This is a genomic window from Brucella sp. NBRC 12953, assembly GCF_040369775.1.
GTDB classification, from domain to species: domain Bacteria; phylum Pseudomonadota; class Alphaproteobacteria; order Rhizobiales; family Rhizobiaceae; genus Brucella; species Brucella pseudogrignonensis.
Genome location: NZ_BAABSV010000001.1, coordinates 1 through 56,278 on the forward strand (window position 1 = coordinate 1; position 56,278 = coordinate 56,278).

Consider the following 56,278-nt stretch of genomic DNA (forward strand, 5'->3'; position numbering starts at 1 on the left):
GTTCGTCGTTTCGATGACCAAGAGATAGGCCTTTCAATCGGCTGCGCCTAGCTACCGTTTGGTTCACAGATTGTATCTCAAAGAGTAGACAATAAACCCTTGAAACGGGCAGAATGTCCAAGACAACGCGGTTTATTCAAGTATATGTGAACAGTGTGAGGCGGAAAAATTGCCGTTTTGTCAGAGCGCTGACGGAGCTGTTTGGCTTGAAACCACGAACCAGTTGGGATTTTTCGCCAGGATTTGAGATGCGGCGGCATCCGCGCTTTGCTGATCTTTGAAGATGGCAAAGCAGGTGGCGCCTGAGCCGGACATTTGCGCATAAAGCGCGCCATGCGCACGTAGCAGATCAAGCTTGCCGTTAATCTGCGGGGCAAGAGCCAGCGCTGCTGCCAGGAGGTCGTTACGGGTTGAGCCGAGATATGTGCAGATGCTTTCCACATCGCCATATGCAGGTGCTGGGAGCTGCTGATTGTCACGCTTTGTCAACGCACGGAAGACATCGGGCGTTGCAACAGCGGTGCCATCATTGACCAGCAGTATCGGAAACGATGGCATTTGCGGTATTGCAGTGAGTTGCTCACCGATGCCACGCGCAACAAGCGGTGCACCGAGAGCGGCACCATGCAGACACATGGGAAGGTCGGCGCCCAACTTGAGCCCGAGTTCAGCCAGCGTGTCGAGGTCCAGATTGAGTCGCCAGATTTCGTTGAGTGCGAGAAGCGTTGCTGCCGCGTCGCTGGAACCACCGCCGATGCCTGACGCGACGGGCAAGTTCTTCTCTAAGTGGATTGAAACGGGGGTAAGCGAGCGATCCGCATGTGATCGCAAAGCGTCGCGCGCCTTGACGACTAGATTGCCGCTATCAAGCGGTATGCCTTGAGCAAAGCGCCCGCCAACGCTGAAACTGTCTTCGTCGGCTTCTTCGATGGTGATGCGGTCGCCATAATCCGCAAAGACGACCAGCATATCGAGCAGATGATAGCCATCATCTCTACGCCCTGTCACATGCAGCGCGAGATTAACCTTGGCCGGTGCCACGCGATGAACAGAAGGACGATCCAGAGTGGCAGCCTCAGCAGAATGATGCATTCAGAATGAAATCAATATTAGTCTTTTTTGACGTAATATTCGCCCGTCTTCGGGTCCTGAACCAGTGTGCCATGGGCGCGGTTCTGGGCCTCTTTTTCTGCCCGACGAACGCGCTGGGTAACGCGTACCGCTTCGCGCTTGAACGAGCGATAACCGTACCAGGCGGCAGCGAGTATCAACAGCAGAAAGATAAGCTGGGGCATGGCCTCTAATCCTCAGGCTAGCATAGGTTCCCGAAAGGCCTTTTCGGGATCACGGAGTGAAACTTATTCGCAGGCAGCATAACACTACTTTGTAGGATTATGCATCATATCATGGTGAAACAATGAATTTCAAAGGCCATATCGCGCCCAGAGCGCCTTTTCTTCGGCGACTGACAGAAGGCCGTCACCGAGATTAGCTGCGATCGCAGCAGGATCAATGCCACTAAGTGCTATTTCGACACCTGGTGCCTTACGTCCGAGCAGTCCGCGCTTGGGTTCAATAAGCTTAAGCTTCACCTTGTCACCATAGGTCTTGCGCAGGAAGCTGCGCATATCCCCAAGCCCGTCAATAAGGCCGAGTTCTTTGCCTTTAATGCCTGTCCAGAATAAGCCGGTGAAGAGGCTCTCGTCATCGGCGAGCTTGCTGCCGCGACGCTCCTTCACCATGTCGATGAAGGTCTGGTGAATTTCAAGCTGAAGCGATTTGAGACGTTCAATATCGGCTTCCTTCTCTGGCTGAAACGGATCAAGCGTCGACTTGTTTTGGCCTGCTGTATAGACACGGCGTTCGACGCCGATTTTCTTAAGCAGCTCCGGGAAACCGAACGACGCTGAAACAACGCCGATGGAGCCGACAATCGATGACGGATCGGCGATGATCTCATCACCTGCGAGGGCAATCATGTAACCGCCTGATGCAGCAGCATCTTCCACAAAGACAAAAACCCGCTTCTGATGCTCGTCGGCAAGATCGCGAATACGACGATATATGAGGCGTGACTGCACCGGTGAGCCACCGGGCGAATTGATGGAAATGGCAACCGCCGGTGTTTCCTTGTCAGTGAAGGCCTTTTCGAGCACAGCCGAAGCACTTGCGAGCGACAGCGATGGGCGCAGCGATGAACCGCCGCTCATGATCACGCCATGCAAACGCACAACAGGGATTTCAATCTCTTTTTTGCGAAAACGACGCGGAATGAAGCGGGACAATATTCCTGACAAATCAAACTCCAACCTGAAAAATACTTGTTGCAGCGAATGTAGGAAGCAAATTGGCAAACACAAAGAAAAATGCCCGGAATTTCGTTCCGGGCATTTTGTTTTCGTCAGTTTTTCGGCTTCGCGAGCATTCTGAGCAGTACATAACCACATATTGCAGAGAGTGCGGAGCCCGTTAGAACGCCGATTTTGGTCTCGGCCTGTAATAGTTCCGACTGATAGGACAAAAGCCCGATAAAAATGCTCATCGTGAAGCCGATGCCGCAAAGAAGTGAAACACCATATATCTGCCCCCAGCTGGCGCCCATTGGCCGCTGTGCCAGACCCGTTTTGATTGCGAGCCATGCAGCACCAAACACGCCAAGCTGTTTGCCGACAAAAAGACCGAGCATGATGCCAAGCGGCAGAGTATCGAAGATGATGGAAGGCGTCATTCCGGTGAACGAAATACCGGCATTGGCAAAACCGAACACTGGAACGATGAAGAAAGCGACAGGTTTTGCCAGGGCGTGCTCCAGCGTATGAAGTGGCGAAGTCATATCATCCGGCTTCGCTTTGGCGGGCTTCAGCGGGATCATGAGAGCTGCGACAACGCCTGCAACGGTCGCATGAACGCCGGAATTGAGCACGAAGAACCACAATATGGCAGCGCCAATGAGATAGGGTAGCAGTTTCATCACGCCCAAACGGTTCATAGCAAACAGAACGGCGGCGGTTGCAAATGCTGCGCCCAGATAAGGCATGGAAATCTCGGCAGTATAGAAAATTGCAATGATGATCACTGCTGCCAGATCATCGAGAATGGCAAGCGTAGCCAGAAAGACCTTGAGGCTTGACGGCACGCGTGATCCGAGCAGCGATAAAACACCAAGCGCGAAAGCGATGTCGGTGGCTGACGGTACAGCCCAACCGTGCACTTTTTCTGGATCGTTATAATTGAAGGCAACAAAAATCAGTGCAGGTACGACGACGCCGCCTGCAGCAGCTATGCCCGGCAAAATGCGATTAGGCCAGCTTGCAAGTTGGCCATCGAGAAACTCACGTTTTATCTCAAGTCCGACCAGCAGAAAGAAGATGGCCATCAGCGCATCATTGATCCAATGCGAAAGACTGAGGGGACCAATATAGGACTGCAATGCGCCGAAATAGGCCTTGGAAAAAGGCGAATTCGCAACGATCAGCGCGAGCGCTGCAGCGGCCATGAGAACAATACCACCAGCAGATTCGCTGTCGAGAAAGCGACGCATGATGGAAACGGGGCGGACGGGCTTCGGATGTGACGTCATTATTCTTCTTTTCAGGTTATTTCCGGAGCGTCTACTTCGTAGAGCGTGAGGTTGCGATCCGTAATGCCAAGTCTTGGCCATTCGGAACGCCACTTCCCTATGTGGTCAGACACGAAGTGTTTGTCCAGTGAAACCCGATCTCGCCATAGCTCTTTTACATGAATGACGTTTGTTTCAAGTACATCTTGAGAATAAGAATACGAAAGGCAGCCGTCCTCTGCGCGACTTGCTTCAATCATCCGCTGCATAACTGGTCGAGCTTCATCAAGTTTTTCCGCTGGCAAGCGAATCGTTCCAACGATCAGAAGCATGTCTTCAGTTTTCCAAACTATATTTTTTGCAGATCCTATCGCCTGATGTGCGATAGGTGCGAAACCCCATCGCTTCATAATAGGCGAGGCCCATATCGTTATCGGCGCCGATGGTTGCGTCGATATCAGTGATCTCTGCCGCTTCTGCCGCCTGACGGGTTGCTTCGAATAGGGCCGATCCTACGCCTTTACGGGCAGCACGCGGACTGACATGGGTGCCGATAATTCCCCAGCCGACCGCGACGCCATAGGGATTGTCTTCGGTCGCATGTTTCAGTGATTGAAAACCTAGTATCTCGCCATCAGCAACTGCTACGTGACATTCGATCCGGTTCGGATCGGAAATATAGCGCTCAATGACATGGTCGCGATCATAATCCCGCTGGCGTCCGGTTGCGTCGATGATCTCTTTGAGAATGCGGCTCATGCCATCCGCATCGTCAATTTTGACTGGTCTGATTTCCATGAAGCCCTCGCTTGTTTCAATCACGGAAAGCCATTGGATCAGCGCTCTCGCTTCCCGCATGGCTTCGGTCTGGTCATTGTAAAGCCCGGATGCGTAAGTCGTACCCCAATAAGTGTAGGGTCCGATCTCAGGCACTTCATCCAGAAACTCTTGGGTTTCTTCAAAAGAATAAAGCCCGTTTCCATGATCAAAAAGTTCGAACCGGGCCTTTCCGTCGGTGCGATCAACCGCGTTCAGACATTTTTTCACGGGTTTTTCTAAAGTAGCGAAGTCTGGCCGTTATTAATGGCTGTGGCGCGTGGCGTGAAATCATTACCCGCATCGCCGTGCAGAATAAGGGCTGGCATGAGCGAAAGGCCTGCACGGCTACCGCGAATGCCGGTAATCACGATGCGGATGGCCGCCGCGTCAGGGCGTGGCAGGATCGGAATGATCTTCAGTCCGCCAAAACGTCGCTCAAGCGCTTCCAATATCGGCGCGAGCGAAGCAGGGCGTGCGATAATCGAAACGCCGCCGCCGGGCCGCAGAAGCGCCGATGCGGTGCGCAGCCATTGGTCGAACATGCCTTCGGGCATGACATGCGCTTCAGCTTTCACGGGATCAGGTGTCGAGCGGTCGCTCGCCTCATTAAAAGGCGGGTTCATGATGACATAATCGAAGCTGTTATCGATCAGGCCAGCGCTGGCCCGCGCCTTGCCGGTCAGTGAGACATCGGCTTCCAGAATCTCGATACGGTCGCGCAAGGCGGTATTTAGTGGATGGTTGACGCTCTTATGTGCAAAGTTAAGCATAAAGCCCGAGCGTTCGATGAGTGTAGCGCGCGCGTTCTTGCAGCGGGCAGCCACCGCGAGGCCTGCAGCACCTGCACCACTGCCGAGATCGGCAAGGCGGCCTGAGAAACCATTTGGCACGCTGCTTGCGAGAATCATTGCGTCTACACCGGACCGATGGCCTTTCATCGCGGGCTGCACGAGATGAAATGCACCACGATGAAACACATCCAGCGTTTCTTCCACGGTATCCTGTGCGCGCTCGGAAATGTTATTCGTCATGGTCTTTGAGTTCATGTTCCAGACCGGCATCGATCAGGTAACGTCTGGCTTCGTCCAATCGGTCTTCCTCGACGAGGAATCGCCTAGGTATAACGCCTAATGAACCTTCGAGAATGCTCATATTGGTGTCGGCAATGAAGTAAATGATGCCGGCCTCTTTCATAAGAGCTTCGGCAACGGACAGGAGAACGGAATCATTTGTGCGCATAAGTTCGATCATTTCGACAATGTGTAATCAATAGACCGCATTGACAACTGCTTCCTTCAATGGTGAACAGGCTCTGAATAAAAAGCTTGGGCGTTGCAGGGGCTGTTAAGCGTCTTGAGCATTCTGATCCGCACAAATAGTGTGGTCGGCAGCTAGGAGTAACGACATTGGGTGTGGTTTTGAATCTTGACGGGAAACAGAAGCGGGAAGGATCGGTTCAGCCTCTGGTCGACCTGACGAAGGCCGATATGGGCCGCGTGAACGAAATGATCCTGTCCCGTGCGGGCTCCGATGTCGAGATGATCCCGGAAGTGGCGAACCATCTCATTTCATCTGGTGGCAAGCGCCTCCGCCCAATGATGACGTTGGCTGCTGCCCGCATGTTTGGCTATGAGGGTGACGGGCATGTCCGTCTCGCAACCTCGGTGGAATTCATGCATACCGCAACTCTTCTGCATGACGATGTGGTCGATGAAAGTGATCTGCGTCGAGGTAAAAGCACGGCGCGCATGATCTGGGGCAACCAGGCAAGCGTTTTGGTTGGTGACTTCCTGCTCGGTCAGGCTTTCAAGATGATGGTCGATGTCGGCTCGCTCGACGCTCTTGATGTTCTTGCAACTTCCGCTTCGGTTATTGCTGAAGGCGAAGTGATGCAGTTGGCTGCCGCCAAGAACATGGAAACCACAGAAGACGAGTATCTGGCCGTCATCAAAGCTAAAACCGCAGCGCTGTTCTCGGCTGCTGCCGAAGTCGGTCCGATCATTGCTGATGCGAAACCTTCCGATCGTGCAGCCCTGCGCGACTACGGTCTTAATCTTGGCCTCGCTTTCCAGCTTGTTGACGATGCGCTGGATTATGGTGGTTCGGCAGCCGATCTTGGCAAGAACACCGGCGATGATTTCCGCGAAGGCAAGATCACACTGCCAGTGATCCTGAGCTATCGCCGCGGCACTGATGAAGAACGCGCTTTCTGGAAACATGCAATTGAAGAAGGTGCGAGCGACGACGCTTCGCTTGAAAAGGCCATTGGCCTGATGACCAAGCACGGTGCAATCGCTGACACTGTACAGCGTGCCCGCCATTTCGGCGAAATCGCCCGCGATGCCTTAGCGCCTTTGAAGGCCTGCCCTGAAAAGGATGCGCTGATTGAAGTCATCGACTTCTGCATCAGCCGGGTAAACTAAGGTCATTGTAAAATTTAAAGAATGGCATCCTTCACGGATGCTTTTTCAAGCATGTCGCCTGAAAGTGGAAACCGGTTTCAGGTTGACGACATGCTGATAAGGAGTAACAAAAAAAGCATCCTTCACGGATGCTTTTCTTGCACTTGGACCCCAAAAAGGCCATGCTTGAGGTGCCTCTGAATAGGGGATCTTATACGGAATCGGAAAGAGGACTGGGCTTTATGCGGCAGGGATCTAAACGTCGTCCGCTTTACGGATTGCTTCTTCTGGCTTTGGCGGGAGTGGCGATACCGGCAAATGCGGCAATGGCTAAAACAAGCACAGATCCAGTCTCGCAAGTGCGTGCCGGTTCATTTGCCGGCGCTTATCTCGCAGCGCGCACAGCTGAAGCCGACAACAACATTTCCGCAGCTGTCGATTTTTATCGTCAGGCCATGGCGTTTGATCCGGGAAATGACATCATCAAGCAGAACCTGCTATTGGCGCTGTTGACGGAAGGTCGTTTCAAGGATGCTCTGCCGCTTGCCGAAGAGCTTAAAGATCAGCCGGAAATTGAGCGCTTTTCACGCGTAGCACTGGCAATCGATGCCATTTCCAAGAAGCAGTATCGCAAGACCGGCCCGCTTCTGATGTTGTCGATTCAGTCCGACATGGACCAGCTCGCGACCAGTCTCATGAGCGCATGGGTGAAGGTCGGGCAGGGCAATCCAAAGCGTGCGCTTGCCGATGTTGTGAAGATCAACGGTCCTGAGTGGTACGGCCTTTTCCGCATTTATAATGCAGCGCTTATCGCCGACATTGCGGGCGATAAGCAGGATGCACGCAATTATTATCAGCAAGCGCTCGATGATCGCGCTGGTGGTAGCGCAGCGCCTGATACCTATGAGCGTATTGTGATGTCCTATGCCGCATTCAAGCTGCGTCAGGGCGATAAGGCCGGTGCTGTCAAGATTCTCAAAGACGCTGAAGAGCTTCTGAATGGCCGTATGACGATCACAGAAATGCGCGAAAAGATCGAGGCCGGACAGAAATACCCTCGCCTGATCGATACGCCGCAGCAAGGTGTGGGCGAAGTGCTTTATACGCTTGGCACTGCGATCAATCGCGGTGGTGCAGAAGCATTTGCGAAACTGTACCTGCAAATGTCGTTGCCACTGCGCCCAGACAATGATGCTACGCTTTACCAGCTTGGAGATATTTCGGCGAAGCTGCGTCAGCCGGAAAAGGCTGTCGAATATTATGCTCGCGTTCCCGAAAAATCGCCGTATCAGCGTGATGCGGAAATGCAGCGCGCGCTTAATCTTGCTGAAAACGAGAAGACTGGCGAAGCAATCACCCAGCTCAAGACCTTGCTTGAGCGCGACAAGACGGATCTGCGCACCTATTTGGCGCTCGGTGGTGTCTATGCGCAGGACAAGAATTTTGCCGACGCTGCAAAAATCTATGATGCAGCGGTAGAACAGATCAAATCGCCGGAACGCAAGGATTGGCCAGTGTTCTACCAGCGCGGCATCGCGCATGAACGGCTGAAGGAATGGGATCAGGCAGAGCCAAATTTCAAGAAGGCTCTGGAGCTTTATCCTGATCAGCCACAGGTGCTGAATTATCTTGGTTATTCATGGGTTGATCGGGGTGAAAATCTCGATGAAGCACTGAAAATGATCAAGAAGGCAGTCGAACTGCGTCCACAGGATGGTTACATCGTCGATTCGCTCGGCTGGGCTTATTACAAGCTAGGTCGTTATCCGGAAGCCGTGGTCGAGCTTGAAAAGGCCGTGAAGCTTCGTCCGGAAGATCCGACGATCAACGACCACCTTGGCGATGCCTATTGGCGTTCGGACCGTCAGCTTGAAGCGACTTTCCAGTGGAACCACGCCATTGCTGGCAAGCCTGAGCCGGAAGAGCTGGCCAAGATTGAAGAGAAGCTGAAAAAGGGTCTGGCTCCTGATCCAAATCCTTCGGAGGCGCGGGCTCAGGACAAGAAGCCTGAGCCGACAAAAGCGCCTGAAACCAAAACCGAATAATTTCAAAGCCCGGAAGTTTGATCGATTTCCGGGCTTTCCATTTCTCTATGCAGGCGTGGGCAGAGTTCAGCGATCAAATGTCATGCTTGACCGTGGCAGGCGGACAAATTAGACCGGGCCATCATTTCAATAACAAGGCCTGACCCCGTGTCCAGTACGTTGCCAGCACATATGCACCCCACCCGTTCCTTTCAGGGCTTGATCCTGACGCTCCATAACTATTGGGCGGAACACGGTTGCGCTATTTTGCAGCCTTACGACATGGAAGTGGGGGCGGGTACGTTCCACCCGGCGACGACTTTGCGTTCGCTGGGGCCAAAGCCTTGGAAAGCTGCCTATGTGCAGCCGTCGCGCCGTCCAAAGGATGGCCGCTATGGTGAAAATCCAAACCGCTTGCAGCATTATTATCAGTATCAGGTGATCATCAAGCCATCGCCGCCGAACCTGCAGGAGCTCTACCTCGGTTCGCTGCGTGCTATTGGTCTTGATCCGACGCTGCATGACGTGCGCTTTGTGGAAGACGACTGGGAAAGCCCGACGCTCGGCGCTTGGGGCCTTGGCTGGGAATGCTGGTGTGACGGCATGGAAGTGTCGCAGTTCACTTATTTCCAGCAGGTTTGCGGCATTGAATGCTCGCCGGTTGCGGGTGAGTTGACCTATGGTCTTGAGCGCCTCGCCATGTATGTGCAGGGCGTGGACAATGTCTATGACCTCAACTTCAATGGTCTCGAAGGCGAAGAAAAAGTCACCTATGGCGACGTTTTCCTACAGGCTGAGCAGGAATATTCCCGCTACAATTTCGAAATGGCGAACACCGATATTCTGCATCAGCATTTTATCGATGCAGAGCGCGAATGTGCTGCGATTTTGAAGGCTGGCAGCACGGGCGAAGGCTCGCTGCATAAATGCGTTTTCCCGGCTTATGACCAGTGCATCAAGGCATCACATGTCTTCAACCTGATGGATGCGCGCGGTGTGATCTCGGTCACTGAACGTCAGAGCTATATTCTGCGCGTGCGCAATCTCGCGCGTCAGTGCGGCGAAGCATTTTTGCTCACCGACGCCGGCGGCTTCAACCTTAAGAACGAGGCTGTGTAATGCCTGATTTACTGCTCGAACTTTTCTCGGAAGAGATTCCTGCTCGTATGCAGCGCAAGGCTGCGGGTGATTTCAAGAAGATGATCACCGATGGTCTGGTGGAAGCCGGTCTGACTTATGAGGCCACGACCGCCTATTGGACCCCACGTCGTCTGACGCTCGATGTTCGCGGCCTTACTGTGCGCTCGAAAGACGTGCATGAAGACGTAAAAGGACCATCCGTCACGGCACCGGAACAAGCCATTCAGGGCTTCCTGCGTAAGGCTGGATTGACCGATGTGTCTCAGGCGCATGTGCATTCCGATCCAAAGAAGGGCGATTTCTACGTTGCTCATCTGACCAAGCCGGGTCGCGCTGCGGAAGAAATCATCGCGGAACTCGTGCCGCAGACAATCCGCAACTTCCCTTGGCCAAAGTCCATGCGTTGGGGTGCGGCTTCATCAAAGCCGGGTGCGCTTCGCTGGGTGCGTCCGCTGCAATCGATCCTCTGCACCTTCGGCCCTGAAACCGAAGAAACGGTTGTGGTTGAGTTTGACGTTGATGGCATCAAGTCGAGCAATGTCACCTATGGTCATCGTTTCTTAAGCGATGGTCAGGCGATCAAGGTGCGCCGTTTTGACGATTACGTCGAGAAGCTCGAAAAGGCTTTTGTGGTGCTCGACGCCGAGCGCCGCAAGGAAATCATCTCGCAGGACGCGAATAACCTGGCTTTCGCCTCCGGTCTGGAACTGGTCGAAGATGCGGGTCTCCTCGAAGAGGTTTCTGGTCTGGTCGAATGGCCTGTGGTGCTGATGGGTGAGTTTGAGGAAGAGTTTCTGGCGATCCCGCCGGAAGTCATTCAGCTGACAATCCGCGTGAACCAGAAATGCTTTGTCACCCGCAAGCAGGGTGAAACGGAAGCGCTGTCGAACAAGTTCATTCTGGTATCCAACATCGCAGCACGCGATGGCGGAACGGAAATCGCTTACGGCAATGGCAAGGTTGTGCGCGCACGTCTCTCCGATGCGCTCTATTTCTGGCACACCGATCAGCACGATCTGCCGGACCTCGACAAGCTTTTGGCATCTGGCGAAAAGTTCGACCTTGATTTGAAGAAGCCGCTTGATCAGCGCATGGCGCGTTTGGATGCACTCAATGTGACCTTCCATGCCAAGCTTGGCACGCAAGGCGCTCGCGTTGAACGCATTCGCGAACTGGCAAGTCAGATTGCGCCGCTCGTCGGTGCCGATCCGAAGCTTGCAGCGCGTGCGGCAGTTTTGGCTAAAGCCGATCTGACCACGGAAGTTGTCGGCGAGTTCCCTGAACTTCAGGGCGCAATGGGTCGCAAATATGCGCTTCTTCAGGGCGAGGACGAATCCGTTGCTACGGCTCTCGAAGAACATTACAAGCCGCAAGGCCCGTCTGATTTCGTACCGAAGAATCCGGTTGCCGTTGCTGTCGCTTTGGCTGACAAGCTCGACACGCTGGTTGGCTTCTGGGCGATTGATGAAAAGCCGACTGGATCGAAAGACCCGTTTGCTCTGCGCCGTGCAGCTCTTGGTGTGATCCGTCTGGTTCTGTCACAAGATTGGAAGTTCCCGCTCTTGCCGCTTCTGCGCTCGGCTTATGCCGCGCTGAAAGAGGGCCAGGTTCAGCGCAAACTGCGTGAGTTTGAAGCCAAGCTCGCAGATGAAAAATCTGGCGATGTTGATGGCGAACAGGACGTCGATAACGCATTGCGCAATCTCGAAACGCAAGCGCGTGCTGAAATCGAAGCCAATGCTGAGCCGCTGTTGGCTGACCTGCTGTCGTTCCTGCATGACCGTTTCAAGGTTCACTTGAAAGAAGACGGCGCACGCCACGACGCAATTGATGCGGTTTTGACTTCGGATGCCGACAATCTTCTGCTGGTTGCCCGTCGTCTGGAAGCCTTGATCGTCTTCATCAATGAAGAAGATGGCAAGAACCTTCTGGCTGGCACCAAGCGCGCGGCCAATATTCTGGCTGCGGAAGAAAAGAAGGGCACCAAGGTCGCCCAAAGCGTCGATGCGGCTCTCTTGAAGCTTGATGAGGAAAAGGCGCTTTATGCGGCGGTAACCCTCGCAGCTCAGGAAGCCGAAGAAGCTATTGCCCGCGAAGATTTCGGTGGTGCAATGCTGGCTCTGGCCAAGCTGCGCGGTCCGGTCGATACCTTCTTTGAGAAGGTATTGGTCAATGATGAGGACGAAAATGTCCGCGCCAATCGCCTTGCACTGCTTGAACAAATCCGCACTGCCACCAGCAAGGTGGCCGATTTCTCGAAGATCGCCGGTTAAGACAAAAAGGGCGCTTTCTAGCGCCCTTTCTTTTTGTACCTCATTCCTATCTTGCATGAACTGCGCATATGAGTCCCTTGCTCTAAGCCCATGTGTTGTGTAGCTACAGCGGCAGGAGAATGACCTTGGCCGATATTCTGGAATTTGACGATAAAGCTGTTTTACGCGCGGTGGCTGTGCTCACCAGTGGCGGCCTTGTCGCGATTCCTACAGAGACGGTCTATGGTCTTGCGGCTGACGCAGCGCATGGCGAAGGCGTGGCTGGTATTTTCGCCGCCAAAGGTCGCCCGCAGTTCAATCCGCTGATTGCGCATGTCGATAGTATTGCCATGGCCGAGCGTTATGTGACTTTTGACCCTATCTCACGCAAGCTCGCGAAGGCTTTCTGGCCGGGGCCGTTGACACTTGTTCTACCGCTTAAAGCGAAGCAAGACACGATGCGCCCAATTCATCCGCTGGTGACCGCGGGGCTTGATACGCTCGCCATTCGTATGCCAACCGGCCAAGTTCGCGATGTTATAAACCAGCTCGACAGCCCTGTTGCTGCACCAAGCGCCAATACGTCAGGCCGTATCAGTCCGACATCTGCGAAAGCCGTTGCGGATGATTTGGGCAATAAGATCGACATGATCCTCGATGCCGGTCCTTGTGGCGTGGGCGTTGAATCGACCATCGTCAAGGTTGAGGGCGAGCGCGTGCGTCTACTGCGCCCCGGTGGTTTAGCCGCAGAAGAGATCGAAGCACTAATTGGCGTTAAGCTTGAACGTGCTGAGCATAATGCAGCCATTCAAGCGCCGGGCATGATGGAATCCCATTATGCGCCTGATGCCTCCGTGCGGCTTGATGCTGCAAGCGTTGATGAGGGCGAGGCTTTGCTGGCTTTCGGGCCGAACCGAGTGGCCGATGCCGATAAGGCCGTTGCTGCTCTCAACCTCAGCCCATCGGGCGATTTGCGCGAAGCGGCCAGCAATCTGTTTGATTTCATGCGTAGGCTTGATGCAAGCGGCGCACGTACCATTGCTGTTGAACCCATTCCTTTTGATGGTCTCGGTGAGGCTATCAATGATCGTCTTAAACGCGCGGCGGCCCCGCGCTAGTTCCCCAAACTGACAAGAGAAGCACATGCTCGACACCGCCCTGATCGAACGTTTTGCAGCCATCGTTGGCGAAAAGAATGCGCTGACCGCGCCGGAAGATATTGCGCCTTTCATGATCGAACAGCGTGATCTCTATCAGGGCCGTTCGCCACTGGTTCTGCGCCCCGCTTCAACGGAAGAAGTTTCCGCAATTCTGAAACTTGCCAATGAAACCAAGACGCCGGTTGTCCCGCAGGGCGGCAATACTGGCCTTGTTGGCGGTCAGACGCCGGATGAAAGCAACACCACGATTGTTCTGTCGCTTGGCCGCATGAACAAGGTCCGCTCGGTTGATCCGGTCGGCAATCTCGTGACGGCGGAAGCCGGTGTGATTCTCAAAAACCTTCAGGACGAAGCGCAGAAAGTGGGCCGTCTGTTCCCGCTGTCGCTTGGCGCGGAAGGTTCCTGCCAGATTGGCGGCAATCTTGGTTCAAACGCTGGCGGCACGGCTGTTCTGGCCTATGGCAATATGCGCGAGCTTTGCCTCGGTCTTGAAGTGGTTCTGCCAAGCGGCGAAATCCTCAACGATCTGCGCTACGTGAAGAAAGACAACACCGGCTATGATCTCAAGGACCTGTTTGTCGGTTCGGAAGGCACGCTTGGTGTTATCACTGCTGCCGTTTTGAAGATTTACCCGCAGCCAAAGGGCAAGGGCGTTGCCTATGCCGGTCTTCGCAGCCCGGAAGACGTGCTTCGCCTGTTCCAGCTTGCCACCGAACATGCAGGCCCGTCGCTCACTGGCTTTGAACTGATGCCGCGTGTCGGCGTTGAGTTTACAATTGCTCATGTCGACGGCGTTCGCGATCCGCTCGAAAGCCAGCATGACTGGTATGTGCTGGTGGATATTTCTTCGACCCGTTCGGAAGACGATGCACGCACGACGCTTGAAACGATCCTGACGGAAGCGTTCGAGAACGACATCATTCAGGATGCGGCGATTGCCGAAAGCGTGGCACAGGCGCAGATGTTCTGGAAAATGCGTGAGGAAATGTCCTGGGCGCAGAAGCCGGAAGGCGGCTCGATCAAGCATGATATCTCGGTGCCTGTCGCAAAAATCCCGGAATTCATTCATGAAGCCAATGCGGCAACGCTGGAAATGATTCCCGGCTCGCGTATCGTTTGCTTCGGCCATATTGGCGACGGCAATCTGCACTATAATGTGTCGCAGCCGGTGGGTGCCGACAAGCAAGCTTTCCTTGATCGCTGGCACGATCTAAATCATCGCATTCATACAATTGTTGCTTCTTATACCGGATCGATCTCCGCAGAGCACGGTATCGGCGTATTGAAGCGCGAGGAGCTCGCCTTCTTCAAACAGGACGTAGCTCTTGAATTGATGCGCCGTATTAAGAAATCATTCGACCCGAATGGCATTATGAATCCGGGTAAAGTGCTGTAATTCCAGCAAATAAGAAGAAATTAAGGCGGACAGGAAACTGTCCGCCTTTTCATTTATGTAAACGCAAATTAGCAAGAATTACTGACTTCTTACACCTGGTTGTAAAGCAGTAACCAAATGAAAAAGCAGGGAAAAGTTAACCTAACGCGTTAAGCGCATCGGTAATAAACGCGGTCTATTCTCCAAATCAACAAGAGCGAACATCGCTCAAAAGAGAAGCCGGAATAACTGGCTCTCAAAAAACAGGCAGAGATAGACAGAGGCGTCGAAAATGATGAGCAGCGGACTTAAGAAGCCAGAATGGGCAGGTCAGGAACTTCGGCTCGATCCGTTTCACCTTCCGCAGGTTGTGACCTATGCGGCAGAAGATTGCGATGCAGACGTAACCTTCACCATTAGTGAACGTGGTGCGGTTATCCGCCAGATCCTGCCATCGAGCGGCTTGCCAATGTCGCTCGCTCTTCCGATCAACGCATTCATCGGCGTGACAGCTCGCGCTGTCGAAGACGAGTTTGGCGAAATCACCGTAACGCTTGAACTGATGCATGAAGATCCGCAGCTTTCTGTGCCGCTGCTGGTTGCTCACGACCTGACCGATGTTGCTGCTGACTGGCGCGCTTGGGCTGCAACCTTCAACCTACCAATGATGCTGGTGGAAGAAGACGGGGTTGCGCGTCCGCTTTATGAAAGCACTGGCCCGGTTCGCACCGGAGAACCACAGGCACGCCGACAGGGGCAGGAACCGCGCCGCCGCCGCCCTCGCTTCCTTGCTCGCCGCAAAACCGGTTCGCTGGGCGTGCGCATGGTCATTGAAGGCCGTGAGATTATCGCTCGAAACTAGAACGCATCCCGAAATTCGCTCCAAGAGCTGCTTCAAAGCGATACGAATTTCGGGTTCGCCATACTAGCAGGTCATCACATTCGCGTGTGAACACGTTCTCGTCGGATTTCTATACTATCTAAGGAATAACGCACCGCTCGGTGGTCGTCTGGAAAGATGAAGGACCTTTCCAGACATCAAAGGCCTCGATGCCGGAGCAACCAACTTGGCTGACCTCCAGCAAGCCACCCGGATGGTAACCCCATCCGGGTAATTTTTTATTCAGATTACTTTTTGCGGCTGAGAAACGCCATTACGGCTTCGCGCGCTTCGCTCGACGTAAGCCGCTCGGCAAAATGCTGTGCTTCTCTTGAGATGCGATCAGCAACAGGTTCGGCAGGCATACGCATCAGGCTGCGAGCAATCTGCATGGCCTGCGGAGGCTTGGCAGCAATTTCCTCTGCAGCTTTCAGCACTTCTGCTTCCAGCTCGCTGCTTTCGACAACCTTATAGACAATGCCCGCTTCAAGTGCCGCCTGCGCATCGAAGCCATGCCCCAGTGCGAGCAATGCAAATGCCTTCTGATGCCCCATCAGCGATGGTGCAAGCAGGCTGGAGGCCGCTTCCGGTACGAGTCCGAGATCAACAAAAGGCGTGCGAAACAACGCATGGTTAGTTGCAAACGTCAGGTCGCAATGAAGATGGATTGTCGTGCCGATCCCGATAGCCAGGCCATCGACGCCGGATATGACCGGCTTCTTCGATCCCGATAGGGCTGCGAGAAAATTCAGAATGTCATTGCCCATATTGCCGTCCGACGCGGCAGCCATGAAATCCTGCATGTCGTTGCCTGACGAGAATGCGCCGGGCACGCCCAAAAACACATGCACGCGCACCGCATCATCGGCATCGCCATCTACAAGCGCCTTGGCCATTGCCGCATACATGGCGCGGGTGATGGCATTTTTCTTGTCGGCCCGATTAAGCCGGATGATCTGCACTGCACCTTTGCGTTCGATCAGAACATGCTCGCTCATAATCGGACCTCCAGCGCGGATTTTGCAGCTGCAAGGCTGACTGCGCCGCTGATGACGGTGTCCTTGAGGGATGAGACTTCCGCAAGCATGTTTTCGGCAAAGAAGCGGCAAAGCGCAGCGCGGCCGGCATCGTCACTGTTAAGTGCTGCGCGCGCGAGATAAGCGCCGCCAGCAGTCAGGGAAAGCAGGCGCTGATACGGCGTTGCGCCAGCCAGCGCTTCTTCTGTACGGCCTTCACTTGCCGCCTTTTGCAGCCATTCAGTGGCTTCACGCGCTTCGTTGATGGCTGCCGAAAGACGTGAACCCGTTTCGCCAAGTTCAGGACGGTTCGATTTTGTCGCTTTGTCCGCTTCTTGCTGCAGTTCGGCGAGATAGTTGCTGATGCGCTCACCATTGCCGAGCGGTAACTTGCGCAGCACAAGGTCAATGGCCTGAATGCCATTTGTACCTTCATAAATCGGAGTAATGCGGGCATCGCGAAGGAGTTGTGCTGCACCGGTTTCTTCGATGAAGCCCATGCCACCATGGATCTGCACGCCAAGCGAGGCCACATCCACGCCGACGTCAGTTGCAAAGCTTTTGGCCAAAGGTGTGAGCAGCCCGGCGCGATCCGACCAGAATTGTGCGTCAGCACCCTCTGTTGCATGGCTCATATCGATCGCATGGGCGCATGAATAGGTGATGGAGCGGGCAACCTGCGTCAGCGCCTTCATGGTGAGCAACATACGTTGCACATCCGGGTGCTCGATAATTGGGCTCATGCCAGCCTTCGGATCGGCACCCAAAGCACGGCCCTGCTTGCGCTCTTTGGCGTAGTTCAATGCCTGCTGATAGGCGGCTTCCGCTACGCCGACACCCTGAATACCAACCAGCAGACGAGCATTGTTCATCATGGTGAACATGCAGGCGAGGCCGCGATTTTCTTCGCCAATCAGATAACCAACGGCACCTGTTTCCTCGCCTTTCACGAACCCATCGCCATAGATCATGGTGCAGGTAGGGGAGGCGTGAATGCCCATCTTGTGTTCCAGGCCCGAGCAGAACAGATCGTTGCGCCGACCGAGCGAACCATCTGCATTGACGAGGAATTTTGGCACGAGGAACAGCGATATGCCCTTGGTTCCTGCAGGTGCATCAGGCAGGCGAGCCAGCACCAGATGCACAATGTTGTCGGTCAGGTCATGTTCGCCATAGGTAATGAAAATCTTCTGGCCAAAGATACGATATGAACCGTCATCGCTGCGCTCTGCACGCGCACGCAATGCACCGAGATCAGAGCCCGCCTGTGGCTCTGTCAGGTTCATTGTGCCCATCCACTCGCCGGTGATGAGTTTTTCTAAATACGTGTCTTTCAGCTCTTTTGAGGCGTGCTTTTCCAGTGCTTCGACCGCGCCCATGGTGAGCGTAGGAGCGATAGCAAACGCCAAAGTGCCGGAGTTCCACATTTCACTGACAGCCACCGACATCATGGTTGGCAGGCCCTGGCCGCCATATTCCGGCGTGCCGGTTAGTGAATTCCAGCCGCCCGCAATCCAGTCGGCATAAAGCTCTTTCCAACCGGGCGCCGTCGTCACAACGCCGTCTTTGACGGTGGCACCATGCCTGTCGCCGGTGATGCGAAGTGGTTCCACGCGCTCGGAGGCAAACCTACCTGCTTCTTCCAGAATAGCTTCCGCCAGATCGGCGGAAAATTCGGGGAAACGCTTCTCTTCAATGGCTGTTTCAAGGCCTGCGACCTTCATCAGCGTATGGGAAATTTCGGAAACCGGCGCGCGATACATCTTTCCTCCACTTGGCCTTTGTATGGGTCTCTCCTCGGAAACCCGTCCCGCGGCCAATCAGGCAGCGGGAACATAATGGCTATTGATATAAGAGCTATCGGCTTATTACGTAAACGTCAATATTGTGAATTGTCTTGTTGGATCACGTTCGATTTCCCTGGGTGGTCGCAACCTCGCGCCAGATTTCCTTTTACAGCGCGAAGAAAACGCAAGTTTGTTGCGTGACAGAAAACAAACCATCTGGTAGGTTTCTTTATGTCAATCGCTAATCGTCGCCAGAAGAACCCTCAACTTGTCCGTTCGCAGCTCATTGAAAGTGCTGTCGAGTTGGCACTGGAGTCTGGTTTGAATGCGGTGAGCCTTGAGGCTGTGGCAAGTAGAGCTGGCGTCACGAAGGGCGGTCTGCTGCACCACTTCGCAAACAAACAATTGCTGATTGATGCAGTCTTTGACGAATTGGTACTGGATTTTGAAACTGCCCTGCGAGCCAGAATGGCGAATGACCAAGAAACTCGCGGACGTTTTACAAGAGCCTATCTTGAGCTGGCGATAGAGGCGCAAGAGGATGACAGTCGTGTATGGGCTTTATGGATATCGGTATTTTCCGATGCAAGACTTCGCGATGCCTGGGGCCATTGGCTTAATGCGCGGCTCGAAGAATACGGCGACACGGAAAGCGGGGCAGATATGGAAGCGGTGCGTTTTGCAGCTGATGGAATCTGGCTGAGCCATATGGTTGGCGTCGTCCCGAATGACTGGTCAGCACTTCGGAGCCGTCTGGTGAAAATGATTAGTGATTAAAGCATTTCCGGCAAAAGTGCGAAGCGGTTTTGCGTAAGAATAATGCATAAAAACAAAAAGATAGAGTGGTTCCAACAGTTTAATATTAACTGGAGTCACTCTAATAACTGGCTTTACCAACAAAGTTAAATCTCATGAAAAACTATCTGTTTCTCGGTGTTGCTATCGTTGCAGAGGTAATTGCGACATCTGCGCTCAAGGCGTCCAACTCTTTTACAGTTATGGTTCCAACCTTCACGATGATTGTTGGCTATGCCGTGGCCTTTTATTTTCTTTCCCTGACATTGCAAACCGTTCCGGTAGGTGTCGCTTATGCGATCTGGTCCGGCTGCGGTATCGTTCTGATTTCTGCCTTTGGCTGGCTGGTCTATGGTCAGAAGCTGGACTTGTGGGGAATGATCGGAATCGGCTTCATAATTTTTGGTGTGCTGATTGTTAATTTGCTCTCCAAGTCATCAGTGCATTAGAAAGCGCGCGAAGGTTACGTTTTCTCATGCTCCAATCCGAAAATAGACCTTTAAAAACAAAACACTGCACTTAATCCAATTTTTAGTTCATTATTGTAAACGTCAGTAATGTTCGTAGGTGTTTTTATATGACGCTTGTTCCGTACTTCCTGACTGTCAATCTGACGGTGTCATGTGTTTTCATCCTGACATTTGCGTTCGTTGCCATTCAGGAACGGAACTATGCAGCCCCGCGCTGGTTCACGCTGGCATCCATAGCAGCAGCACTCGTTGCAATCTTCGGCTACTGGATCCCGCTTGCAGAAAATCCACGCCTATTGGTCCTGGCTTCCTTCTCGCTTCTGATGGCGGCGTTTCTGGCCATAACGATCGGCCTGCAAAGTATTTATCACCAGAAGATCGACTGGAAATTTTATGGCGGCTTCTTCCTTGCAGCCATCATCTGCAATCTGCTCATCTATGATCTGCCGCGAACGTCGTTTTTGCATCGCTTTCTTTATCAGTTGCCGCTCTGCCTCGCGCAGCTTTGGATGATCCGTGTGATCTATCTATCGCGTATGCCACGCCTGGTCGATAAACTGATGATGGCGCTCGCGATATTCAGCTGCATTTACTACCTTTCAAAAGCCTTCCTTATCGCTTGGCCGGGTTCCGATATGCGGCCGGAGGACGATGCCAACACGCTGCATGTCATCGTTTCCCTGGCAGTGGGTGTGCTGGTGCAGGTAGCGCGCGGACTGCTTCTTTTGCTTAGCACTGTGTCGCATATGGTGGGGGAGGCCAGCGAGCAATCGGAAGTCGATGAGCTTTCGCAGATTTATAATCGACGCGGTTTTGATCGGCATGTTTCCCGCGTTTTGGCGCGCAAGGGCGCTCGTATTCGCTATTCAGTGATTATGAGCGATCTGGATTTTTTCAAACGCGTCAACGATACCTATGGTCATGATGGCGGTGACAGGGTGATTGCAGCTTTTGGTAAGCTGCTCAAAACGCAATTGCCGAAAGCAGCGGTTGCCGCACGAATGGGCGGCGAGGAATTCGTTGTCTTCATTCCAGACAACGACATGGCGGCTGCGGAAGCTTTGGCGCAAAGCTTGCGAGAAGCTCTATGCGAGCTTCGCTTTACAGGCAAATCTCCGGCGTGGAGCCCGACGGCAAGCTTTGGTGTTGCCGAGCAGGTCGATGATGAGAGCCTTTATGAGACGATGCGCCGTGCAGATGCGGCACTCTATCAGGCGAAAAAAGCCGGGCGCAATCGTGTCCATATCGCTTGAAGTGCTGCAACCGCGTGAGACGGGTTGTTACTTGCCCGAGCCTTCGCGTTCCACTGCACGCCAGCCAATGTCTGAGCGATAAAAACCTTCCGGCCAGTCAATCTGCTTGACGGTGTCGTAAGCCTTGCTCTGGGCTTCGGCCACCGTTTCAGCAATCGCTGTTACGTTGAGAACGCGGCCACCATTGGCAATCAGGTTGCCGTCTTTTTCAGCCGTACCGGCGTGGAAAACTTTGAGCCCGTCAATGTCATTGAGCTGGTCGAGACCACGAATGATGCTGCCTTTCTTCACATTGGCAGGGTAGCCTTCTGCAGCCATAACCACGGTGAGGGCAGGCTGATCTTTCCACTCAAGCGATACTTCATCGAGCTTGCCGTCCACGGCCGCATTGATAAGATCAAGCAGGTCGGTTTCAAGGCGCATCATCAGCACCTGACATTCCGGATCACCGAAGCGGGTATTGTATTCGATAAGCTTCGGGCCGTCCTTGCCGATCATCAAGCCCAGGAACAGCACGCCCGAGAAAGGTGCGCCAATTTCCGCCATGCCGCGCATGGTCGGTTCGATCAGTTCGCGCATGGTGCGCTCAACGATTTCGGGTGTCATTACAGGGGCAGGGGCATAAGCACCCATGCCGCCGGTATTTGGGCCGGTGTCGCCATCGCCCACGCGCTTGTGGTCCTGTGCCGAGCCAAGCGAGAGGGCAGTTTTGCCATCGCAAATGCAGAAGAAGCTTGCTTCTTCACCTTCAAGAAACTCTTCAACGACCACTTCGGCACCTGCAGAACCGAATGCGCCTTCAAAACAGGCATCGACCGCGTCCAGCGCTTCATCGAGCGTCATGGCAACAACAACGCCTTTGCCGGCGGCAAGTCCGTCGGCCTTGACGACGATAGGTGCGCCCACTTCACGGACATAGGCCTTGGCTTTTGGTGCATTGTTGAAGCGGCCATAGGCACCTGTTGGAATGCCAAAACGCGCGCAAAGATCCTTGGTGAAGCCTTTCGAGCCTTCAAGCTGGGCGGCAGCCTTGGATGGTCCGAAAACGCGAATATTCTCGGCTTGGAGATCGTCGGCGAGGCCCGCGACCAGTGGGGCTTCCGGGCCAACGACAACCAGATCGATTGCCTTGTCCTTGGCGAATGCGATGACCGCTGCGTGATCGGTTACGTCGAGCGTTACAAGTTCTGCATATTCGGCAATGCCGGGGTTGCCGGGCGCGCAATAAAGCTTTGTCAGCTTTTCGGAAGCGGCGAGTTTCCAGGCCAATGCGTGTTCGCGGCCACCAGAACCGATCAACAGAACTTTCATGCCTTGCTCCCTGCGCGTGAGATCAGTAAATGTTTATTGATACGGGTCTCTATTGCCCAACGCGTTTGCGAGCAAGGGCAGTACCGCGATTTTTGGATAAAAAGCGGGTGGAGCCGTAGCAGTTTCTAGAAAGCAGGCAATCATGCAGCAGTCAAAACCCAATGCAGGGTCCGGTATTGGGGCCAATTCAGATGTGCAGTCGCGCGATGTGCGCGGACGCGTGAAAGACGCGCCTTCGGGCCATTGGGTCTATCGCGTTCTTCCGCCATCGCTGTGGCCCTATGCGCAGCTTGCTCGCTGGGATCGCCCGATTGGTTGGCAGCTTTTGCTCTGGCCTTGCTGGTGGTCGGCAGCTCTCGTTGCGGGTGCAGGCGCGCAGCCTGGCGACGGTGCATGGTCCGTCATGCCCTCAATCTGGCACCTTGTCCTGTTTTTGGTTGGCTCAATTGCCATGCGCGGTGCAGGCTGTACCTATAATGATATTGTCGATCAGGATATCGACGATAAAGTCGATCGCACGCGGTCGCGTCCACTGCCATCGGGGCAGGTCACGAGCAGGCAGGCGAAGATTTTTCTCGTTTTGCAGGCGCTGGTTGGCCTTGCTGTGGTGCTGCAGCTTAACTGGTTTTCAATCGGGCTTGGTGTCTTCTCGCTGCTGATTGTTGCTGCCTATCCATTCATGAAGCGCTTCACCAATTGGCCGCAGCTGGTACTTGGTCTGGCCTTTTCTTGGGGCGCGCTGATGGGTTGGGCGGCCGCGGAAGGCTCTCTCGCATTGCCGCCTGTGCTGCTTTACATCGGCGCGATCCTCTGGGTGATCGGCTACGATACGATCTATGCCCATCAGGATAAGGAAGATGATGCGCTGGTTGGAGTGGGTTCAACCGCGCGGCTGTTTGGCAAACATACCAAGACTGCGCTCATGGTGCTTTATGGTGGAGCAATCGGTTTTTTTGCGGCGGCGTTTGCTGTTGCGCAGGTTCCGATGCCAGCACTTGCCGGTTTGCTGGCCGCTGGTGCCCATCTTTATCGCCAGATCATCGTGCTTGATATCGACAATCCCGATCAGTGTTTGAAACTGTTTCGTTCCAACAATATTGTGGGCCTGATCATCTTTCTGGGCCTCGTGTTCGGAAGCCTGTGGGTGGCCGTCAAACCGCTCGTCTGAATTAAAAAGGCCACCGAAACGGTGGCCTTTTTCTTATTTGGTTACGGATAAAGCCGATCTTTGTTCCAGTCGCCTTCAGGTGTGTCGCGGGTAAACAATACGCGGTCATGCAGGCGGAACGGACGGTCGTGCCAGAATTCGATGGAAACCGGGCGAATACGGAATCCGGACCAGTGAGAAGGCCTTGGAATGTCGCCGATGGCGTAACGAGCGGTATATTCGGCAACAGCCTTTTCAAGCGCAAAACGGCTTTCGAGCGGTCGCGACTGTTTCGATGCCCATGCTCCTATGCGGCTGCCGCGTGGGCGCGATGCATAATAAGCGTCGGCTTCTGCGTCGCTGACCTTCTCAACCGGCCCGCGCACGCGCACCTGACGGCGCAGCGACTTCCAGTGAAAGCACATGGCAGCCTTTTCGGCGGACAGGATTTCCTGACCCTTTTTGCTTTCATAATTGGTGTAGAAAACAAAACCGTGCTCGTCGAAATCCTTGAGTAGCACCATACGCACATTGGGCAGACCGTCAGGATCAACGGTGGCAAGTGCCAGTGCATTTGGGTCGTTCAGTTCGCTCTTGGTGGCGTCATTCAGCCATTCAGCAAAAAGTCGGAACGGTTCTGAGCTTTGGGTGAAATCGTCGCTGGTGTCTGTCATTTGCCGCTATTTCAGATATCTGGAAAACTTGGGTACGCGGAACTTCCTCCAATTCGTCCGCTTTGTCCATGGCTGAGAGCTGCGACGCATCATGCCAGCATGTTGTGTTTTCTCAACCAGGCTTCATACCATTGCGGCCATTGTTCCGTAGGCGTTCCCGTCTTACCCATGCCAAAGCCATGGCCACCTGATGGTATCGCATGAAACTCCACATCCACGCCTGCCTTCACACAAGCTTGCTGCATGATAAGGCTATTGGCTGGATTGGAAATCTGATCGTCATCCGCTTGCGTGAGAAAAACCGGAGGGCAATCCTTGTTAACATGGCTTTCAACCGACCACTCCCGCGTTGCTTCTTGTGTTGGATGCTTGCCAACAAGCGAGCGACGGGTCGATGTGTGATCATAAGGCGCTTCAAGTGTAATAACCGGATAAATCAGCGCCGCCGCATCTGGCCGGGCTGATTGTGTGTCGATGTCATCGACAGGTTCGTAAGACGCAAAAGCTGAGCGGGTCGCGGCAAGGCCCAACAAGTGCCCGCCAGCAGAAAAGCCCAGCGCACCGATCTTGTTTGGAGCAATCTGCCAGTCAGCCGCTTTCGCCCGCACCAGACGAAATGCTCTTTGAACGTCCTGTAGCGGTGCCAGTGGTCCTGCAGCCCATCCCTCAATTGGCAGTCGATAGGTGAGAACAAAAGCAAAAATGCCTCTTTTTGCGAGCCAGCGTGCAGCGGGATAAGACTCTTTGCCTTCCTCAATGCGCTTATATCCGCCACCTCCGGCAATGATCACTGCAGAACCGTTTGGCCGCTCAGGGTTGAATATCTCTAAGCCAGGTACTGCAATGTTTGTGACCGCGCCTCTCTTGGTTATATCAGGCGAACCGCTCGGGCCTCCGCCACCGGGTGGCGATGCAGGCCAAAGGGATAGGCGGCTGCTTTGTGATCGAACACTGATAATTGGCAAGCTGAATGCTGTGGTAAGCGCGGCGCCACCAATCAGTAAGTTACGGCGTGAAATCAAAGTTCATCCTCACTCGAACCGATGTTTCAGACTCTTGAATCTGCTCACTAATCATGGCGATTTTTGCCCGCAAAAGCTTGTTTTCGCAATTAACACTGAACATCTGCAATAGAAGCTCTGTCAGCCAACTTTATACCGTTGTCCTTTGGTAGCGATTTGTTTACCTTGCCCGCGAACCGCTTGTTAACCCCATACCCCCATATTCGCTACATCTTTAGGATGTATTTAAGGGAAGACCGTTGGCTGCTGAATCCGCTCGCCGCGACACACATGACGATTCTACGATTCTTGGTATGGCTTTTATTCGCCGTGCAGCGCTCGTTATGGTTGTTTTGCCGCTGGCAGGCTGTGCGATGGGTGGCGTCAGTATTGAGAAGGCTGTGCCCGATTCGTCTACAATCACGGGTTCAGTCAAACCAGCACAAAAGACAGAAACAGATACGGGCAAGCTTTCGGACCAGTCCACGATCAAGAGTGTCGTTTCGGCGCTTGATTTCACCCAATGGGGCAAGAAGCCAGTGCCGTGGGCTAATCCTGATACGGGTAGTCAGGGCACGATTACCACGATTGCCGAGACCAAATCTGACGATGGCCTCTGCCGGAAATTCGAGACCTCTCGTGAGGCTTTTGACGGTGTTTCGATCTATCGCGGCGAAACCTGTATGCAGCGCGGCGGTCAGTGGACACTCACCTCATTTGCACCGATCTAAGCTTTTTTGAAAACATCCCTTTGTAAGTCTGGAAGTTTTCCGGCTTCGTGCGCATATTATGGCAAACTGAGTCTAGCGACTGAGATTACAGTCATTTTTCCAAATGAGGACTATATATGCGCGATCCCTATAGCGTGTTGGGCGTCGCCAAAACGGCGAAGCCCGAAGAAATAAAATCGGCATTTCGCAAACTGGCCAAAAAGCACCATCCGGATCAGAACCAGGATGATCCGAAGGCTCAGGAGCGTTTTGCGGAAGTTAACCAGGCCTATGAAATCGTCGGCGATAAAGACAAGCGCGGACAGTTTGACCGTGGCGAAATCGATGCAGAAGGTAAGCCATTGTTTCAGGGCTTTGCCGGTCAGGGTGGCGGCTTTGATGGGCATGCCGGTTTCGGCGGCGGAGATCCGTTTGCGGGCTTTCGTCAGCGTGGCGGCGGGCAACAGGGTGGCTTCGGTGGCGCTGAAGACATTCTCAATGATTTGTTTGGCGGCGCTTTCGGCGGCGGGCGCGGTGGCGCACGTCAACAGCGCGGGCCGGTCAAGGGCAGTGATCTTTCAGCGTCGATCAATATAACGCTGGAACAGGCTGCAGGTGCTGACAAGGTTGAAGCCGTCTTTCCCAACGGCAAGCATCTGAAGATCAAGCTGCCGCAATTCGTCGAAGACGGCCAGACAATCAGGCTCAAAGGTCAGGGCGAGCACGTCCTGGGCGGAACACCCGGCGATGCGCTGGTCACGATCCACTTCAAACAAAGCGCACGTTTTAGGCTTGAAGGTCGCGATGTGCATGTCGATCTGCCGGTCGAGCTTGAGGATGCCGTCCTGGGCGGTAAGGCTGAAGTCGAAACGCTGAGCGGTCGTATCGCCGTCAAGGTTCCGGCTTGGTCCAACTCAGATAAGGTTCTGCGCCTTAAGGGTAAGGGCCTGCCACTGAAGGCTGGCGGTCATGGCGACCTTTATGTTCATGTCCGCATCATGCTGCCGGAAGGTGGGGATGCCGAACTTGAAGAGTTTTTGCGCAAGCGCAAAGGCGAATAAGTCAAAATCGTTATAAAACCAATGCGGGGATTAACTGCTAGAGCTGCATTTAATCCCCGCAAAAAGGCTATGTAGTGTCTTTTGCGTCCTCAAACGATGCTCAAGCACAACTCTGTTGTGCGATAAAATCACAATACCCGGCTTTTTATGCGCAATTGCTTGAAGCTGTTGCAAGCCTGTGCGATAGGGCATCTAGTTGATTATATTTCGATGAGGACCCTTAATGACCGCAAAGTCAGGTTTGTTGCAGGGCAAGCGCGGATTGATTCTGGGCGTAGCCAACAACCGTTCCATCGCCTGGGGTATTGCCAAGGCCGCTCGTGAAGCTGGTGCGGAACTCGCATTTACCTATCAGGGTGATGCGCTGAAGAAGCGCGTGGAGCCGTTGGCCGAAGAATTGGATGCTTTCGTTGCAGGACATTGTGATGTTGCTGACGGCGCAAGCATTGATGCTGTTTTTGAAGCACTTGAAAAGAAGTGGGGCAAGCTCGACTTCGTCGTTCACGCCATTGGTTTCTCCGACAAGGATGAACTGACCGGCCGTTACGTCGATACCAGCGAAGCGAACTTCCAGAACACCATGCTGATTTCGGTTTATTCGCTGACGGCAATTTCGCGCCGCGCCGAAAAGCTGATGGCTGATGGCGGCTCCATTTTGACGCTGACCTATTACGGCGCTGAAAAAGTCATGCCGAACTACAACGTCATGGGCGTTGCAAAGGCTGCTCTTGAAGCAAGCGTCAAGTATCTGGCCGTTGATCTTGGCCCGCAGAATATCCGCGTCAATGCGATTTCGGCAGGTCCTATCAAAACTCTGGCTGCATCCGGCATTGGTGACTTCCGCTATATTCTCAAGTGGAACGAGTATAACGCACCGCTGCGCCGCACGGTTACGATTGATGAAGTGGGCGATGTTGGCCTTTACTTCCTCTCTGACCTCTCACGCTCGGTCACGGGTGAAGTTCACCACGCTGACAGCGGCTACCACGTCATCGGCATGAAGGCTGTTGACGCTCCGGATATCTCAGTCGTTAAAGACTGATTGTTGTAAGACGAAATCCCGAAAAGTTGACCGACTTTTCGGGATTTTTCTTTTGTCTTTCCGTCAGCGGGAAGGTTATCCAAAGAATGGGCGCCAGCATAATGTGCGCCAGAAAATCATTTAGCGGCAGATAGAGGTAACGCTTTGGCTCGGGAGATCATCTACTTTTCGCGTCACGGTGAGACGGATTGGAATGTCTCGCAGCGCATTCAGGGGCAGCTTGATATTGATATCAACGCCCATGGACGTACCCAGGCAGACCGTAACGGCGATATGCTGAAGTCGCTGATTGGCGACGGTGCCGGTTACGATTTCGTTGCAAGCCCACTGCGCCGCACACGCGAAACAATGGAGCGCATTCGCCTGCGCATGGGTCTCGACCCATATGATTTCCGCACTGATCCGCAGCTTATGGAAGTGAATTTCGGCGATTGGCAAGGCTTCATGATGGAAGATATTGCCAAGGAACGTGATGACCTTGTGCAAGCGCGCGCTCGCGATAAGTGGAACTTCATCCCGCCGGGCGAAACGGCTGAAAGCTATATGCGTCTTTCTCAGCGTATCGGGCGCTGGGTTGAAGCGGTCGAATGGCCAACCGTCTGTGTGACGCATGGCGGCTGCATTCGCACCCTGTTTTATCTCTATGGTGATATCGACGGCCACGATGCTGCAAATATCTCCATCCCGCAGGACAAGATATTGAAGTTCGAAAACGGCAAGCTTGATTGGGTTTAAAGCATTTCCAGCAAACGTGCGAAGCGATTTTGCATAGGGATAATGCGTAAAAACAAAAAGATAGAGCGGTTCCAACGGTTCAATATTAACTGGAACTGCTCTTAAAAGCCGGGTAGCTTTTGGTATCGATGTGCTGCGTTGTTGCGGTCGTTGAAAAGCCCTACCTAGCGAGTGTTCATGTCATTCAAACGCTTTGCGGTTATTGCTGACATTCATGGCAACAGTGATGCGCTGGCAGCCGTGCTTGCTGACATTGATGCCCTGAATATCCAAACCATTATCAATCTCGGCGATCATTTAAGTGGACCGCTCGCTGCGCGCGAAACAGCGGATATGCTGATGGCGCGTGAGATGATTGCAATTCGTGGCAATCATGACCGTTGGCTGGTTGAAAAAGCCGTGGAAGACATGGGCCCATCTGATCGCGTTGCCTATGACCAGCTGGAAGAGCGGCATCTTGCCTGGCTGCGAGATATGCCCGCAACCAAAGTTCTCGCGGATGGCCGCATTTTTCTGTGCCATGGCACGCCCACGAGTGACGCGACTTACTGGCTCGAAACTGTGACTGCTACTGGCGATGTCGTGCTGAGGCCGAAAAAGCAGATTGAAGCGGAAGCAGAAGGCATTGTCGCATCACTGATCCTCTGCGGTCATACGCATACGCCGCGCGTTGTGCGGTTGAGCGATGGTCGCCAGATCGTCAATCCCGGCAGCATTGGCTGTCCCGGCTATGATGACGATCATCCCGTGCCACATATTGTGCAGACCGGAACGCCGAATGCGTCTTATGCCGTAATCGATGATGACGCAGGGAATTGGCAGGTTACATTCCGCAGTATCCCATATGACCCATCTCGAATGGCTTTGCTTGCTGAGAAGGTAGGCAGGGAAGAATGGGCAAATGTCATTCGCACTGGATGGCTTCGCGTCGAATAAGCGCGTGAGTTTTCGGTTTCTTGCCATTTGGCAAAATTATGCTATCTTTCCGCCATAAGGAAGGTATGCCATGGAGCTTCAGCCAATCAGCATAACGCCTGCGGGCAATCTGTCGAAGGTAATCACCGACGAAGAAGCGGGCGCATTGGCGCGCACCACGGTCAATTTGTTCAAGGCGTGGAAACTGTCAGATACGGAAGCCAGTACGCTTTTGGGTGATATGTCCCCGCGCACATGGGCGCGCTGGAAAGAAGGTAGCATAGGTCGCATCGACCGTGACTTACGGACGCGTATGGCGCATCTTATGGGCATTCACAAAGGCCTGCGCTACATGTTCCGCGATGCTACGCGCGGCTACACCTGGATCAGAAAGCCAAATGCCGCATTCGGCGGTTTGTCGGCGCTCGATCTCATGTTGCGTGGTGAAATTTCAGATCTTGCTGCACTGCGAGAATGGCTCAATGCGGAGCGCGGCGCATGGTAAGCGGACTGGCTCAAAAGCAACATGTTCACTGGCCACAGACTTTCCGCATCATCCGCTCCATTCATCCGCCAATCGACCTGTTTGAAGATATCGCTGATCCGCGTGATTGGGAAGCGCTGGCTTCGGTCGAGGAAAAGACAAACCCGCGCATTCGTTTCGAAATTGGCGATCTTGGCAAGGTGCCTGCTGATCGGCGCGTTGCCGGGCAGGGTGCAACCTATGTGATGGCGCCTTTCGTACATTGCTCGACAGCGCGTCCGGGGCGTTTCAGCGACGGCAGCTACGGCATTTATTATGCCGCTGATCGTGAAGATGTGGCGGTGACGGAAACCATCCATCACCATGAAAAATTCATGCGTGCAACCAATGAAGAACCCGGTTGGACTTCCGATTTTCGGGTGCTGATTGGCAGCGTCGAAAGGGAACTGGACGATGTGAGCAAAGTACCAGGCGTGCTTGATCCGGTTGACTATGGGGCTTCACATATTGAGGGAAAAGATCTGCGCGCAGCGGGAAGTAACGGACTTCTCTGGCCAAGTGTGCGGATGCGCGGTGGCTCTTGTATCGGGATTTTCTGGCCGAATGTTATAACGATTCCCGTTCAGGGTCGGCACTACAGCTATCACTGGAATGGAACCCGCGTCGATTTTGTTCGCCAGTACGACACGGGGCTAGTGCTTGCGGTAAGCTGATCTTAAGGGGCTTCCTGAATGTCGGTGACGAAGCGCGTATTGTCGGCTTCATCATAAAGAATGATGACCTTCATGCCTTTGTTAATAGCGGAATAATCAAACTCTCCCGGCAACTTATAGGTCTTGCCGTCATCCAGTGTAATTGTTTCCTTATCCTGATTGATGCCGGTGATCTTGCCTTCGACATCATCCGCCATGGCAACGGTCGAAAAGAGCGAGGCAATAATGAAGAGCAGTCCCACAATATACTGCATGGGTGTCATCCTCCTTTTGAGTGCCCGACCGTCAACTGACTGATTCGACACGAATTGCATTTTGCGCAATTGCTTCCCTCAAAGTTTGTATGAGCCGACAGTATGGGCTGAAACTAAAGGGCGCAACTTGATTGTGGGCGCATTTTAGCCGACGGAATGTGTCAAAAAGAATGCGGTATGTGGATGATCCGATGGAAATTTTGCGAACGGTATGTGGCTAATCCCAGCTATAATTTGACCGTTGCTCAAAAGGCCAATAAAACCGGCCCATATCTTGCCGGCAAAGGCGCTCCGTAATCAGGCTTAGCTCATGTCTCATAACAGTTTCGGTCATCTGTTTCGCGTAACCACCTGGGGCGAAAGCCATGGTATTGCGCTTGGTTGTGTCGTGGATGGTTGCCCTCCTGGCATTACCTTTACCGAAGCCGAAATTCAGTCCTATCTCGATAAGCGCAAGCCGGGTCAGTCGAAATACACGACGCAGCGTCGCGAGCCGGATCAGGTTCGTGTGCTTTCTGGTGTGCTTCTGGGCGACGATGGCGTCACCATGACCACCACCGGCACGCCGATTTCGATGATGATCGAAAACACCGATCAGCGCTCCAAGGATTATGGTGATATTGCAAAGCAGTATCGTCCGGGCCATGCCGATTATGCTTACGACGTCAAATACGGCATTCGCGACTATCGCGGCGGTGGTCGTTCCTCGGCACGCGAAACCGCAGCCCGCGTTGCGGCTGGCGCAATTGCTCGTAAGGTTGTTCCGGGTTTGCAGGTGCGTGGTGCGCTCGTCTCGATGGGCGTGCACGACATTGATCGTTCGCGTTGGGACTGGAACGAAGTCGATAACAACCCGTTCTTCACGCCGGATGCTGGTTCTGTGGAGGTCTTCGCGGACTATCTGGATGGCATCCGTAAGAATGGCTCTTCCATCGGCGCGATTATTGAAATCGTCGCAGATGGCGTGCCTGCAGGCATTGGCGCACCGATCTACGGTAAGCTTGATCAGGATATCGCCAGCCTGCTGATGTCGATCAACGCCGTGAAAGGCGTCGAAATTGGCAACGGCTTTGAGGCTGCACGCCTGACAGGCGAAGAAAACGCCGACGAAATGCGTATCGGTAATGATGGTCAGCCGATGTTCCTGTCCAATCAGGCGGGCGGCGTGCTTGGTGGTATTGCAACGGGTGCGCCCGTGGTGGCACGCTTTGCAGTGAAGCCGACGTCATCGATCCTGACGCCACGCAAATCCATTGATAAGGACGGCAAAGAAGTGGATGTGATGACCAAAGGACGCCACGATCCTTGCGTGGGTATTCGCGCTGTGCCGATTGGCGAAGCGATGGTCGCTTGCGCAATTGCCGATCACTATCTGCGCCATCGTGGACAGACGGGTCGCGTTTAAAAGCATTTCCAGCAAAAGTGTGTAGCGGTTTTGCGTAGGATAATGCGTGTAAGTGAGTTCAGTTTCAGGAACTGAGGGCCGGTTTTCGACTGAAGCTGTGGTACAACCATTGAGGCTGAAATGAGCTATAATCAGAAACAGGTCGTTGATGCGCTGCGCGCTTTTGAGCGTGGCGAAATTGTTGTGGTCATGGATGATGACGGGCGCGAGAACGAAGGCGATCTGATCGTTGCAGCCGTTCACTGCACGCCGGAAAAGATGGCCTTCATCGTTCGTTACACGTCGGGCATCGTCTGTACGCCAATGACGCGTGATGAAGCCAAGCGTCTTAATCTGGCGCCGATGGTGGCGGAAAATGAGTCCGCTCATACAACGGCTTTCACAGTCACGGTTGATTATCGCCACGGTACAACGACCGGCATTTCGGCCGAAGACCGCACGCTCACTGTCCGCAACCTCGCAAATCCGAATGCCGGTGCTTCGGATTTCGTGCGTCCCGGCCATATTTTTCCGCTAATCGCCCGCGAAGGCGGTGTGTTGATGCGCTCCGGCCATACGGAAGCAGCTGTTGACCTCTGCAAGCTCGCAAATCTCCCGCCAATCGGCGTGATCTGTGAGCTGATCAATGATGATGGCACGGTCATGCGTGGCCCTGATGTGACGGCATTTGCTGAAAAGCACACGCTGCATCGCGTTACGGTAGCTGATCTCATAGCCTATCGTCAGCGCAAGGAAACGCTGGTCAAGCGCATCAGCGACGCGCCAGTCAAGACCTGTGCAGGCCCAGCCCATGCCTATACCTACGAATTGCCGTGGGAGCCGATGCAGCATGTCGCTGTTGTCTTTGGCGACATTCGCGACGGCGAAGAAGTGCCTGTCCGTCTGCACCGCGAAGACGTGATCAACGATGTTTTCGGCAGCAGTGGCAACAATCTCGACGAGATCATGAAGCGTATGGGCAAGGAAGGTCGCGGCGTTCTGGTTTACCTGCGCGAAGGTTCTGTCGGTGTTCGCGCAGATCACCGTGATGCGCGTGCGCGTGAAGCGCTGCTTGGCGAACACGAAGCCCATGCGGAAGCTGTTGCTCGCGAAGAAGAATGGCGCCAGATCGGTCTGGGCGCACAGATTCTGAAAGACCTGGGCATCACATCGATCGTGCTTTTGGCATCGCGTGAGCGCCATTATGTTGGTCTTGAAGGTTTCGGCATTAATATCGCCCGCACCGAAATCATCTGACACAGTGTTGTCGGCTAAAGATGCTACAGGATCGCAATGACAACACGGCTTTACTGGCATCCTACCTATCTTGAACATATCGTGCCGCCCGGACATCCCGAGCGGCCTGACCGTATTCGTGCGCTGATGAGCGAGCTGGACGGGCCGGATTTTTACCGTCTCGACCGTGTGGAAGCGCAAATGGCATCAGAAGATGCGATTCTGTTTGTGCACCCCGAAAGCTATGTCGACGAAATCCGCAAGCAAATTCCTGATGGCATAGACGATGAGGAAGCGCCGCAACCGATCAACAAGCTTGGCGTCGATACCTATGTGAGCCCGAAAAGCTGGGAAGCAGCATTGCTAGCCATTGGTGGCGCAAATGCTGCCGTAGACGATGTGTTTTCCGGGAAAGCTGATAACGTCTTTGTCGCTTCACGCCCGCCCGGTCATCATGCCGAGCTGTCAACGGCAATGGGCTTCTGCCTGTTTAACAATGTTGCTATCGCAGCGCGTCATGCGCAGCGCAATCATGGCGCGGAACGCATCGCAATAGTTGATTGGGACGTGCATCACGGCAACGGCACGCAGGATATCTTCAAAGATGATCCGAGCGTTCTTTACTGTTCGACGCACCAGTTTCCGCTTTTTCCTGGCACAGGCCGGAAAGATGAGGTGGGTGTCGGTAACATCGTCAATGCTCCGCTTTCGCCCAATACCGGCAGCCGCGAATTTCGCGAGGCATTTAATAGTCGTGTATTGCCTGCTTTGGACAACTTCCGGCCAGATTTGATCCTTATTTCGGCTGGCTTCGACGCGCATTTCCGCGATCCTCTTGCCGAGATCAATCTCGATGAATCGGATTTCGATTGGGCGACGGGCAAGCTCATGGAACGTGCTGAACGGTTCTGCAATCACCGACTGGTGAGTGTGCTTGAAGGTGGATATGATCTTGAGGGCTTGTCGCAGTCCGCGTCTTCTCATATTACGCGGCTGTTGAAAGGATAAACCATGGTAACCGAACCGTCCAACACCGACATTGCAGTTATGAGCTTTGAGGATGCCTTGAAGCAGCTTGAGAAGATCGTCGATGATCTGGAGCGGGGCGATGTGCCGCTGGAAGAATCCATCCGCATCTATGAGCGTGGCGAAGCGCTGAAGAAGCATTGCGATACGCTGCTCAAATCTGCAGAAGACAAGGTCGAGAAAATTCGCATTGGCCGTGACGGTCAGCCAGCGGGTACAGAACCGCTCGACGCTGAATAAATCTCAGACTTAAAACATCGCCTTGAGCTGGGCGGCGTAGGGCGCAAGCACGCCGCTCAGGAGATAGGGCCCTAGTCCCCAGACAAGTGTCCAACCTGCAGCGCCAATCACATTGGCAGCCAGAAAATGCATAGGGTTCATTTTCATGGAACCTGCGACAATGCCGTTTAATTGTCTAAGCAGGACGACAAAGCGCGCTGTCGCGACCACATAGATACCCTTGCTTTCAAACATTTTCTCGAATTTCTCGAGACGCTCCGGCGTCAGTTTCACGTAGTGCCCGTATCGCAGAATGAGTGCGCGCCCGCCAAAGCGTCCAATCGCATAGCCGGTACAATCACCTAAAACCGCACCAACAAACACGGCTAAAATGACCATCTCGATATTGAGTGTGCCATGCAGCGCTAAGAGCGAACTTGCAATCAATGCGCTTTCACCGGGAAGCGGTGCGCCAAAAGACTCGAAATAGACGATGACGAAAAGGGCCAGCGCGCCGTAGGCGGCGATATAAGGCTCAATAAAGCTCATTCGGAAACCACGCTAAACATAAAAAGGCTCCGGCGCGAACCGGAGCCTAAGCACTATAGTTGGTTTTGTTAGCCGATGGAACGCTTGCCGGTGATCTTGTGGTAAGCCCACAAGACGATAATGGAACCGATAATTGCAATGATCAGGCTCATTGGATCAAATGCGCCTGTGACGCCTCGACCGAAAAGAGCGGAAGAAAGAACGCCGCCAACGATTGCTCCGACAATGCCCAAAGCAATGTCGAAAAACACCCCCTGACCGCTTTTATTGACGATTTTGCTGCCGATGAAGCCGGCAATCAAGCCTAATATAATCCAGCTTATTACAGACATCTAATATCTCCGATTGCGAAAATAAGGTTTTGCATCAGACAGTTAGAAAATTTTCACAATAGTTTCGATTTGGCAAGGTATAATGCTTGTCAAAGGCGGAAACTTATTTCACCTTAACTTATCGCGTGTGAGAAAACCACAGCGACCAACAGGGAGTATCGTGTGATGGGAAGTTATGACGACAATTCCAACAATTCGCCGATCCCCGGCGGCAGCCTTGCCAAGCCGGTTCTGATCGCGCTCGGTGCGCTTCTGGTCGGCAAGATGCTGAAAGGGCATAGTGAGGAGCCTGAACAGCCAGCTTCCATTCCAGACCAGTCTGCTCCTCAGCAGGCGGATAACGGTGGCGGTCTGCTTGGCGGCATTCTCGGTGGCCTCGGTGGTTTGCTGGGTGGTGCGCTCGCAAGTGGCGGTGCAGCTTCCGCACCGACTGCTCCCGGTCCACTTGGCGGCGGCTTAGGCGGTCTTCTCGATCAGCTCAAACAGGCAGGTCTTGGCGATAAGGTGGATTCCTGGGTTGGGCAGGGCAACAATCATCAGATTGAACCAGGTCAGCTCGGAGATGCACTCGGCCAGAAGACGTTGAGCGAAATCGCTGCTCATGCAGGGATTGATCAGCAGGAATTGCTTAATCAGCTATCGCAGGTTCTTCCGGGGTTGGTGGATAAGCTCACGACCAACGGACAGGTGCCAGACACAAACGAATTGTCGCGCCTGTTGCACAATCGCTAATACGGTCTTATTTTTCTACATCACGCACCGGCAAACGGCTTGCCGGTGCGCTTTTATTTGGTGGCAGTCCGATGAGTTTTTTCCCTTGTCCTGATCCGGTTCTTGGCGACAAGACTTCCGTAGATGCAATTGAAACTCTGGTCATTCCGCGTACGAGCGATATTGGCGGGCTGGAAGTGCGTCGGGCTTTGCCGACCGTACGCAGGCGTCTGGTTGGGCCTTTCATTTTCTTTGATCGCATGGGACCGGCAGTTTTAAAGGATGGCGATGCGCTTGATGTCCGCCCGCATCCGCATATCGGTCTATCTACCGTGACCTATCTTTTCGATGGTCATATCCGCCATCGTGACAGCCTCGGCACTGAAATGGTCATCCGTCCGGGGGATGTGAACCTCATGACGGCAGGTCGTGGCATTGTCCATTCCGAGCGTTCGCCTGAAGAAGAACGCAATGGGCCGCTGTCGATTTCCGGTGTGCAGACATGGCTTGCGCTGCCGGAGCAATTTGAAGAAATCGATCCGCATTTCTATCATACCAATTCGCCCGATCTGCCACTGATGGAAGATCGCGAGTTTAACGGGCGTTTGATTATCGGCTCGCTGCATGGCGTTTCATCGCCGGTGATCCAGCACGCAGAGACACTTTATGCCGATATTGAAGTGTTGCCTGGAGGGCGCTTTCATATCCCGCCGACTACGGAAGAGCGCGCAATCTATACGCTACGCGGCAATGTCGGCATTGGCGGCGATGTGTTTCCAGCGGACCGCCTGCTGGCTTTCCGTCCGGGTGATGACATCGTGGTGCAGGCTGGCCCTGACGGCGCGCACTTTATGCTATTTGGTGGAGCCGCACTTGGTTCCAGGCGATATGTCTGTTGGAATTTCGTTTCGTCTTCCAAAGAGCGTATTGAACAGGCCAAAGAGGAATGGCGCACTGGACGCTTTGATATTGTTCCGGGTGATGAAGAAGAATTCATACCTTTGCCGGAATGATGGAGCATTTCCAGTAAAAGTGCGAAGCGGTTTTGCGTTGGATAATGCGACAAAACAAAAAGCCGCTGCATAGGACAACATGTCTCGCTGGGCACAATGTGATCTTTGGTCCGCTTGATCTGCGTATAATGCTGCTATACCGACAAACCAAAATCTTACCAGAAACAGGTTGTTTCAATGTCCCGACCCATTACCCCGCTGCTCGACAAGGTGCCAACGCCTGATGCCTTGCGCGAATTGCCGGAACAGGATTTGCCGAAGCTTGCGGAAGAACTGCGCGCCGAACTGGTCGATGCAGTCTCCACAACGGGCGGGCATCTCGGGGCGGGGCTTGGCGTGGTGGAACTCACCATCGCGTTGCATCACGTCTTTGACACACCGCACGACCGCATCATTTGGGATGTGGGCCATCAGGCCTATCCGCATAAAATTCTGACCGGACGCCGCGACCGTATCCGCACTCTCAGGCAGGAAAACGGTCTGTCCGGTTTCACCAAGCGCGCTGAAAGCGAATATGACCCATTTGGTGCCGCACATTCCTCGACCTCCATTTCGGCAGGTCTTGGCATGGCTGTCGCGGCTGATCTTTCTGGCGAAAAGCGCAATGTGATTGCCGTCATCGGCGATGGCTCCATGTCGGCTGGCATGGCCTATGAAGCGATGAACAATGCCGGTGCGCTTGATGCGCGCCTCATTGTCATTCTCAACGACAATGACATGTCGATTGCCCCGCCGACAGGTGCCATGAGCGCCTATCTGGCGCGTCTGGTATCTGGCAAGACCTATCGTAGCGTGCGTGAAGCCGCAAAGCAGGTTGCCAAGAAGCTGCCGAAGTTCTTGCAGGACAAGGCGCGTAAATCGGAAGAGTTTACGCGTGCGTTCTTCACCGGCGGCACGATGTTTGAAGAGCTTGGCTTTTACTATGTCGGGCCGATTGATGGTCACAACCTCGACCATATGCTGCCGATCCTCAAAAACGTGCGTGACACGCAGGACGGCCCCGTGCTGATCCATATGGTGACGCAAAAGGGCAAGGGCTATGCGCCTGCCGAAGCTGCTGCCGACAAATATCATGGCGTCAACAAATTCGACGTCATCACCGGCAAACAGTCGAAGCCACCGGCAAATGCGCCAAGCTATACCAAGATTTTCGGCACAAGCCTCATTGAGGAAGCTCGTCACGACGACAAGATCGTCGCTGTTACGGCTGCCATGCCAACCGGCACCGGCCTTGACCTCTTCGGCGAAGTCTTCCCAAAGCGCACTTTTGATGTGGGCATTGCCGAGCAACATGCGGTGACGTTTGCAGCGGGCTTGGCATCTGAGGGCTATAAGCCATTCTGTGCGATTTATTCGACCTTCCTCCAGCGCGGCTATGATCAGGTCGTGCATGATGTGTCGATCCAGAACTTGCCCGTGCGTTTCCCCATCGACCGCGCCGGTCTTGTTGGTGCCGATGGTCCGACCCATGCGGGTTCGTTTGACACTGGCTTCCTTGCAGCGCTTCCGGGCTTTGTGGTGATGGCTGCGTCTGACGAAGCCGAACTGCGCCATATGGTGCGCACGGCGGCGGAATATGACGAAGGCCCGATCTCCTTCCGCTATCCGCGTGGCGATGGTGTCGGCGTAGAATTGCCGGAACGTGGCTCTGTGCTCGAAATCGGCAAGGGTCGTATCGTGCGCGAAGGCACCAAGGTCGCACTTTTGTCATTCGGCACGCGCTTGCAGGAATGCTTGGGCGCCGCCGACGAACTGGCCGCTGCTGGTCTTTCCACAACGGTTGCCGATGCTCGTTTTGCCAAGCCGCTTGATCATGATCTCATCCGCCGTCTTGCGCGTGAGCATGAAGTGCTGGTCACGATTGAAGAAGGCGCTGCGGGTGGCTTTGCCGCCCATGTGCTGCAATTCCTGGCGACTGACGGTCTGCTGGATCGTGGCCTCAAGGTGCGTGTGCTGACCCTGCCAGATACCTATCAGGATCACGCCAAGCCGGAAGTCATGTATGCCAATGCCGGTCTTGACCGCGCTGGCATCGTGCATACAGTCTTTGCAGCACTGGGCCGCGAAGAAATCGCGACACCTTTCCGCGCCTGATTGATGAGCGAAGCATCAACGGATAACCGCCCGCGTCTCGACCAGTTGCTGGTCGACCGCGGGTTGTTCGCCACGCGCTCGCGTGCGCGTGACGCCATTCAGCGTGGCACGGTGAAGGTTGACGGCAAACCCGTCACCAAGCCGGGGCAAAATGTTCTGCGCACAGCAGAACTAAGCGTGGATGATCCTGCAAGCGCCTATGTTTCGCGTGGTGCGCTGAAGCTTATCGCGGCACTCGATCATTTCCATCTCGATGTGAAGGGCGTGACCGCGCTTGATATTGGCGCATCGACCGGCGGCTTTACACAAGTGCTTCTGGAGCGCGGCAGCAATCATGTCATCGCCATTGATGTCGGCCATGACCAGTTGCACGAGAGCCTCCGCAATGACCCGCGTGTCACCAACAAGGAGGGCGTCAATGCCCGTGCGCTGGATGTCAGCCACCTTGATGGCCGTGATATTGGCTGCGTTGTTTCGGATGTGAGCTTCATTTCCTTGAAACTCGCTTTGCCACCGGCATTGGCCTTGGCGCAAAAAGATGCTATCTGCGCGCTTCTCGTAAAGCCGCAGTTTGAAGCCGGGCGCGAAGCCATCGGCAAAGGTGGCATTTTGCGTGACCCGAAAGACGGCGAACGCATTGCGGAAGAATTGAAATCATGGCTTGAGACGCAGCCCGGTTGGCGCGCGCTCGGCCTTTGCCCGTCACCCATTGAGGGCGGCGATGGCAATCATGAATATCTCTTGGCAGGAAAGAAAGACCAATGACGACGCCAGCAACTGGGCAAGTAACAATCCGCTCGATGGGTGCGGGCGGCGATGGCGTCGCCAATCTTCCCGATGGTCAGCTCTTTGTGCCTTTCACACTGCCCGGCGAAGTGGCCAATGTGGCGCGTGACAAGAACCGCGCGACAGTGATGGCATTGCTCGAAACCTCACCAGAACGCCAGGACCCAGCCTGCCAGCATTTTGAAGATTGCGGCGGTTGTGCTTTGCAGCATTGGCAGGATGAGCCTTACCGCGCATGGAAGCGCGAACTGGTGGTTTCAGCCTTAAAGGGCAGGGGCCTTGATGTGGAAGTGGACGAACTGGTCGCTTGCCAGCCACAGTCGCGCCGCCGTGCAACCTTTGCTGCGCGCAAGACGGAAAAGGGCGTGCTGCTTGGCTTTAACCGACACCAGAGCCACGAGATCATCGATATAGTCGAATGCGCGGTTACAGTGCCTGAAATCATTGCGCAGCTCGATGATCTGCGCGAGGTAGGCGCGCTGATTGCTCCCGGTTCCAAGCCGTTCAAACTGGCGGCAACCGTAACCGCATCGGGCCTTGATCTGGCGGCAAGTGGCTGCGGTACGCTGAGCGACGAGCAGCGCCGTGCGCTCACCGCACTTATGATGAAAAAGGATTTCGCGCGTCTCTCGCATGAAGGCGAAATCATCGTCGAGCCTAAAAAGCCGATCATTCATTTTGGCAAAGTGCCGGTTCCGGTGCCTCCGGGTTGCTTCTTGCAGGCAACGGTTGAGGCCGAAGAAGCGATGGTTTCGCTCGTTCAGGCGCATCTTGGCAAATCCAAGCGCGTTGCCGATCTCTTCTGTGGTGTTGGCACCTTCGCGCTGCGCATTGCAGAAAAGAGTGCGGTCCACGCGATTGAAAACGATGCGCCAGCACTCGCCGCCCTTGATCGCGGCGTGCGCCATGTGCAGGGGTTGAAGCCTGTTTCGGTTGAACGCCGTGATTTGTTCCGCCGTCCGCTGATGCCGAAGGAACTGCTGCCTTATGATGCGGTGGTGTTTGATCCGCCGCGCGCGGGCGCTGAAGAGCAGGCACAGGAACTGGCCAAATCCAAGGTCGGCAAGGTGGTTGCCATCTCGTGCAATCCTGTAACGCTGGCCCGCGACCTCGCTATTCTGGTGAAGGGCGGCTACCGCATCACCCGCGTTACACCGATTGACCAGTTCCTCTGGTCGCCACATGTCGAAGCCGTGGCGACGCTGGTGAAGCGTTAGACCGCAATTTTTCGCAATCGCTTTGTTATCCGACAGGGGCGTTTGCTAAGGCCTGTTGCCGCTTTTTCCATTCAACTTGAGTATTTTTTGAACACACCACTGCAATAAATTCATCGGGGTTATTTGATGCGAAATCTCGAACCGCAATGCGGCCTCGCTCTAAGTACCTTGGATGTTTAGTGAGTTCTTCGGCAGCGGTGTGGATTTCGTCGCCTTCTTTTTTATCCCAAAAACCAAGATGCGAAGCGACTTTTCGTAAGTGGACTTCGTTCCATGGAATACCCATTCCAGAATGTTTTCTCTATTTCTGGCTTTAACGCTCGAGCTGCTGGTCGAGGCAGCATCGGCTTCCGTGGGTCTTTATCTGAAAAAGTTGTAAGATCGATACGCCCTTTAATTTCATAAGCTGGAGCGCCATGGTCATCTACCAATCTAGCTCTATCAATGATGTTAAGATTTCGAGCAGCTTCATCTGGAAGGTATAATGTTACGTTGTCGCCTGCGCTTTTGAAGTCTGAAAAGTCAGCTACTGAGACTCGATCAAAACCAATTGCTCTCGCTCTATCGAAAATACTCAATATTGATGATTGGACTGCTTGGTCCCGTCTTTCGAGCATCCCTCTGAACTCATCACTAGACGCTGGAAGTGACCTCCCGGCCCGCCGATTGTAAATGATCCCGGGCTGTAGAACCGTTTTATTTTTTGCGCTGTTTGTTTGGCACTCTTTTACGGCAATTACGGGCGGCTTATGTAGTGGAGATACATTTAAAACTATAATGTGATTGTCGTTTAAAATGTGTTCTTCGACACTAAAGTCAGGAGCTGGTGAAAGATACTTGCAGATAAAGTCGTCAAATACGGCCTCGTCGGGAAACGCATTTGGCACAACGCCACATACAAATCGTGGTGAATCCGTAATACCGAAAATAATTTTTCCACCACCAGTGTTTGCGAACGCTGCAATAGTCTTAAGACATACTTTTCTGGTGTTCTCGTCACAGTTTTCTTTAAATTATAAATCTCTACGTTCACGTGATTTTACCTTTAAGCGCCCGTCCGCTTGCTGCTCGATTCCAAGGATTTCGGCTATCGTTTCTGACAATTATTCCCCCCCCCACACTGCGTATGTAGTTGAATGATCAATTCTATCGTCATTGTTCATCAAGGACAAAGCGGGGTACTTTTTATAATAATGGTATATTCGGCATCTTGGTGGGGTTCTCTATATCAACGCCCTCTCCACTGCCGCTTCCGCATGTAACCGTGTTGTGTCAAATACCGGCACGGGGCTGTCTTCTTGACCAATCAGCAGCATGATTTCGGTGCAGCCGAGAATGATCGCTTCCGCGCCGCGCTCGACGAGGCGCTGGATCACCGCGCGGTATTTTTCGCGTGAGGCATCGCGCACTTCGCCAACAACCAGTTCCTGATAGATGATGTCATGCACGGTTTTGCGGTCGGCATCGTCGGGCGTCAGTACTTCAAGCCCATGCTTAGAGGCGAGGCGGCCTTTGTAGAAATCCTGCTCCATCGTGAAAGCGGTGCCGAGAAGGCCTACTTTGGTGAGGCCTTGGGCCTTGATCTTTTCGGCTGTCGGGTCTGCAATATGCACAAGCGGGATCGACGTGGCGCTTTCGATGTCAGCGGCCATTTTATGCATGGTGTTGGTGCAGATGAGGATGAAATCTGCGCCGCCTTTTTCAAGGTTTTGCGCGGCTTCAATCATCAGCTTTGTCAGTTCGTCCCATTTGCCCTGATGCTGGAGATGCTCGATTTCAGCAAAATCCATCGACCACATCAGGCTCTTTGCCGAATGCGTGCCACCAAGCCTTGCACGGATTTCCTGATTGATGATGCGATAATATTCCTGCGAGCTTTCCCAGCTCATCCCGCCAATCAATCCAATCGTTTTCATCAAGCCCTCCCGGATATAATGAAGGGCGGATCGCTCCGCCCTTGTTCTTCAATCACGCAGAATGGTTCAGTCCGGTGATTACATCTTTTCGATGATTTTTGGATCGCCTTCATGCGCGCGGCCATTGGCAGCGAGGATTGCAGGCACGATATCTTTGGCCTGATCGATCACCAGCGGCTTCACCTGATGCGCGGTGTGCAGGAAGCCCTCATTTGTCATGTGCTCAAGCAATGTGAGCATTGGCTGCCAGAAATTGTTGATATTGGCGAAGACCATCGGCTTGCGATGCTTGCCAAGCTGCGCCCATGTCATCATTTCCACGATTTCTTCAACCGTGCCAATGCCGCCTGGAAGGGTGACGAAAGCGTCAGACTTCTGGAACATCAGATGCTTGCGCTCGTGCATGTCGCCGACGATGATGAGTTCAGTCAGCTCCTGCGCCTTTTCGAGGCTTGCTTCCTTGTCGAGCAGGAATGTCGGGATGATACCGGTGACTTCTCCACCAGCTTCCATCACACCCTGTGCAACCGCGCCCATGATGCCGCGCGTGCCGCCGCCATAAACAAGGCGAATGTCGTGTTCTGCAAGAGAACGACCGAGCGTCAGACCTGCTTCACGATAGATTGGATTTAAGCCCGTTGAAGAGCCGCAATAAACACAAATGGATCGAATCTCAGACATGATTTCTTGTGCGCCTTTGGCGTTTGAGCGTCAAGCTTTGGCTAGACTTTTCAAGCCAGACCTATAACTCTGGAAAGGTAAAATTTTGACAGGGAGTTCGATGGAATGAAGAAATGGATTTTGTTGGCAGGTCTTTCGCTGGCTGCGTCGAATGCATCGGCAGGTGAGATCACGATCCAGCTCCCTGACGATGTTGATGTGACTGTAAATTCAGTGCTCTACAAATGCGGTGATCAGAATGTTTCTGCAACCTATTATAATGCGGGTGATAACTCGGTTGTTGAGCTTGAAATGGAAGATAACACGGTCATCGCAGCCAACGTCTTTTCCGGTTCCGGTGCTAAATATGCGGGCGGGATTTACGTCTGGTGGACCAAAGGTGAAACTGCCGATTTGTATAATCTGATGGATGATCCGGACCAGGAAAAGCCGATCAGCTGCAAGGAAGAGTAATTTCACAGCAATAATCATTCGGATAGCGCTCGCAATTCGGCTCAACTTCTTGTGAGGTGCAGAAAAAAGCGATAAACCCGGAGGTTAATTTATCTCTTGTGGGTTTCGGGCCGAATGCAAAACTATAGATATGGGGTTATCGGTGTTCTTCTCGTCCTCGTTCTTGGCGGGGGTGCATATTATTGGAATTCGCTGAAAGAGCAGGCTGTTACGTCGGATTCGGGCATTGCTGCAAAGGCTCCTGAAACCGGCAGTTTGCCAAAGTCTGCTGAGACGCAAACGCCCGCTGCAACACAAGAGCCAGAAAAACCAGCGGATGCTCAGCCGCAGCAATTGACTGAACAGCCTGCGCCAGAGGCAGCAAAAGAAGCGCCGAAAGAAGCGAAAGTTCCGGTCTTCGATATTCTGCGTGTAGAAACAGATGGTTCTGTCGTAATTGCCGGTCAGGCTGCTGCGAATGCCGCCATCGAAATCATTTCCGGTTCCAAGGTGCTGGGGACGGCTAAGGCCGGTGAAAACGGCGACTTCGCTATCGTTCTCGATCAGCCGCTTGAACCGGGCGATCACCAGCTGGTGCTGCGTGCTGGCGGTGAGGGCGGCAATGTTGCAACCTCTGCGCAAACTGCGATTGTTTCCGTTCCCGATAACAGCAAGGGCCAGGTATTGGCGCTGGTTGAAGAGCCGGGCCAGGCCAGTCGCCTGATCACCAAGCCAGAAGTCCCAGCTCAGCAAACGACCGCTTCAACCGCGCCGGATGCAGCTCCTACCGAAACCGCGCCGCAGGCTAAGCCTGATCCCGATGCGCCGATTGCCATCGAGGCTGTCGAGATTGAAGGCGACAGGGTCTTTGTTGCAGGTAAGGCCAATGGTCCGAAGGATGGAAACAGCGTTGTTGTGAACGCCAATGATATCATGCTTGGTGCCAGCCCGATTTCGCCGGAAGGTCGTTTTCTGGTGCAGAGCCAGAAGCCCCTCGCAGTGGGCGACTACATTATTCGTGCTGATCTTCTCGATAGCTCTTCTCGTGTGATTGCCACAGCGCGCGTGCCTTTCCGCCGCGAAGCTGGCGAAAATGTTTCGGCTGTTGCTTCGGGAACTGGCGATCAGAACTCCAGTGCGGGAGAAGCAGCCAGCGCCACACCTTTGCAGAAGGTGGAAGGCTCTGTGATCATCCGAAAGGGTGATAATCTCTGGACGATTTCGAAGCGAACATATGGTCAGGGTACACGATACACGACGATCTATCTCGCGAACCGCGATCAGATCCGTAATCCTGACCTAATTTTGCCGGGACAGGTCTTTGTAATGCCGCAGCAGCCGCTCGGTGATGACGAAGTGCAGCGCCGACTGCAGGATTCCGCAAACTGATATAAATCGGCAATATCTGTTTTGTGAACGCAGTGTCCTTTAGAAAGGATGCTGCGTTATATTGCCTTTTTGAGTATAATCGTATATCGTCGATTTACGATGAATATTTCCCTCGACACGATGTCCGATGTTTTTCCGGGCGTAGACGACGACCTTGCGGCGCGCATTTATGCAGCGCTCGGTCATCCCGTTCGCATTCACATTCTCCGGCAGCTGATTCTTGAAGATGCCTGCTGCTGCAAGGATATTGTCGGCCGTCTCGACCTTGCTCAGTCCACGGTATCGCAGCATCTCAAGGTTCTCGTACAGGCCGGCCTTATCGACTATCGGCCCGACCGCCAGACTTCACGCTACAGCGTCAACTGGCAGCAATTGTCCATCATTCGTTCGCATCTCGCAGCCTTTCGAAATGGCTGCTGCGAAAAAACTGTCTGATTTGAAAGAAACATCATGAGTTCCCCCAAAACTGTTTCTGCCGATTCCGGCGAAACGTTCAAAACATTGCGAAATCTCTGGCCCTATATGTGGCCATCTGAACGCCCTGATCTGCGCATGCGCGTGGTTTGGGCGACGTTCTATCTGGTGATTTCCAAGATCGTTCTGATCCTTGTTCCCTATTTCTTCAAATGGGTGACGAATGCACTGAACGGACAGCTTTCAGCGCCCGATTACATTCCGCTGATCCTTACCGGCGCGGTCATGCTGGTGCTCGCCTATAATGCGGCCAAGATTATTCAGGCGGGGCTCAATCAGCTTCGCGATGCGCTGTTTGCCAGTGTCGGCCAATATGCCGTGCGTCAGCTTGCCTATAAAACCTTCGTGCATATGCACCAGCTTTCGCTCCGCTTCCATCTGGAGCGGCGCACGGGTGGTCTCTCGCGTGTGATCGAGCGCGGCACCAAGGGCATTGAAACGATCGTTCGTTTCACGATTCTCAACACGTTGCCGACCATTCTAGAGTTTGCGCTGACGGCGGTGATTTTCGCCTTCGCCTATGGCTTTTCCTACTTGCTGGTAGTTGCTGCAACCGTATGGGCCTATACGTGGTTCACGATCAAGGCGAGTGACTGGCGCATCAATATTCGTCGCGAGATGAATGATTCCGACACCGATGCCAACACCAAGGCCATCGATTCGCTACTCAACTTCGAGACGGTCAAATATTTCGGCAATGAGACGATGGAAGCCAAGCGCTTCGACGCGTCGATGGCGCGCTATGAAGATGCCGCGACAAAAACCTGGACTTCGCTCGGCTGGCTGAACTTTGGTCAGGCTGTGATTTTCGGTGTCGGTATGGCCATTGTTATGGTGATGTCGGCGCGCGAAGTGCAGGCGGGCACGCAGTCGCTTGGTGACTTCGTATTCATCAACGCGATGTTGATGCAGCTTTCCATTCCGCTCAACTTCATCGGTTTCATCTATCGTGAAATCCGTCAGGGCCTGACTGACATTGAGCAGATGTTCGACCTTCTCGATGTACAGCAGGAAGTGCAGGACAAGCCAAGCGCCGAACCGCTTGATGTGGACAAAGGCGCAATCCGCTTCAACGATGTGCATTTCGCCTATGACGCCAACCGTCCGATCCTCAAAGGTGTCAGCTTTGAAGTGCCGGCGGGTAAGACGGTGGCGATTGTCGGCCCGTCAGGTGCAGGCAAATCGACGATCTCGCGTCTTCTGTTCCGCTTCTATGACGTTCAGTCCGGTTCGGTGACGATTGATGGGCAGGATGTGCGCGATGTAACGCAGGAGAGCCTGCGCAAAGTCATCGGCATGGTCCCACAGGATACTGTGCTCTTCAATGACACGATTGCCTATAACATTCGTTATGGTCGCACTGATGCGAGCGATCAGGACGTGGAAAAGGCAGCCGAAATGGCGCAGATCTCCGGCTTCATCAAACATCTGCCGGAAGGCTATCAGGCAATGGTCGGCGAACGTGGCTTGAAGCTTTCAGGCGGTGAAAAGCAGCGCGTGGCAATTGCTCGTACGATCCTGAAAGCACCGCCAATTCTTATTCTAGATGAGGCCACATCGGCACTCGATACAGCGACCGAGCAAGAAATTCAGTCGGCGCTCGATATCGTCAGCCGTGGCCGCACAACACTGGTGATCGCGCATCGTTTGTCGACGGTTATTGGTGCGGACGAAATCATCGTGCTGAAGGAAGGGCTGATTGCCGAACGTGGTACGCATAGGGCGCTTCTGAAGCAGGATGGTCTTTATGCTTCGATGTGGAACCGTCAGCGTGAGGCTGATGAGGCAGAAGAACGCCTGCGTCAGGTCCGCGAAAGTGACGACATGGGCGTCGTCACGCGTGGTGCGCCTGCTGCTGAGTAAACAATCGCTTGTTAAACCAAACACCTGTGACCTTTGCTCATAGGTGTTTGGTCAAGCCTGAGCGTAGATGAATTTCTCAAAGCTTGATGCTCAGCATTTTAGTGTTTTGGATTAGCATATGATCACGAACCCTGACAGTCGTGAATAAATTGCGAAATACGTTTCGATTTTAAGCGGGATGAGGTAAAACCGGGCCAAGCGTCGCATCGTGCTGTTGATCAGGGGAGATTTTCGGCAAAGCGGTGCGCATATAATTCACTAGAACGCATGGTGTGTCGGCGAGACTTGCCGCGTTCCAGAAGGAAAAACGATGAGCCTGTCTGATACCATTCGTAACACTTTCGTGCCGATCCATCGTGAAGGTTATCCGTTTATCGCGGGCTTCTTCGTGGTTTCGCTCATTCTGGGCTGGCTGTGGAACCCGCTGTTCTGGATTGGTCTCGTTCTGACCATCTGGTGCATTTATTTCTACCGCGATCCTGAGCGTGTGACGCCAATCGCCGACGATCTTGTGATCAGCCCGGCTGACGGTAAGGTTTCTTTCGTTGGCCCGGCAGTGCCGCCAGCGGAACTGGATCTCGGCGCAGAGCCGCTGATGCGCGTGTCTGTGTTCATGAACGTGTTTTCCGTTCACATCAATCGTGCGCCAGTGCGTGGTCGTATCGAGAAGATCTTCCATCGCCCGGGCAAGTTCCTCAATGCAGAACTTGATAAGGCCAGCACCGAAAACGAGCGCAATTCCGTTCTCATTGACAGTGCAAACGGCAAGGTCGGCGTTGTACAAATCGCAGGTCTGGTTGCCCGCCGTATTGTCTGCTGGTCACGCGAAAGCGACAATCTCTCGGTCGGTGAGCGCTTCGGCTTGATCCGTTTCGGCTCACGCGTTGATGTTTATCTGCCAGCCGGTGCATCGGTTCGCGTTGCTGTCGGCCAAACCGCTGTGGCTGGCGAAACGGTTTTTGCTGAATTCGGTAGCGAACGCGTTGAACCTGTGGTGCGGATCGCCTGAGCCGATGGAAACACCATTCCCACCCTTCGAGCCTAATGGCCGCGTGGATTCATCCCGCGGCCCAAGACTGTCGCAGATTCCTCTGCGCATCGTAATTCCGAATGTCATCACGGTTCTTGCCATCTGTGCAGGCCTGACTGGCATTCGTCTGGCATTTGAGCACCGCTTTGAACTCGCGGTAACGATGGTGCTGATTGCGGCGTTTCTCGATGGTATTGATGGCCGCGTAGCCCGCATGATGAAAGGCTCGTCGAAATTCGGTGAGCAGATGGATTCGCTGGCCGATATCGTCAATTTTGGCGTCGCGCCGGCATTGGTGCTTTATGTTTTCGTACTTGATCAGGCGCGCTCCTTCGGCTGGATTGCGGCTCTGCTTTACGCCATTGCCTGCTGCCTGCGTCTTGCCCGCTTCAACGTGATGCTGGAAGATCCGAACCGCCCTGCATGGCAGAGCAATTACTTCATTGGCGTGCCTGCACCAGCAGGCGCCATGTTGGTTCTGTTGCCCGTCTATCTCGGCTTCCTTGGGCTGACACCAAGCAAGGGGCTGGCTTTCGGTGTTGCGATCTACACAGTTGCCATTGCTTTCCTGCTGGTCAGCCGCTTGCCGGTTTATAACGGCAAGTCCGCCGGTAGCCTCGTGCGCCGCGACATCGTCATGCCGCTGATCCTCATGGTGGTGATTTATGTGGCATTTCTGATGAGCTTCACATGGCACACGCTGACACTGACAGCGCTGGCCTATGTTGCCTTTCTGCCGCTTAGTCTGGTGGCATGGAACCGTCGTGAAGCAGCCGATAAGAAGGCCGCTCTTGAAAGCGAGCCGTCAGAGGACGTCTGACGGTACGTTTTGGAGAATAAAATTTGCGCGCTCCTGAACCGTTGATTTCGGTAGGAGCGCGATTTCATATCCAAGCTGCTGGTATGTCTGCTCCATCGCATGAAATGTGCGTTTCGCCTCATCGAAGTCCTGTTTGCGCTCGGCGTCCTGGCCAAAAATCTCTGCCCATGGTGGAGCGAGAAACACCGTTCTGTTATATCGAATCGTGGACGCTGCTTGCCGAATGTGTTCAGGCACCGGCAATCCACAAAGCGTGAGATAGCCGATAACATCAGGCACACCGCGATCAAAGAACACCGGTCCTTCGTTGTTGCCGGCAAGATCGTAAGAGCGCATCTCCCACGAAAGCATCAGTTCCGCAAACAAGGCGCGATCTGCCCATGGCAGTGCTTTCCCGCCGATCTCTACCTGATGCTGAATTATGGCGCGACCTGCTTCGACACTGCGTGCAAAGCCCCGCTTCTCCAGAGCGTCGATGAGTGTGCTTTTGCCCGATCCGGGTCCGCCACTGACAATGATAAAGCGCTGATAGTCGTGAGACATTGGTCCTCCAGTAAAATGGGAATGTGCGCGTGCATAAGCGCGCGAAGGAACAGTCTTGTCTGGTGGGGAAGGTCCGCTTTAAAAATGAGCCGGAAAGGTCGGCAGGAGCGGAGTATTTAGAGCGCATCCCGAAAAGTGCGAAGCGGTTTTCGGAAAAAGATGCGCGTAGAAATAAATAGATAGAGCATTTCCAATGACTCAATCAAAACAGGAAATGCTCTAGTAAGGATAAGTCCGGCCTTGGCTTTGTGCAAGGCCGGATCTGCAAAAATCAGGACGGCATATGATAGTCGAGGAAGCGATCCTGACGCACATCGTAAAGCTTGCCGGTAACATCAAGGTTCGGATCGGCTAGTTTGACGATCTTCTCGGCGACTGACTGTGGTGTTGGCAAAGTTTCCGGATCTTCACCTGGCATTGCCTGCGCACGCATGGCGGTGCGGGTTGCGCCAGGATTAACCGAGTTGACTTTGAGCTTCATCTGCTTGGCTTCTTCCGCCCAGCAACGCGCCATCACTTCGACTGCGGCCTTGGAGGCAGCATAAGGACCCCAGAATGCGCGGCAGGAGTGAGCAACACCTGATGAGAGCAGAATTGCACGTCCAGCATCAGATGCACGCAGCAGCGGGTCTGTGGTGCGGATGAGGCGCCATACGCTGGTCACGTTGACATTCATAACCTTGTCAAATGTCTTGGCTTCGACATGGCCGATGGGGGAAATCGTGCCAAGGACGCCAGCATTTGCAACCAGAATATCGAGTTTACCCCAGCGCTCATGAATGGAGCCGCCGAGACGATCAATCGCTTCCATATCGGTAATATCGAGCGGAACGAGCGTGCTGGTGCCACCGATCTTACGAATTTCGTCGTCAAGTTCTTCCAAACCGCCAACAGTACGTGCAACGGCGATCACATGAGCGCCGCGCTTTGCAAGCTCAAGCGAAAGAAAATATCCAATACCGCGTGATGCGCCTGTTACCAAGGCGATACGGCCCGTAAGGTCGCCCTTAAGGTCAGTTGTCATTCTACCCCCAATTTCGTGCTGGAACATAAAACAGGCGGCCTTTTGAGCCGCCTGCGTGAAGACTATCGATCAGCCGTTAGAAGCGAGAAGCGACAACGTGTGAACGTTACTTTCGCCTTCCTGATCGACAAGACGGGTTGGATATTCACCCGTGAAGTAGTGATCGGTGAAGGCAGGCGCCTTCGGATCACGAGGTTGTCCACCGACGGCCTGATAAAGTCCATCGATTGACAGAAATTCCAGCGAATCTGCACCGATATAGCGGCACATCGCTTCGAGACTGTCATACTGGTTTGCGAGCAGCTTATCACCGTCCGGTGTGTCGATGCCGTAGAAGTCCGGATGAAAGATCATCGGGCTTGCAACGCGAATATGCACTTCCTTGGCGCCTGCATCGCGGATCATCTGAACGATCTTGACCGAAGTGGTGCCACGCACGATGGAATCATCCACCAGAACAACGCGCTTGCCTTCGATCATCGCACGATTGGCGGAGTGCTTGAGCTTCACGCCAAGTGCACGGATCTGCTGGGTTGGCTCAATGAAGGTACGACCGACATAGTGATTGCGGATGATACCATATTCAAACGGAATGCCGCTGGCCTGCGCGAAGCCAAGCGCTGCTGGCGTGCCGCCATCCGGCACAGGAACAACCACGTCAGCTTCGATTGGCGATTCTTTCGCCAGTTCCATGCCCATGTTCTTGCGCGCAACATAAACGCTGCGACCGCCAACAACCGAGTCAGGACGTGCGAAGTAGACATATTCAAACAAGCAAAGGCGTTCCGGCTGCGGATTTTCGGCCTTGATGCAGTCAGTCGTGATCGAGCCATCTTTCTGGATTTCACAGATGATGACTTCGCCGTTTTCCACGTCGCGAATATATTTCGCGCCGATAATGTCGAGAGCACAGGTTTCCGAGCAGAAGATCGGCTTGCCGTCGAGTTCGCCCATGACGAGGGGACGAATGCCAACCGGGTCGCGCGCCGCAATCAGCTTCGTGCGCGTAAGCGCCAGCATGGCATAACCGCCTTCGACCTGACGGATTGCATCGACAAAACGCGCGCTCGAGGAAGCCTGACGTGAACGGGCGATCATATGCAGCACAACTTCGGTGTCCGATGTTGCCTGGAAAATGGCGCCGGACGCAATCAGCTGCTTGCGCAGCGTAATGCCATTAGTGAAATTGCCGTTATGCGCAATCGCGATGCCGCCAACTTCCAGCTCTGCGAAAAGCGGCTGAACGTTACGCAGGATCGTTTCGCCAGTGGTGGAATAACGCACATGGCCGATGGCGCGATCGCCGGGCAAACGATTGAGCGTCGAAGCATCGGTGAAGTGATCTCCAACCAGGCCCATATGGCGCTCCGAATGGAAGCGGCGGTTGTGGTAGGAAACAATACCGGCGGCTTCCTGTCCGCGATGCTGAAGGGCGTGCAGACCAAGCGCTGTCAGCGCTGCTGCGTCCTCATGGCCGAGAATACCAAATACACCACACTCTTCATGCAACGTATCATCGTCCAGCATAAAGGAAGTTTCGTCATGCGATTGTTGGAACATCGTCCGCAAGGCCTTTCGATTGCGGTTTGTTAAAAGCGGTATTTACAGGAAAAGGCGTCACTTTAAAAGCGGTCCGTTTCACCTGCGTCATTTTCAGCTCTCAACATAAGGATGGATTGAGGCTGAAAACAGATGAAACCGGTAGCGCTAGGCATACCGGTTTCAAAAAAGGTGGTTCAAGATCAGTTTGCAGCCGGTGTATCGTCCGGTACAGGTGCTTCCGTCTGATCTCCTGTCTGGCCACTTGGCTGGCCGGTTGCAGGTGCCTGACCTTCCTGACCTGGCTTAAACTGCTTGATGGCCGCTTCTGGGTCCGCAGGCAAAAGATCGATCAGCTGCTGACCAAAGGAATCAAGCATTGGCTTGGACTTTGCGTTGCTCACCCACGCAGGTTGGCCGGTTGGCACCAGCCAGTTGAAGAACAACATCGCGACAACAACGAGAAGAACACCGCGTGCAGCGCCGAACAAGAAGCCGAGCGTCCGATCGAGTGCACCGATGCGACTGTCGATGATGAAATCAGCGATCTTCATGGTGATCAACGAAACAACGATCAGAACCACAAGGAAAACCGCACCGGCGGCTGCAATCTTCGCGATTGTTTCGTTGTTGATATAGGGCTGAAGGTACGGCAGAACCGGCTTATAGAAAAGATACGCAGCGGCGGCTGCTGCTGCCCATGAGACCAGCGAAAGCACTTCACGCGAAAAACCACGGACCATCGCAAGAACGGCCGAAACCAGCGTTATTCCGAGTAGAATTCCATCAAGTAACGTAATCGGCATTCTGGCCTGTCCTTAATTTATACGCAGCGTGGCTTTTTCGCCTGCGGGGCAGTCAAACTTGGCTGAGCATAACAGCGGAAAGTTGACGAAACCTTCCGCTGTTAAATCTCATTAAATTCAATGATCTGCAACCTTATGGTCGCAGATGAAACTTACTTCTTACCCGGTCCCGATGCAGCGATACGCGCAACAAGATCGGGTAGCGCCGTAGTTTCTACGAGGCCGAAGTTGCGGTCTTTCCAGAGTTCGCTGCTTCCGCCCGGCACTACTGATTGCCGGAAACCGAGCTTTTCGGCTTCCTTCAGTCTCTGTACTGCATGCGAAACCGCACGAACAGCACCAGAAAGGCTGATTTCGCCGAAATAAACACTATCTGCGGGCAGGGCAATACCTGCAATGGATGAAACAAGCGCTGCAGCCACGGCAATATCCGCCGCTGGCTCGCTGATGCGATAGCCACCCGCCACATTGAGATAGACATCATGCTGGCCAAAACGCACGCCGCAATGTGATTCGAGAACCGCCAAAATCATCGCGAGACGGCTTCCATCCCAGCCCACAACCGCACGGCGCGGTGTGCCGAGCGAAGAGGGGGATACGAGCGCCTGTATCTCGACCAGAACCGGGCGCGTGCCTTCCATGCCTGCAAAAACAGCAGCTCCAGGCGACTTTTCGTTGCGCTCACCAAGGAACAGTTCAGAGGGATTGGAGACTTCGCGCAAGCCGCCATCCGACATCTCAAAAACGCCGATTTCATCGGTCGGGCCGAAACGGTTCTTGACCGTGCGTAGAATGCGGTACTGGTGTCCGCCTTCACCTTCAAAATAGAGAACGCCATCGACCATGTGTTCAACCACGCGCGGGCCGGCGATCTGCCCTTCTTTGGTGACGTGGCCAACGAGGACGACCGCAGCACCTGTCTGCTTGGCATAGCGGATCATTGCTTGAGCAGAGGAACGCACCTGCGTCACTGTACCGGGTGCGGAATCTGCCATGTCAGTCCAGAGCGTCTGGATTGAGTCAATGATAACGAGATCAGGTCGCTTGCCATCAGAAACGGTGGCAAGAATATCTTCGACATTGGTTTCGGCGGCCAGTTCTACCGAAGAAGACGCAACGCCTAAACGTTGTGCACGCAGACGTATCTGCGCGACGGCTTCTTCGCCGGATACATAGACGATTCGGTGCCCGCGATTGGCGAGAGCTGCCGCCGCCTGTGTCAACAGCGTTGACTTGCCGATGCCGGGATCGCCACCAATCAGGATAGCCGAGCCACGGACGAAGCCACCGCCAGTTACGCGATCAAGTTCGCTGATGCCGGAAATGATGCGAGGCGCATCTTCGATTTCGCCAGACAAAGATGTGAGGGCAACGGCGCGGCCTTTGCGCTTTGAAAGCATGGAGCCAGGGCCGGAGCCAATGCCACTATTGGTGCCTTCTTCGACGAGTGTATTCCACTCGCCGCAGCCGTCGCACTTGCCAGCCCAGCGCGTATGAACTGCGCCACAATTCTGGCAGATGAACTGAATGCGTGCTTTGGCCATCAAGCACGCTCTCTAAGATTGGAAAAACTATTCATATTGCTCCGGGATACAAGCAATTCCAGGAAAAGTGCTTAGCGGTTTTCCGTTCGGAATTGCGACCAAAAGGAACATTCGATTTATTCATACTGCTCCGGGATATAAGATCCCTCGGCCAAATCTGCAAATCGCGTGAACTCGGCCTGGAAGGCGAGCTTAACTGTACCCGTTGGTCCGTGACGCTGCTTGGCAACAATAACGTCAGCGGTGCCCTTTACTTTTTCAAAGTGCTGTTTCCACTCTTCATACTTAGGGTCGAACTCATCGCGAGGCTCGAGGTTCTTAACGTAATATTCCTCACGGAACACGAAAAGTACCACGTCGGCGTCCTGCTCGATCGAACCCGATTCACGAAGATCGGAGAGCTGAGGGCGCTTGTCGTCACGGCTTTCCACCTGACGCGAAAGCTGTGATAGCGCGATGATCGGAACATTGAGTTCCTTACCAAGCGCTTTGAGACCCGTGGTAATTTCGGTGATTTCCTGCACGCGGTTCTGTGCCGAAGCTTTTGAGGAACCAGTCATCAGCTGAACGTAGTCGATGACCAGAACGTCGAGACCGCGCTGGCGCTTCAGGCGACGCGCACGCGCTGCCAGCTGCGCAATTGAGATACCACCGGTCTGATCGATATAAAG

The 56,278-nt window shown here is 53.9% G+C and carries 58 protein-coding genes and 1 pseudogene (1 of these 59 cut by a window edge); 33 read left to right on the top strand and 26 right to left on the bottom strand.

The features are described from left to right. Positions 1-180: 180 nt before the first annotated feature. The 8 genes from ABWV94_RS00005 to ABWV94_RS00040 form a co-directional block, all read right to left on the bottom strand. A complete protein-coding gene (locus ABWV94_RS00005) occupies positions 181-1,092 on the bottom strand; it encodes a 4-(cytidine 5'-diphospho)-2-C-methyl-D-erythritol kinase (RefSeq protein ID WP_113498410.1) in 912 nt (303 codons plus the stop codon). A gap of 17 nt (positions 1,093-1,109) precedes the next feature. After that, a complete protein-coding gene (locus ABWV94_RS00010; protein ID WP_007873680.1) occupies positions 1,110-1,295 on the bottom strand; it encodes a hypothetical protein in 186 nt (61 codons plus the stop codon). Positions 1,296-1,424: 129 nt separating this feature from the next. Continuing rightward, positions 1,425-2,297, bottom strand: coding sequence for a S49 family peptidase (locus ABWV94_RS00015; RefSeq protein ID WP_064320234.1), 873 nt, complete (start codon positions 2,295-2,297; stop codon positions 1,425-1,427). Positions 2,298-2,401: 104 nt separating this feature from the next. Further along, on the bottom strand, positions 2,402-3,580 hold the full coding sequence (gene nhaA, locus ABWV94_RS00020) for a Na+/H+ antiporter NhaA (protein WP_113498408.1): 1,179 nt from the start codon (positions 3,578-3,580) through the stop codon (positions 2,402-2,404). 11 nt (positions 3,581-3,591) lie between these two features. Then, positions 3,592-3,891, bottom strand: coding sequence for a putative quinol monooxygenase (locus ABWV94_RS00025; protein WP_007873683.1), 300 nt, complete (start codon positions 3,889-3,891; stop codon positions 3,592-3,594). Between the two features lie 4 nt (positions 3,892-3,895). Then, the gene (locus tag ABWV94_RS23345; RefSeq protein ID WP_445558123.1) at positions 3,896-4,606 is read right to left on the bottom strand and encodes a GNAT family N-acetyltransferase; all 711 of its coding nucleotides are present in this window, start codon (positions 4,604-4,606) and stop codon (positions 3,896-3,898) included. 8 nt (positions 4,607-4,614) lie between these two features. Next, entirely contained in the window at positions 4,615-5,409 is a 795-nt protein-coding gene (locus ABWV94_RS00035) for a tRNA1(Val) (adenine(37)-N6)-methyltransferase (protein ID WP_408913584.1), read from the bottom strand. Next, a complete protein-coding gene (locus tag ABWV94_RS00040; protein WP_007873690.1) occupies positions 5,399-5,629 on the bottom strand; it encodes a putative signal transducing protein in 231 nt (76 codons plus the stop codon). Before ABWV94_RS00040 ends, ABWV94_RS00035 begins: the two co-directional genes overlap by 11 nt. A 155-nt stretch (positions 5,630-5,784) precedes the next feature. Between ABWV94_RS00040 and ABWV94_RS00045 the strand changes: the two genes are divergently transcribed. The 7 genes from ABWV94_RS00045 (at position 5,785) to ABWV94_RS00075 (ending at position 15,593) form a co-directional block, all read left to right on the top strand. Continuing rightward, the gene (locus ABWV94_RS00045) at positions 5,785-6,801 is read left to right on the top strand and encodes a polyprenyl synthetase family protein (RefSeq protein ID WP_007873698.1); all 1,017 of its coding nucleotides are present in this window, start codon (positions 5,785-5,787) and stop codon (positions 6,799-6,801) included. 221 nt (positions 6,802-7,022) lie between these two features. After that, positions 7,023-8,825 (top strand): tetratricopeptide repeat protein, encoded by a 1,803-nt coding sequence (locus ABWV94_RS00050; protein ID WP_353412408.1) that lies wholly within the window; start codon positions 7,023-7,025, stop codon positions 8,823-8,825. A 171-nt stretch (positions 8,826-8,996) separates the two neighbouring features. Continuing rightward, complete coding sequence (locus tag ABWV94_RS00055; protein WP_105518217.1) at positions 8,997-9,923, top strand: glycine--tRNA ligase subunit alpha; 927 nt, start codon at positions 8,997-8,999, stop codon at positions 9,921-9,923. After that, positions 9,923-12,217, top strand: a complete 2,295-nt coding sequence (glyS, locus tag ABWV94_RS00060; RefSeq protein ID WP_113498406.1) for a glycine--tRNA ligase subunit beta — start codon at positions 9,923-9,925, stop codon at positions 12,215-12,217. The genes ABWV94_RS00055 and glyS overlap by 1 nt, the downstream gene beginning before the upstream one ends. Positions 12,218-12,336: 119 nt before the next feature. Further along, complete coding sequence (locus tag ABWV94_RS00065) at positions 12,337-13,314, top strand: L-threonylcarbamoyladenylate synthase (RefSeq protein WP_502905147.1); 978 nt, start codon at positions 12,337-12,339, stop codon at positions 13,312-13,314. Positions 13,315-13,339: 25 nt separating this feature from the next. After that, positions 13,340-14,752 (top strand): FAD-binding oxidoreductase, encoded by a 1,413-nt coding sequence (locus tag ABWV94_RS00070; protein WP_113498404.1) that lies wholly within the window; start codon positions 13,340-13,342, stop codon positions 14,750-14,752. A 271-nt stretch (positions 14,753-15,023) separates the two neighbouring features. Next, the gene (locus ABWV94_RS00075; RefSeq protein WP_007873714.1) at positions 15,024-15,593 is read left to right on the top strand and encodes a DUF6101 family protein; all 570 of its coding nucleotides are present in this window, start codon (positions 15,024-15,026) and stop codon (positions 15,591-15,593) included. A gap of 266 nt (positions 15,594-15,859) precedes the next feature. On the opposite strand, the gene ABWV94_RS00080 is transcribed toward ABWV94_RS00075, so the two are convergent. Next, a complete protein-coding gene (locus ABWV94_RS00080; RefSeq protein WP_113498402.1) occupies positions 15,860-16,609 on the bottom strand; it encodes a crotonase/enoyl-CoA hydratase family protein in 750 nt (249 codons plus the stop codon). After that, a complete protein-coding gene (locus ABWV94_RS00085; RefSeq protein WP_353412412.1) occupies positions 16,606-18,390 on the bottom strand; it encodes an acyl-CoA dehydrogenase family protein in 1,785 nt (594 codons plus the stop codon). The genes ABWV94_RS00080 and ABWV94_RS00085 overlap by 4 nt, the downstream gene beginning before the upstream one ends. A gap of 255 nt (positions 18,391-18,645) precedes the next feature. Between ABWV94_RS00085 and ABWV94_RS00090 the strand changes: the two genes are divergently transcribed. The 3 genes from ABWV94_RS00090 to ABWV94_RS00100 all read left to right on the top strand — a co-directional run bounded on the left by ABWV94_RS00090 (position 18,646) and on the right by ABWV94_RS00100 (position 20,932). Then, positions 18,646-19,191: a TetR/AcrR family transcriptional regulator gene (locus ABWV94_RS00090; protein WP_113498398.1), complete on the top strand. Its 546-nt coding sequence runs from the start codon at positions 18,646-18,648 to the stop codon at positions 19,189-19,191. 134 nt (positions 19,192-19,325) lie between these two features. After that, on the top strand, positions 19,326-19,658 hold the full coding sequence (locus ABWV94_RS00095; RefSeq protein ID WP_007873721.1) for a DMT family transporter: 333 nt from the start codon (positions 19,326-19,328) through the stop codon (positions 19,656-19,658). A gap of 128 nt (positions 19,659-19,786) precedes the next feature. Continuing rightward, a complete protein-coding gene (locus ABWV94_RS00100) occupies positions 19,787-20,932 on the top strand; it encodes a GGDEF domain-containing protein (RefSeq protein ID WP_007873723.1) in 1,146 nt (381 codons plus the stop codon). A gap of 27 nt (positions 20,933-20,959) precedes the next feature. Here ABWV94_RS00100 and purD read toward each other — a convergent pair whose 3' ends face one another. Further along, entirely contained in the window at positions 20,960-22,243 is a 1,284-nt protein-coding gene (purD, locus tag ABWV94_RS00105) for a phosphoribosylamine--glycine ligase (RefSeq protein ID WP_113498395.1), read from the bottom strand. A gap of 142 nt (positions 22,244-22,385) precedes the next feature. Between purD and ubiA the strand changes: the two genes are divergently transcribed. Further along, complete coding sequence (gene ubiA, locus ABWV94_RS00110) at positions 22,386-23,411, top strand: 4-hydroxybenzoate octaprenyltransferase (protein ID WP_105518225.1); 1,026 nt, start codon at positions 22,386-22,388, stop codon at positions 23,409-23,411. A 41-nt stretch (positions 23,412-23,452) separates the two neighbouring features. Here ubiA and pdxH read toward each other — a convergent pair whose 3' ends face one another. Next, positions 23,453-24,064, bottom strand: a complete 612-nt coding sequence (gene pdxH, locus ABWV94_RS00115) for a pyridoxamine 5'-phosphate oxidase (RefSeq protein ID WP_007873737.1) — start codon at positions 24,062-24,064, stop codon at positions 23,453-23,455. Positions 24,065-24,153: 89 nt separating this feature from the next. Beyond that, positions 24,154-25,086, bottom strand: coding sequence for an alpha/beta hydrolase (locus tag ABWV94_RS00120; protein ID WP_113498393.1), 933 nt, complete (start codon positions 25,084-25,086; stop codon positions 24,154-24,156). A gap of 239 nt (positions 25,087-25,325) precedes the next feature. Between ABWV94_RS00120 and ABWV94_RS00125 the strand changes: the two genes are divergently transcribed. The 7 genes from ABWV94_RS00125 (at position 25,326) to ABWV94_RS00155 (ending at position 30,725) form a co-directional block, all read left to right on the top strand. Continuing rightward, positions 25,326-25,796, top strand: coding sequence for an RT0821/Lpp0805 family surface protein (locus ABWV94_RS00125; RefSeq protein WP_241270807.1), 471 nt, complete (start codon positions 25,326-25,328; stop codon positions 25,794-25,796). 116 nt (positions 25,797-25,912) lie between these two features. Then, the gene (locus ABWV94_RS00130) at positions 25,913-26,836 is read left to right on the top strand and encodes a DnaJ C-terminal domain-containing protein (RefSeq protein WP_007873742.1); all 924 of its coding nucleotides are present in this window, start codon (positions 25,913-25,915) and stop codon (positions 26,834-26,836) included. A gap of 223 nt (positions 26,837-27,059) precedes the next feature. After that, positions 27,060-27,878 (top strand): enoyl-ACP reductase FabI, encoded by an 819-nt coding sequence (fabI, locus tag ABWV94_RS00135; RefSeq protein WP_007873744.1) that lies wholly within the window; start codon positions 27,060-27,062, stop codon positions 27,876-27,878. Positions 27,879-28,022: 144 nt separating this feature from the next. Beyond that, a complete protein-coding gene (locus tag ABWV94_RS00140) occupies positions 28,023-28,613 on the top strand; it encodes a histidine phosphatase family protein (RefSeq protein WP_007873745.1) in 591 nt (196 codons plus the stop codon). 177 nt (positions 28,614-28,790) lie between these two features. Continuing rightward, complete coding sequence (locus ABWV94_RS00145; protein ID WP_353412416.1) at positions 28,791-29,549, top strand: metallophosphoesterase family protein; 759 nt, start codon at positions 28,791-28,793, stop codon at positions 29,547-29,549. A gap of 70 nt (positions 29,550-29,619) precedes the next feature. Then, entirely contained in the window at positions 29,620-30,033 is a 414-nt protein-coding gene (locus ABWV94_RS00150) for an MbcA/ParS/Xre antitoxin family protein (RefSeq protein WP_113498389.1), read from the top strand. Beyond that, positions 30,027-30,725 (top strand): RES family NAD+ phosphorylase, encoded by a 699-nt coding sequence (locus tag ABWV94_RS00155; RefSeq protein ID WP_113498388.1) that lies wholly within the window; start codon positions 30,027-30,029, stop codon positions 30,723-30,725. Before ABWV94_RS00150 ends, ABWV94_RS00155 begins: the two co-directional genes overlap by 7 nt. Before the next feature lie 2 nt (positions 30,726-30,727). On the opposite strand, the gene ABWV94_RS00160 is transcribed toward ABWV94_RS00155, so the two are convergent. Then, positions 30,728-30,979 carry a DUF1344 domain-containing protein gene (locus tag ABWV94_RS00160; RefSeq protein ID WP_079211564.1) on the bottom strand — a complete coding sequence of 84 codons (252 nt, stop codon included), beginning with the start codon at positions 30,977-30,979 and terminating at the stop codon, positions 30,728-30,730. A 310-nt stretch (positions 30,980-31,289) separates the two neighbouring features. Here ABWV94_RS00160 and aroC point away from each other — a divergent pair, with 310 nt between their 5' ends. From aroC to ABWV94_RS00180, 4 genes are all read left to right on the top strand, one after another. Then, a complete protein-coding gene (gene aroC, locus ABWV94_RS00165; RefSeq protein WP_113498386.1) occupies positions 31,290-32,384 on the top strand; it encodes a chorismate synthase in 1,095 nt (364 codons plus the stop codon). A 120-nt stretch (positions 32,385-32,504) separates the two neighbouring features. After that, positions 32,505-33,620 (top strand): 3,4-dihydroxy-2-butanone-4-phosphate synthase, encoded by a 1,116-nt coding sequence (gene ribB / locus ABWV94_RS00170; RefSeq protein ID WP_113498384.1) that lies wholly within the window; start codon positions 32,505-32,507, stop codon positions 33,618-33,620. A 36-nt stretch (positions 33,621-33,656) separates the two neighbouring features. Then, positions 33,657-34,607: a histone deacetylase family protein gene (locus ABWV94_RS00175; protein WP_113498382.1), complete on the top strand. Its 951-nt coding sequence runs from the start codon at positions 33,657-33,659 to the stop codon at positions 34,605-34,607. A 3-nt stretch (positions 34,608-34,610) separates the two neighbouring features. Then, the gene (locus ABWV94_RS00180; RefSeq protein WP_007873761.1) at positions 34,611-34,865 is read left to right on the top strand and encodes an exodeoxyribonuclease VII small subunit; all 255 of its coding nucleotides are present in this window, start codon (positions 34,611-34,613) and stop codon (positions 34,863-34,865) included. A 9-nt stretch (positions 34,866-34,874) separates the two neighbouring features. On the opposite strand, the gene ABWV94_RS00185 is transcribed toward ABWV94_RS00180, so the two are convergent. Further along, entirely contained in the window at positions 34,875-35,393 is a 519-nt protein-coding gene (locus ABWV94_RS00185; protein ID WP_113498380.1) for a DedA family protein, read from the bottom strand. Positions 35,394-35,461: 68 nt separating this feature from the next. Beyond that, positions 35,462-35,725: a GlsB/YeaQ/YmgE family stress response membrane protein gene (locus ABWV94_RS00190; RefSeq protein ID WP_007873766.1), complete on the bottom strand. Its 264-nt coding sequence runs from the start codon at positions 35,723-35,725 to the stop codon at positions 35,462-35,464. Between the two features lie 165 nt (positions 35,726-35,890). Here ABWV94_RS00190 and ABWV94_RS00195 point away from each other — a divergent pair, with 165 nt between their 5' ends. The 5 genes from ABWV94_RS00195 to ABWV94_RS00215 all read left to right on the top strand — a co-directional run bounded on the left by ABWV94_RS00195 (position 35,891) and on the right by ABWV94_RS00215 (position 41,546). Beyond that, entirely contained in the window at positions 35,891-36,457 is a 567-nt protein-coding gene (locus ABWV94_RS00195) for a YidB family protein (RefSeq protein ID WP_079211567.1), read from the top strand. A gap of 71 nt (positions 36,458-36,528) precedes the next feature. After that, complete coding sequence (locus tag ABWV94_RS00200) at positions 36,529-37,449, top strand: pirin family protein (RefSeq protein ID WP_353412420.1); 921 nt, start codon at positions 36,529-36,531, stop codon at positions 37,447-37,449. 177 nt (positions 37,450-37,626) lie between these two features. Continuing rightward, complete coding sequence (gene dxs / locus ABWV94_RS00205; RefSeq protein ID WP_113498378.1) at positions 37,627-39,543, top strand: 1-deoxy-D-xylulose-5-phosphate synthase; 1,917 nt, start codon at positions 37,627-37,629, stop codon at positions 39,541-39,543. 3 nt (positions 39,544-39,546) lie between these two features. Continuing rightward, positions 39,547-40,308 (top strand): TlyA family RNA methyltransferase, encoded by a 762-nt coding sequence (locus ABWV94_RS00210; RefSeq protein WP_113498376.1) that lies wholly within the window; start codon positions 39,547-39,549, stop codon positions 40,306-40,308. Continuing rightward, positions 40,305-41,546: a class I SAM-dependent RNA methyltransferase gene (locus ABWV94_RS00215; protein ID WP_113498374.1), complete on the top strand. Its 1,242-nt coding sequence runs from the start codon at positions 40,305-40,307 to the stop codon at positions 41,544-41,546. The genes ABWV94_RS00210 and ABWV94_RS00215 overlap by 4 nt, the downstream gene beginning before the upstream one ends. Before the next feature lie 25 nt (positions 41,547-41,571). On the opposite strand, the gene ABWV94_RS00220 is transcribed toward ABWV94_RS00215, so the two are convergent. From ABWV94_RS00220 to ABWV94_RS00235, 4 genes and pseudogenes are all read right to left on the bottom strand, one after another. Then, positions 41,572-41,832, bottom strand: coding sequence for a hypothetical protein (locus ABWV94_RS00220; protein WP_162761731.1), 261 nt, complete (start codon positions 41,830-41,832; stop codon positions 41,572-41,574). After that, positions 41,768-42,547, bottom strand: a pseudogene (locus ABWV94_RS00225) (AlbA family DNA-binding domain-containing protein); the annotation flags it as partial. The gene ABWV94_RS00220 and the pseudogene ABWV94_RS00225, both read right to left, overlap by 65 nt. A 222-nt stretch (positions 42,548-42,769) precedes the next feature. After that, complete coding sequence (locus ABWV94_RS00230) at positions 42,770-43,462, bottom strand: aspartate/glutamate racemase family protein (RefSeq protein WP_113498370.1); 693 nt, start codon at positions 43,460-43,462, stop codon at positions 42,770-42,772. A gap of 78 nt (positions 43,463-43,540) precedes the next feature. Then, the gene (locus ABWV94_RS00235) at positions 43,541-44,143 is read right to left on the bottom strand and encodes an LOG family protein (RefSeq protein ID WP_113498368.1); all 603 of its coding nucleotides are present in this window, start codon (positions 44,141-44,143) and stop codon (positions 43,541-43,543) included. A 105-nt stretch (positions 44,144-44,248) separates the two neighbouring features. On the opposite strand from ABWV94_RS00235, the gene ABWV94_RS00240 reads away from it, so the two are divergent. From ABWV94_RS00240 to pssA, 6 genes are all read left to right on the top strand, one after another. Beyond that, positions 44,249-44,596: an MliC family protein gene (locus tag ABWV94_RS00240; RefSeq protein ID WP_113498366.1), complete on the top strand. Its 348-nt coding sequence runs from the start codon at positions 44,249-44,251 to the stop codon at positions 44,594-44,596. A gap of 114 nt (positions 44,597-44,710) precedes the next feature. Next, positions 44,711-45,964 carry an Ig-like domain-containing protein gene (locus ABWV94_RS00245; RefSeq protein ID WP_064320264.1) on the top strand — a complete coding sequence of 418 codons (1,254 nt, stop codon included), beginning with the start codon at positions 44,711-44,713 and terminating at the stop codon, positions 45,962-45,964. Between the two features lie 99 nt (positions 45,965-46,063). After that, positions 46,064-46,399, top strand: a complete 336-nt coding sequence (locus tag ABWV94_RS00250; RefSeq protein WP_039859538.1) for an ArsR/SmtB family transcription factor — start codon at positions 46,064-46,066, stop codon at positions 46,397-46,399. A 15-nt stretch (positions 46,400-46,414) separates the two neighbouring features. Next, positions 46,415-48,301, top strand: coding sequence for an ABCB family ABC transporter ATP-binding protein/permease (locus ABWV94_RS00255; protein WP_064320266.1), 1,887 nt, complete (start codon positions 46,415-46,417; stop codon positions 48,299-48,301). Between the two features lie 310 nt (positions 48,302-48,611). Continuing rightward, positions 48,612-49,310, top strand: a complete 699-nt coding sequence (locus ABWV94_RS00260) for a phosphatidylserine decarboxylase (protein ID WP_113498364.1) — start codon at positions 48,612-48,614, stop codon at positions 49,308-49,310. A gap of 4 nt (positions 49,311-49,314) precedes the next feature. Continuing rightward, positions 49,315-50,151 (top strand): CDP-diacylglycerol--serine O-phosphatidyltransferase, encoded by an 837-nt coding sequence (gene pssA, locus ABWV94_RS00265; protein ID WP_113498362.1) that lies wholly within the window; start codon positions 49,315-49,317, stop codon positions 50,149-50,151. Here the strand turns inward: pssA and ABWV94_RS00270 are convergent. The 6 genes from ABWV94_RS00270 to ABWV94_RS00295 form a co-directional block, all read right to left on the bottom strand. After that, the gene (locus ABWV94_RS00270; protein WP_113498360.1) at positions 50,137-50,694 is read right to left on the bottom strand and encodes an AAA family ATPase; all 558 of its coding nucleotides are present in this window, start codon (positions 50,692-50,694) and stop codon (positions 50,137-50,139) included. The genes pssA and ABWV94_RS00270 overlap by 15 nt on opposite strands. Positions 50,695-50,965: 271 nt before the next feature. Then, positions 50,966-51,718 carry an SDR family NAD(P)-dependent oxidoreductase gene (locus ABWV94_RS00275; protein ID WP_112813337.1) on the bottom strand — a complete coding sequence of 251 codons (753 nt, stop codon included), beginning with the start codon at positions 51,716-51,718 and terminating at the stop codon, positions 50,966-50,968. Positions 51,719-51,787: 69 nt separating this feature from the next. Continuing rightward, positions 51,788-53,278 (bottom strand): amidophosphoribosyltransferase, encoded by a 1,491-nt coding sequence (purF, locus tag ABWV94_RS00280; RefSeq protein ID WP_079211579.1) that lies wholly within the window; start codon positions 53,276-53,278, stop codon positions 51,788-51,790. 182 nt (positions 53,279-53,460) lie between these two features. Beyond that, entirely contained in the window at positions 53,461-54,063 is a 603-nt protein-coding gene (locus ABWV94_RS00285; RefSeq protein WP_007873801.1) for a CvpA family protein, read from the bottom strand. 152 nt (positions 54,064-54,215) lie between these two features. Further along, positions 54,216-55,607, bottom strand: coding sequence for a DNA repair protein RadA (gene radA, locus ABWV94_RS00290; RefSeq protein WP_007873802.1), 1,392 nt, complete (start codon positions 55,605-55,607; stop codon positions 54,216-54,218). A 116-nt stretch (positions 55,608-55,723) separates the two neighbouring features. Further along, positions 55,724-56,278, bottom strand: partial view of a replicative DNA helicase gene (locus ABWV94_RS00295; RefSeq protein ID WP_007873804.1) — the end only. The gene runs 951 nt beyond the window's last position; only the last 555 of its 1,506 coding nucleotides appear in the window; its start codon lies beyond the right edge, outside the window; the stop codon is at positions 55,724-55,726.

Coding starts and splice junctions, on each gene's coding strand:
- ABWV94_RS00005 (WP_113498410.1), bottom strand. CDS start 1,092: ATGCATCATTCTGCTGAGGCTGCCACTCTGGATCGTCCTTCTGTTCAT.
- ABWV94_RS00010 (WP_007873680.1), bottom strand. CDS start 1,295: ATGCCCCAGCTTATCTTTCTGCTGTTGATACTCGCTGCCGCCTGGTAC.
- nhaA (WP_113498408.1), bottom strand. CDS start 3,580: ATGACGTCACATCCGAAGCCCGTCCGCCCCGTTTCCATCATGCGTCGC.
- ABWV94_RS00025 (WP_007873683.1), bottom strand. CDS start 3,891: ATGCTTCTGATCGTTGGAACGATTCGCTTGCCAGCGGAAAAACTTGAT.
- ABWV94_RS00035 (WP_408913584.1), bottom strand. CDS start 5,409: ATGACGAATAACATTTCCGAGCGCGCACAGGATACCGTGGAAGAAACG.
- ABWV94_RS00040 (WP_007873690.1), bottom strand. CDS start 5,629: ATGATCGAACTTATGCGCACAAATGATTCCGTTCTCCTGTCCGTTGCC.
- ABWV94_RS00050 (WP_353412408.1), top strand. CDS start 7,023: ATGCGGCAGGGATCTAAACGTCGTCCGCTTTACGGATTGCTTCTTCTG.
- ABWV94_RS00055 (WP_105518217.1), top strand. CDS start 8,997: ATGCACCCCACCCGTTCCTTTCAGGGCTTGATCCTGACGCTCCATAAC.
- glyS (WP_113498406.1), top strand. CDS start 9,923: ATGCCTGATTTACTGCTCGAACTTTTCTCGGAAGAGATTCCTGCTCGT.
- ABWV94_RS00065 (WP_502905147.1), top strand. CDS start 12,337: ATGACCTTGGCCGATATTCTGGAATTTGACGATAAAGCTGTTTTACGC.
- ABWV94_RS00070 (WP_113498404.1), top strand. CDS start 13,340: ATGCTCGACACCGCCCTGATCGAACGTTTTGCAGCCATCGTTGGCGAA.
- ABWV94_RS00075 (WP_007873714.1), top strand. CDS start 15,024: ATGATGAGCAGCGGACTTAAGAAGCCAGAATGGGCAGGTCAGGAACTT.
- ABWV94_RS00080 (WP_113498402.1), bottom strand. CDS start 16,609: ATGAGCGAGCATGTTCTGATCGAACGCAAAGGTGCAGTGCAGATCATC.
- ABWV94_RS00085 (WP_353412412.1), bottom strand. CDS start 18,390: ATGTATCGCGCGCCGGTTTCCGAAATTTCCCATACGCTGATGAAGGTC.
- ABWV94_RS00090 (WP_113498398.1), top strand. CDS start 18,646: ATGTCAATCGCTAATCGTCGCCAGAAGAACCCTCAACTTGTCCGTTCG.
- ABWV94_RS00095 (WP_007873721.1), top strand. CDS start 19,326: ATGAAAAACTATCTGTTTCTCGGTGTTGCTATCGTTGCAGAGGTAATT.
- ABWV94_RS00100 (WP_007873723.1), top strand. CDS start 19,787: ATGACGCTTGTTCCGTACTTCCTGACTGTCAATCTGACGGTGTCATGT.
- purD (WP_113498395.1), bottom strand. CDS start 22,243: ATGAAAGTTCTGTTGATCGGTTCTGGTGGCCGCGAACACGCATTGGCC.
- ubiA (WP_105518225.1), top strand. CDS start 22,386: ATGCAGCAGTCAAAACCCAATGCAGGGTCCGGTATTGGGGCCAATTCA.
- pdxH (WP_007873737.1), bottom strand. CDS start 24,064: ATGACAGACACCAGCGACGATTTCACCCAAAGCTCAGAACCGTTCCGA.
- ABWV94_RS00130 (WP_007873742.1), top strand. CDS start 25,913: ATGCGCGATCCCTATAGCGTGTTGGGCGTCGCCAAAACGGCGAAGCCC.
- fabI (WP_007873744.1), top strand. CDS start 27,060: ATGACCGCAAAGTCAGGTTTGTTGCAGGGCAAGCGCGGATTGATTCTG.
- ABWV94_RS00145 (WP_353412416.1), top strand. CDS start 28,791: ATGTCATTCAAACGCTTTGCGGTTATTGCTGACATTCATGGCAACAGT.
- ABWV94_RS00150 (WP_113498389.1), top strand. CDS start 29,620: ATGGAGCTTCAGCCAATCAGCATAACGCCTGCGGGCAATCTGTCGAAG.
- ABWV94_RS00155 (WP_113498388.1), top strand. CDS start 30,027: ATGGTAAGCGGACTGGCTCAAAAGCAACATGTTCACTGGCCACAGACT.
- ABWV94_RS00160 (WP_079211564.1), bottom strand. CDS start 30,979: ATGCAGTATATTGTGGGACTGCTCTTCATTATTGCCTCGCTCTTTTCG.
- aroC (WP_113498386.1), top strand. CDS start 31,290: ATGTCTCATAACAGTTTCGGTCATCTGTTTCGCGTAACCACCTGGGGC.
- ribB (WP_113498384.1), top strand. CDS start 32,505: ATGAGCTATAATCAGAAACAGGTCGTTGATGCGCTGCGCGCTTTTGAG.
- ABWV94_RS00175 (WP_113498382.1), top strand. CDS start 33,657: ATGACAACACGGCTTTACTGGCATCCTACCTATCTTGAACATATCGTG.
- ABWV94_RS00180 (WP_007873761.1), top strand. CDS start 34,611: ATGGTAACCGAACCGTCCAACACCGACATTGCAGTTATGAGCTTTGAG.
- ABWV94_RS00185 (WP_113498380.1), bottom strand. CDS start 35,393: ATGAGCTTTATTGAGCCTTATATCGCCGCCTACGGCGCGCTGGCCCTT.
- ABWV94_RS00190 (WP_007873766.1), bottom strand. CDS start 35,725: ATGTCTGTAATAAGCTGGATTATATTAGGCTTGATTGCCGGCTTCATC.
- ABWV94_RS00195 (WP_079211567.1), top strand. CDS start 35,891: ATGGGAAGTTATGACGACAATTCCAACAATTCGCCGATCCCCGGCGGC.
- ABWV94_RS00200 (WP_353412420.1), top strand. CDS start 36,529: ATGAGTTTTTTCCCTTGTCCTGATCCGGTTCTTGGCGACAAGACTTCC.
- dxs (WP_113498378.1), top strand. CDS start 37,627: ATGTCCCGACCCATTACCCCGCTGCTCGACAAGGTGCCAACGCCTGAT.
- ABWV94_RS00210 (WP_113498376.1), top strand. CDS start 39,547: ATGAGCGAAGCATCAACGGATAACCGCCCGCGTCTCGACCAGTTGCTG.
- ABWV94_RS00215 (WP_113498374.1), top strand. CDS start 40,305: ATGACGACGCCAGCAACTGGGCAAGTAACAATCCGCTCGATGGGTGCG.
- ABWV94_RS00220 (WP_162761731.1), bottom strand. CDS start 41,832: ATGGGTATTCCATGGAACGAAGTCCACTTACGAAAAGTCGCTTCGCAT.
- ABWV94_RS00230 (WP_113498370.1), bottom strand. CDS start 43,462: ATGAAAACGATTGGATTGATTGGCGGGATGAGCTGGGAAAGCTCGCAG.
- ABWV94_RS00235 (WP_113498368.1), bottom strand. CDS start 44,143: ATGTCTGAGATTCGATCCATTTGTGTTTATTGCGGCTCTTCAACGGGC.
- ABWV94_RS00240 (WP_113498366.1), top strand. CDS start 44,249: ATGAAGAAATGGATTTTGTTGGCAGGTCTTTCGCTGGCTGCGTCGAAT.
- ABWV94_RS00245 (WP_064320264.1), top strand. CDS start 44,711: ATGCAAAACTATAGATATGGGGTTATCGGTGTTCTTCTCGTCCTCGTT.
- ABWV94_RS00250 (WP_039859538.1), top strand. CDS start 46,064: ATGAATATTTCCCTCGACACGATGTCCGATGTTTTTCCGGGCGTAGAC.
- ABWV94_RS00255 (WP_064320266.1), top strand. CDS start 46,415: ATGAGTTCCCCCAAAACTGTTTCTGCCGATTCCGGCGAAACGTTCAAA.
- ABWV94_RS00260 (WP_113498364.1), top strand. CDS start 48,612: ATGAGCCTGTCTGATACCATTCGTAACACTTTCGTGCCGATCCATCGT.
- pssA (WP_113498362.1), top strand. CDS start 49,315: ATGGAAACACCATTCCCACCCTTCGAGCCTAATGGCCGCGTGGATTCA.
- ABWV94_RS00270 (WP_113498360.1), bottom strand. CDS start 50,694: ATGTCTCACGACTATCAGCGCTTTATCATTGTCAGTGGCGGACCCGGA.
- ABWV94_RS00275 (WP_112813337.1), bottom strand. CDS start 51,718: ATGACAACTGACCTTAAGGGCGACCTTACGGGCCGTATCGCCTTGGTA.
- purF (WP_079211579.1), bottom strand. CDS start 53,278: ATGTTCCAACAATCGCATGACGAAACTTCCTTTATGCTGGACGATGAT.
- ABWV94_RS00285 (WP_007873801.1), bottom strand. CDS start 54,063: ATGCCGATTACGTTACTTGATGGAATTCTACTCGGAATAACGCTGGTT.
- radA (WP_007873802.1), bottom strand. CDS start 55,607: ATGGCCAAAGCACGCATTCAGTTCATCTGCCAGAATTGTGGCGCAGTT.